The sequence below is a fragment of the Sporosarcina luteola genome (assembly GCF_007991495.1).
GTDB lineage: Bacteria > Bacillota > Bacilli > Bacillales_A > Planococcaceae > Sporosarcina > Sporosarcina luteola.
The window spans coordinates 1-57,671 of sequence record NZ_BJYL01000032.1; the positions used below are offsets into that span (position 1 = coordinate 1).

The 57,671-nt window shown below is 41.9% G+C and carries 62 protein-coding genes, 1 riboswitch and 1 other annotated feature (1 of these 64 running past the window's edge); of the genes, 40 read left to right on the forward strand and 22 right to left on the reverse strand.

The genetic code is table 11. The features are described 5' to 3' along the window. Nucleotides 1-114: 114 nt before the first annotated feature. Nucleotides 115-492 carry a hypothetical protein gene (locus SLU01_RS11750; RefSeq protein ID WP_246110971.1) on the forward strand — a complete coding sequence of 126 codons (378 nt, stop codon included), beginning with the start codon at nt 115-117 and terminating at the stop codon, nt 490-492. A gap of 64 nt (nt 493-556) precedes the next feature. Here the strand turns inward: SLU01_RS11750 and SLU01_RS11755 are convergent, their stop codons facing one another. After that, nucleotides 557-1,225: a YjgB family protein gene (locus tag SLU01_RS11755; protein ID WP_147058538.1), complete on the reverse strand. Its 669-nt coding sequence runs from the start codon at nt 1,223-1,225 to the stop codon at nt 557-559. 187 nt (nt 1,226-1,412) lie between these two features. Between SLU01_RS11755 and SLU01_RS11760 the strand changes: the two genes are divergently transcribed. The 3 genes from SLU01_RS11760 (at nt 1,413) to SLU01_RS11770 (ending at nt 4,279) form a co-directional block, all read left to right on the forward strand. After that, on the forward strand, nt 1,413-1,976 hold the full coding sequence (locus SLU01_RS11760; protein ID WP_147058541.1) for a DUF6434 domain-containing protein: 564 nt from the start codon (nt 1,413-1,415) through the stop codon (nt 1,974-1,976). Between the two features lie 135 nt (nt 1,977-2,111). Continuing rightward, nucleotides 2,112-3,410, forward strand: a complete 1,299-nt coding sequence (locus tag SLU01_RS11765) for a phytoene desaturase family protein (RefSeq protein WP_147058543.1) — start codon at nt 2,112-2,114, stop codon at nt 3,408-3,410. Between the two features lie 5 nt (nt 3,411-3,415). Then, nucleotides 3,416-4,279, forward strand: coding sequence for an RNA polymerase sigma-70 factor (locus tag SLU01_RS11770; protein ID WP_147058545.1), 864 nt, complete (start codon nt 3,416-3,418; stop codon nt 4,277-4,279). A 177-nt stretch (nt 4,280-4,456) separates the two neighbouring features. Here SLU01_RS11770 and SLU01_RS11775 read toward each other — a convergent pair whose 3' ends face one another. Then, complete coding sequence (locus SLU01_RS11775; protein ID WP_147058547.1) at nt 4,457-5,911, reverse strand: alanine/glycine:cation symporter family protein; 1,455 nt, start codon at nt 5,909-5,911, stop codon at nt 4,457-4,459. 130 nt (nt 5,912-6,041) lie between these two features. Between SLU01_RS11775 and SLU01_RS11780 the strand changes: the two genes are divergently transcribed. The 4 genes from SLU01_RS11780 (at nt 6,042) to corA (ending at nt 8,877) form a co-directional block, all read left to right on the forward strand. Beyond that, entirely contained in the window at nt 6,042-6,512 is a 471-nt protein-coding gene (locus tag SLU01_RS11780; RefSeq protein ID WP_147058549.1) for a GNAT family N-acetyltransferase, read from the forward strand. Beyond that, nucleotides 6,503-6,904, forward strand: coding sequence for a hypothetical protein (locus SLU01_RS11785; protein WP_147058551.1), 402 nt, complete (start codon nt 6,503-6,505; stop codon nt 6,902-6,904). The genes SLU01_RS11780 and SLU01_RS11785 overlap by 10 nt, the downstream gene beginning before the upstream one ends. 173 nt (nt 6,905-7,077) lie before the next feature. Beyond that, nucleotides 7,078-7,815: a sulfite exporter TauE/SafE family protein gene (locus SLU01_RS11790; RefSeq protein WP_147058553.1), complete on the forward strand. Its 738-nt coding sequence runs from the start codon at nt 7,078-7,080 to the stop codon at nt 7,813-7,815. Nucleotides 7,816-7,914: 99 nt separating this feature from the next. After that, nucleotides 7,915-8,877 carry a magnesium/cobalt transporter CorA gene (gene corA / locus SLU01_RS11795; RefSeq protein ID WP_147058670.1) on the forward strand — a complete coding sequence of 321 codons (963 nt, stop codon included), beginning with the start codon at nt 7,915-7,917 and terminating at the stop codon, nt 8,875-8,877. A 36-nt stretch (nt 8,878-8,913) separates the two neighbouring features. Here corA and thpR read toward each other — a convergent pair whose 3' ends face one another. Beyond that, on the reverse strand, nt 8,914-9,456 hold the full coding sequence (gene thpR / locus SLU01_RS11800; protein ID WP_147058555.1) for an RNA 2',3'-cyclic phosphodiesterase: 543 nt from the start codon (nt 9,454-9,456) through the stop codon (nt 8,914-8,916). Between the two features lie 171 nt (nt 9,457-9,627). Here thpR and SLU01_RS11805 point away from each other — a divergent pair, with 171 nt between their 5' ends. After that, nucleotides 9,628-10,419 (forward strand): HAD family hydrolase, encoded by a 792-nt coding sequence (locus SLU01_RS11805; RefSeq protein ID WP_147058557.1) that lies wholly within the window; start codon nt 9,628-9,630, stop codon nt 10,417-10,419. Nucleotides 10,420-10,684: 265 nt separating this feature from the next. Here the strand turns inward: SLU01_RS11805 and serA are convergent, their stop codons facing one another. After that, nucleotides 10,685-12,271: a phosphoglycerate dehydrogenase gene (serA, locus tag SLU01_RS11810; RefSeq protein WP_147058559.1), complete on the reverse strand. Its 1,587-nt coding sequence runs from the start codon at nt 12,269-12,271 to the stop codon at nt 10,685-10,687. Beyond that, nucleotides 12,271-13,431, reverse strand: a complete 1,161-nt coding sequence (locus tag SLU01_RS11815) for a pyridoxal-phosphate-dependent aminotransferase family protein (protein WP_147058562.1) — start codon at nt 13,429-13,431, stop codon at nt 12,271-12,273. Before SLU01_RS11815 ends, serA begins: the two co-directional genes overlap by 1 nt. 58 nt (nt 13,432-13,489) lie before the next feature. Next, nucleotides 13,490-13,716 (reverse strand) — a binding site (T-box leader). A 167-nt stretch (nt 13,717-13,883) separates the two neighbouring features. Between SLU01_RS11815 and SLU01_RS11820 the strand changes: the two genes are divergently transcribed. Continuing rightward, a complete protein-coding gene (locus SLU01_RS11820) occupies nt 13,884-14,387 on the forward strand; it encodes a DUF3231 family protein (RefSeq protein ID WP_147058564.1) in 504 nt (167 codons plus the stop codon). A gap of 108 nt (nt 14,388-14,495) precedes the next feature. Beyond that, nucleotides 14,496-16,538, forward strand: coding sequence for a prolyl oligopeptidase family serine peptidase (locus tag SLU01_RS11825; protein ID WP_147058566.1), 2,043 nt, complete (start codon nt 14,496-14,498; stop codon nt 16,536-16,538). 40 nt (nt 16,539-16,578) lie between these two features. On the opposite strand, the gene SLU01_RS11830 is transcribed toward SLU01_RS11825, so the two are convergent. After that, nucleotides 16,579-17,559: a M23 family metallopeptidase gene (locus SLU01_RS11830; protein WP_373866416.1), complete on the reverse strand. Its 981-nt coding sequence runs from the start codon at nt 17,557-17,559 to the stop codon at nt 16,579-16,581. 135 nt (nt 17,560-17,694) lie between these two features. Here SLU01_RS11830 and SLU01_RS11835 point away from each other — a divergent pair, with 135 nt between their 5' ends. Next, nucleotides 17,695-18,012: a thioredoxin family protein gene (locus tag SLU01_RS11835; protein ID WP_147058568.1), complete on the forward strand. Its 318-nt coding sequence runs from the start codon at nt 17,695-17,697 to the stop codon at nt 18,010-18,012. A 539-nt stretch (nt 18,013-18,551) separates the two neighbouring features. On the opposite strand, the gene SLU01_RS18250 is transcribed toward SLU01_RS11835, so the two are convergent. The 5 genes from SLU01_RS18250 to SLU01_RS11860 all read right to left on the reverse strand — a co-directional run bounded on the left by SLU01_RS18250 (nt 18,552) and on the right by SLU01_RS11860 (nt 22,251). Further along, entirely contained in the window at nt 18,552-18,662 is a 111-nt protein-coding gene (locus SLU01_RS18250; protein ID WP_246110972.1) for a putative holin-like toxin, read from the reverse strand. Nucleotides 18,663-19,214: 552 nt separating this feature from the next. Then, nucleotides 19,215-19,691: a GNAT family N-acetyltransferase gene (locus tag SLU01_RS11840; protein WP_147058570.1), complete on the reverse strand. Its 477-nt coding sequence runs from the start codon at nt 19,689-19,691 to the stop codon at nt 19,215-19,217. Between the two features lie 153 nt (nt 19,692-19,844). After that, nucleotides 19,845-20,420, reverse strand: a complete 576-nt coding sequence (locus SLU01_RS11845; RefSeq protein ID WP_246110973.1) for a GNAT family N-acetyltransferase — start codon at nt 20,418-20,420, stop codon at nt 19,845-19,847. A gap of 765 nt (nt 20,421-21,185) precedes the next feature. Next, the gene (locus SLU01_RS11855; protein ID WP_147058572.1) at nt 21,186-21,902 is read right to left on the reverse strand and encodes a glycerophosphodiester phosphodiesterase; all 717 of its coding nucleotides are present in this window, start codon (nt 21,900-21,902) and stop codon (nt 21,186-21,188) included. Nucleotides 21,903-21,972: 70 nt separating this feature from the next. Beyond that, nucleotides 21,973-22,251: an AbrB/MazE/SpoVT family DNA-binding domain-containing protein gene (locus tag SLU01_RS11860; protein WP_147058574.1), complete on the reverse strand. Its 279-nt coding sequence runs from the start codon at nt 22,249-22,251 to the stop codon at nt 21,973-21,975. Nucleotides 22,252-22,446: 195 nt separating this feature from the next. Between SLU01_RS11860 and SLU01_RS11865 the strand changes: the two genes are divergently transcribed. The 6 genes from SLU01_RS11865 (at nt 22,447) to SLU01_RS11890 (ending at nt 26,897) form a co-directional block, all read left to right on the forward strand. Beyond that, nucleotides 22,447-23,304, forward strand: coding sequence for a YitT family protein (locus SLU01_RS11865; protein ID WP_147058576.1), 858 nt, complete (start codon nt 22,447-22,449; stop codon nt 23,302-23,304). Between the two features lie 49 nt (nt 23,305-23,353). Continuing rightward, nucleotides 23,354-23,460, forward strand: a riboswitch (SAM riboswitch). A 76-nt stretch (nt 23,461-23,536) separates the two neighbouring features. Next, nucleotides 23,537-24,445 (forward strand): homoserine O-acetyltransferase MetA, encoded by a 909-nt coding sequence (metA, locus tag SLU01_RS11870; protein ID WP_147058678.1) that lies wholly within the window; start codon nt 23,537-23,539, stop codon nt 24,443-24,445. 116 nt (nt 24,446-24,561) lie between these two features. After that, entirely contained in the window at nt 24,562-25,275 is a 714-nt protein-coding gene (locus tag SLU01_RS11875) for a YetF domain-containing protein (RefSeq protein WP_246110974.1), read from the forward strand. A 297-nt stretch (nt 25,276-25,572) separates the two neighbouring features. Next, on the forward strand, nt 25,573-26,145 hold the full coding sequence (locus tag SLU01_RS11880) for a TetR/AcrR family transcriptional regulator (protein ID WP_147058578.1): 573 nt from the start codon (nt 25,573-25,575) through the stop codon (nt 26,143-26,145). Nucleotides 26,146-26,241: 96 nt separating this feature from the next. After that, entirely contained in the window at nt 26,242-26,583 is a 342-nt protein-coding gene (locus SLU01_RS11885) for a DMT family transporter (protein ID WP_147058580.1), read from the forward strand. Beyond that, nucleotides 26,583-26,897, forward strand: a complete 315-nt coding sequence (locus tag SLU01_RS11890) for a DMT family transporter (RefSeq protein ID WP_147058582.1) — start codon at nt 26,583-26,585, stop codon at nt 26,895-26,897. Before SLU01_RS11885 ends, SLU01_RS11890 begins: the two co-directional genes overlap by 1 nt. Nucleotides 26,898-26,902: 5 nt before the next feature. Here the strand turns inward: SLU01_RS11890 and SLU01_RS11895 are convergent, their stop codons facing one another. Further along, nucleotides 26,903-27,565, reverse strand: coding sequence for an HAD family hydrolase (locus SLU01_RS11895; protein WP_147058584.1), 663 nt, complete (start codon nt 27,563-27,565; stop codon nt 26,903-26,905). Nucleotides 27,566-27,668: 103 nt separating this feature from the next. Between SLU01_RS11895 and SLU01_RS11900 the strand changes: the two genes are divergently transcribed. Continuing rightward, entirely contained in the window at nt 27,669-28,562 is an 894-nt protein-coding gene (locus tag SLU01_RS11900; protein ID WP_246110975.1) for an RluA family pseudouridine synthase, read from the forward strand. A gap of 166 nt (nt 28,563-28,728) precedes the next feature. Here the strand turns inward: SLU01_RS11900 and SLU01_RS11905 are convergent, their stop codons facing one another. Further along, the gene (locus tag SLU01_RS11905; RefSeq protein ID WP_246110976.1) at nt 28,729-29,367 is read right to left on the reverse strand and encodes a spore coat protein; all 639 of its coding nucleotides are present in this window, start codon (nt 29,365-29,367) and stop codon (nt 28,729-28,731) included. A gap of 156 nt (nt 29,368-29,523) precedes the next feature. On the opposite strand from SLU01_RS11905, the gene SLU01_RS11910 reads away from it, so the two are divergent. Continuing rightward, nucleotides 29,524-30,807 carry a glycoside hydrolase family 18 protein gene (locus tag SLU01_RS11910; protein ID WP_147058685.1) on the forward strand — a complete coding sequence of 428 codons (1,284 nt, stop codon included), beginning with the start codon at nt 29,524-29,526 and terminating at the stop codon, nt 30,805-30,807. Nucleotides 30,808-30,872: 65 nt separating this feature from the next. Here SLU01_RS11910 and SLU01_RS18020 read toward each other — a convergent pair whose 3' ends face one another. Further along, the gene (locus tag SLU01_RS18020; protein ID WP_170232689.1) at nt 30,873-31,013 is read right to left on the reverse strand and encodes a hypothetical protein; all 141 of its coding nucleotides are present in this window, start codon (nt 31,011-31,013) and stop codon (nt 30,873-30,875) included. 748 nt (nt 31,014-31,761) lie between these two features. On the opposite strand from SLU01_RS18020, the gene gdhA reads away from it, so the two are divergent. From gdhA to SLU01_RS11940, 6 genes are all read left to right on the forward strand, one after another. Continuing rightward, the gene (gene gdhA, locus SLU01_RS11915) at nt 31,762-33,141 is read left to right on the forward strand and encodes an NADP-specific glutamate dehydrogenase (protein WP_373866417.1); all 1,380 of its coding nucleotides are present in this window, start codon (nt 31,762-31,764) and stop codon (nt 33,139-33,141) included. Nucleotides 33,142-33,295: 154 nt separating this feature from the next. After that, nucleotides 33,296-34,504, forward strand: coding sequence for an argininosuccinate synthase (locus tag SLU01_RS11920; RefSeq protein WP_147058588.1), 1,209 nt, complete (start codon nt 33,296-33,298; stop codon nt 34,502-34,504). Nucleotides 34,505-35,284: 780 nt separating this feature from the next. Beyond that, entirely contained in the window at nt 35,285-36,871 is a 1,587-nt protein-coding gene (locus SLU01_RS11925) for a DUF6583 family protein (RefSeq protein WP_147058590.1), read from the forward strand. A 19-nt stretch (nt 36,872-36,890) separates the two neighbouring features. Beyond that, the gene (locus tag SLU01_RS11930; protein WP_170232690.1) at nt 36,891-38,114 is read left to right on the forward strand and encodes an ABC transporter permease; all 1,224 of its coding nucleotides are present in this window, start codon (nt 36,891-36,893) and stop codon (nt 38,112-38,114) included. After that, nucleotides 38,111-39,241, forward strand: coding sequence for an ABC transporter permease (locus tag SLU01_RS11935; protein ID WP_147058594.1), 1,131 nt, complete (start codon nt 38,111-38,113; stop codon nt 39,239-39,241). Before SLU01_RS11930 ends, SLU01_RS11935 begins: the two co-directional genes overlap by 4 nt. Nucleotide 39,242: 1 nt before the next feature. After that, entirely contained in the window at nt 39,243-39,908 is a 666-nt protein-coding gene (locus SLU01_RS11940) for an ABC transporter ATP-binding protein (RefSeq protein WP_308507729.1), read from the forward strand. A gap of 72 nt (nt 39,909-39,980) precedes the next feature. Here SLU01_RS11940 and SLU01_RS11945 read toward each other — a convergent pair whose 3' ends face one another. Then, on the reverse strand, nt 39,981-40,778 hold the full coding sequence (locus tag SLU01_RS11945) for a histidinol-phosphatase HisJ family protein (RefSeq protein WP_308507728.1): 798 nt from the start codon (nt 40,776-40,778) through the stop codon (nt 39,981-39,983). Nucleotides 40,779-40,878: 100 nt separating this feature from the next. On the opposite strand from SLU01_RS11945, the gene hisZ reads away from it, so the two are divergent. From hisZ to SLU01_RS11995, 10 genes are all read left to right on the forward strand, one after another. Then, nucleotides 40,879-42,078 carry an ATP phosphoribosyltransferase regulatory subunit gene (gene hisZ, locus SLU01_RS11950; RefSeq protein ID WP_147058598.1) on the forward strand — a complete coding sequence of 400 codons (1,200 nt, stop codon included), beginning with the start codon at nt 40,879-40,881 and terminating at the stop codon, nt 42,076-42,078. 15 nt (nt 42,079-42,093) lie between these two features. After that, nucleotides 42,094-42,729: an ATP phosphoribosyltransferase gene (gene hisG, locus SLU01_RS11955; RefSeq protein WP_147058600.1), complete on the forward strand. Its 636-nt coding sequence runs from the start codon at nt 42,094-42,096 to the stop codon at nt 42,727-42,729. 2 nt (nt 42,730-42,731) lie between these two features. Further along, nucleotides 42,732-44,006 carry a histidinol dehydrogenase gene (hisD, locus tag SLU01_RS11960; RefSeq protein ID WP_147058689.1) on the forward strand — a complete coding sequence of 425 codons (1,275 nt, stop codon included), beginning with the start codon at nt 42,732-42,734 and terminating at the stop codon, nt 44,004-44,006. Further along, a complete protein-coding gene (gene hisB / locus SLU01_RS11965; RefSeq protein WP_147058602.1) occupies nt 44,003-44,590 on the forward strand; it encodes an imidazoleglycerol-phosphate dehydratase HisB in 588 nt (195 codons plus the stop codon). The genes hisD and hisB overlap by 4 nt, the downstream gene beginning before the upstream one ends. Before the next feature lie 13 nt (nt 44,591-44,603). Continuing rightward, complete coding sequence (gene hisA / locus SLU01_RS11970) at nt 44,604-45,323, forward strand: 1-(5-phosphoribosyl)-5-[(5-phosphoribosylamino)methylideneamino]imidazole-4-carboxamide isomerase (RefSeq protein WP_147058604.1); 720 nt, start codon at nt 44,604-44,606, stop codon at nt 45,321-45,323. After that, complete coding sequence (hisF, locus tag SLU01_RS11975; RefSeq protein WP_147058606.1) at nt 45,316-46,077, forward strand: imidazole glycerol phosphate synthase subunit HisF; 762 nt, start codon at nt 45,316-45,318, stop codon at nt 46,075-46,077. Before hisA ends, hisF begins: the two co-directional genes overlap by 8 nt. Further along, entirely contained in the window at nt 46,077-46,718 is a 642-nt protein-coding gene (gene hisIE / locus SLU01_RS11980; RefSeq protein WP_170232691.1) for a bifunctional phosphoribosyl-AMP cyclohydrolase/phosphoribosyl-ATP diphosphatase HisIE, read from the forward strand. Before hisF ends, hisIE begins: the two co-directional genes overlap by 1 nt. A gap of 81 nt (nt 46,719-46,799) precedes the next feature. Next, complete coding sequence (locus tag SLU01_RS11985; RefSeq protein ID WP_170232692.1) at nt 46,800-46,982, forward strand: hypothetical protein; 183 nt, start codon at nt 46,800-46,802, stop codon at nt 46,980-46,982. 109 nt (nt 46,983-47,091) lie between these two features. Beyond that, entirely contained in the window at nt 47,092-48,162 is a 1,071-nt protein-coding gene (rlmN, locus tag SLU01_RS11990) for a dual-specificity RNA methyltransferase RlmN (RefSeq protein ID WP_147058611.1), read from the forward strand. 443 nt (nt 48,163-48,605) lie between these two features. Further along, entirely contained in the window at nt 48,606-49,385 is a 780-nt protein-coding gene (locus SLU01_RS11995) for a nuclease-related domain-containing protein (protein WP_170232693.1), read from the forward strand. A gap of 763 nt (nt 49,386-50,148) precedes the next feature. Here SLU01_RS11995 and SLU01_RS12000 read toward each other — a convergent pair. The 7 genes from SLU01_RS12000 to SLU01_RS12030 form a co-directional block, all read right to left on the reverse strand. Beyond that, nucleotides 50,149-51,570: a tyrosine phenol-lyase gene (locus SLU01_RS12000; RefSeq protein WP_174842648.1), complete on the reverse strand. Its 1,422-nt coding sequence runs from the start codon at nt 51,568-51,570 to the stop codon at nt 50,149-50,151. A gap of 129 nt (nt 51,571-51,699) precedes the next feature. Next, nucleotides 51,700-52,074, reverse strand: coding sequence for a hypothetical protein (locus tag SLU01_RS12005; protein ID WP_147058615.1), 375 nt, complete (start codon nt 52,072-52,074; stop codon nt 51,700-51,702). Nucleotides 52,075-52,189: 115 nt separating this feature from the next. Next, a complete protein-coding gene (locus tag SLU01_RS12010; RefSeq protein ID WP_147058617.1) occupies nt 52,190-52,513 on the reverse strand; it encodes a YflT domain-containing protein in 324 nt (107 codons plus the stop codon). A gap of 80 nt (nt 52,514-52,593) precedes the next feature. Beyond that, complete coding sequence (locus SLU01_RS12015) at nt 52,594-52,905, reverse strand: hypothetical protein (protein ID WP_147058619.1); 312 nt, start codon at nt 52,903-52,905, stop codon at nt 52,594-52,596. 74 nt (nt 52,906-52,979) lie between these two features. Next, complete coding sequence (locus tag SLU01_RS12020) at nt 52,980-53,552, reverse strand: SCO family protein (RefSeq protein WP_373866419.1); 573 nt, start codon at nt 53,550-53,552, stop codon at nt 52,980-52,982. Continuing rightward, nucleotides 53,539-54,933: a sensor histidine kinase gene (locus SLU01_RS12025; protein ID WP_246110977.1), complete on the reverse strand. Its 1,395-nt coding sequence runs from the start codon at nt 54,931-54,933 to the stop codon at nt 53,539-53,541. Before SLU01_RS12025 ends, SLU01_RS12020 begins: the two co-directional genes overlap by 14 nt. Nucleotides 54,934-54,947: 14 nt before the next feature. Continuing rightward, nucleotides 54,948-55,622: a response regulator transcription factor gene (locus SLU01_RS12030; protein ID WP_147058623.1), complete on the reverse strand. Its 675-nt coding sequence runs from the start codon at nt 55,620-55,622 to the stop codon at nt 54,948-54,950. A gap of 155 nt (nt 55,623-55,777) precedes the next feature. On the opposite strand from SLU01_RS12030, the gene SLU01_RS12035 reads away from it, so the two are divergent. From SLU01_RS12035 to SLU01_RS12050, 4 genes are all read left to right on the forward strand, one after another. Further along, nucleotides 55,778-56,515: a FixH family protein gene (locus SLU01_RS12035; RefSeq protein WP_147058625.1), complete on the forward strand. Its 738-nt coding sequence runs from the start codon at nt 55,778-55,780 to the stop codon at nt 56,513-56,515. A gap of 124 nt (nt 56,516-56,639) precedes the next feature. Further along, entirely contained in the window at nt 56,640-56,972 is a 333-nt protein-coding gene (locus tag SLU01_RS12040; protein ID WP_147058627.1) for an ASCH domain-containing protein, read from the forward strand. 6 nt (nt 56,973-56,978) lie between these two features. Then, nucleotides 56,979-57,419, forward strand: a complete 441-nt coding sequence (locus SLU01_RS12045) for a hypothetical protein (protein WP_147058629.1) — start codon at nt 56,979-56,981, stop codon at nt 57,417-57,419. Nucleotides 57,420-57,560: 141 nt separating this feature from the next. Beyond that, nucleotides 57,561-57,671, forward strand: partial view of a GNAT family N-acetyltransferase gene (locus SLU01_RS12050; protein ID WP_147058695.1) — the beginning only. Its footprint extends 738 nt past the window's final position; 111 of the gene's 849 nt are visible here — the first part of the coding sequence; its start codon is at nt 57,561-57,563; its stop codon lies beyond the right edge, outside the window.

Consider the following 57,671-nt stretch of genomic DNA (forward strand, 5'->3'; position numbering starts at 1 on the left):
TCACTCCCTCCTACTCGATTTACAAGAACAGGCAGGGATTTCTGTCGGGGTGTGGAATAGATTAGGAAAGCAGGATAAATCATTGTACTAAGAATCTTCGTGGGGGGCGGGATGGTGGAAAGTAATTGGAGATGGAAGAATTGGGTTCTTCCAGTGCTTTTCCTTATAGTGATTGTTGGGGGATTAGGATATTATAAGATATATTTCACACCAAAAAATTCACTTGAACTATATCAAGAGCTGACGTTTGCCGATAGTTTTGAAGATGTCCAGAAGCTGATGTTAAAGGGGTATGAAGGAAATTTTTCAGAAGAAGATTTTGAGGCGATCCAAACAGGCTCAATGTATCAGATCAGCCAATTCACCCTCTTCGAGTACTATGACAAGTCTTATGTCATCTTGACATCGCCGGGAACGGAACGCTTAAAAATTCTTTCCGTCGATGAATTGCCGGAAGAGGTGAGAAAGTTCTTTTCGGAGTTAGGGGAATAGGAGATAACATGCGAAGAATCGCTTATGCAGATTCTTCGCATGCTCCACTGGTAGCGGCGGGCGATCAATTCCATTTCTTCAAGTTCACATGATCCGGCGTGCCGTCTTTGCCGATGATGAACTGTAATTCAAAGTTATTAAAATGATAACGGATATTCTGCTCTCCAGTCGACTCGATTCGGCGACTATCCGCGGGTTTACCGAGCTGCTCGGTCAAATCCTCCTCAGTAATGCCGCCAAGATTCGTCTGGCGTTCCACATTTGTACCGAAGTAGCGGGCTTCCTCCAGTACGCCTTTTCCATCGTATTTGAATGCAACTGACGGATTGCCCATTGAACCGTGATAATGATCATAATCGCCTTTCTTTTCCTCAGGCTCTCCAATTGCGTTGACGATGTCATTACGCGTCGTCTTTCCAATTATAAATCCTTGGTCTGGACGGTAGACTTTCCCATCTTTCGCATCCTTCGCCAAGCCGTTGAGCGTATCAATCGCCATTTGTTTTTGTTCAACCTCCACTGAGCCGGAAGAAGAATTGTTCGTATTTCCTTCAGTAGTTGAAGTGTCGCTATCAGTTGAACCGTTATCCGCAGCTCTCGTGTCGTCCAATTCATCTGTCACTGGTGGATTGTTTTCCACCGCTTCCTTCCCATTCTCATCGTTCGTATTAGTGCATCCAGCGATAAGAAAGGAGCTCGCTGCCACCAGCAGCATCCATTTCATTGATTTCATAAACAATTCCCCTCTACAAAAATGTAATTTCTATTCTTCTATTTTACCCTTAATGTATCAAATGATAACGGAGGACGTAAAATCCGTAGGCAGGAATTTCTGCGGATTTGTAGAATAGAGTAGGAGAATAGATGAAAATATAGAACTGAGGAACGTTGGTAATAAAGGATAGAGGAGTAGGATATAAATGAGACCTTCATTAAACAAAGATTTAAATGTAGAAGTTTTTCGTGATTTTTATTGGTTGAAAGAAGAATTACAAACTTTTTGTAGAGAAAATGGGATAAGTGCTTCTGGCTCTAAATTAGAAATTACTGATAGGATAGCAATATTTCTTGAAACAGGAAAAATACAAAAGCCGATGAGGAGAAGGAGCTCTCCTCCGAAAGAAAATCAGATAGAAGAATTAAGTTTAGATACGGTTATTACTGAAAACCATCGTTGTAGTCAGGTAGTTAGAGCTTTCTTTCAATCGGTAATTCCGAAATTCCACTTCTCTACCTATATTCAAACCTATTTTAAGGAAAGTGTAGGAAAAACATATCGGGATGTTGTCGATGCGTGGTATGAAGAAGAGGAAAGAAAAAAAGATCCATCTTATGAAAAACAAATTGGTGCACAATTTGAATACAATCAATTTACAAGAGATTATTTTGCGGATCCCAAAAATAAAGGTAAGAACAGAGAAGATGCAATTGAAGCTTGGAATGCAATTAAAGTTCTGCCAGGTAGCAATAAATATAAAGGGTGAAATTTGTTTTAAACTTGGTAAGTAGGTTCACGGTTGTACTAGTCTGAAAGAATAATACAAAGTTTTTTCATAGTAGCTGTCACAAAATCCTTTCCTCAATCGTTTTGATTACAGAACAAATTAGGAGGGGTTTTTATGCTGAACTATGATGTTGCAATCATTGGTGGCGGCTTAGCTGGGTTGACAGCAGCTAATTTTTTGACGAGGGAAGGAAAAAAGGTCGTTGTTTTGGAAAAATCGAACCGTCTTGGTGGAAAGGCGATGACGAATGATAAAAATGGGGTTCTTATGAACTTGGGACCGCATGGTTTGTTTATGTCAGGGGATGCGGCAAATGTTTTTACTGAGCTTGGAATTTCTCTTCCAGGTGGGAATGCTACGAAACCTGTTCAGATTCACGGCATGCTAAATCATGCTGTTCATGTCGTTCCAACAGATTTTTCATCGATTATGTCAACGACACTTCTACCGTGGAAAGCTAAATTCATGTTCGGAAAATTAATGTTAAAGCTTATGAAGTTGAACATTTATTCCATTCCGGAAGTTAGCCTGAAGCAGTGGGTAGATTCTGAAATAGGCGATCCGATGGTGAGGCATCTATTTTATGCGATTTGTCGTTTGTCGTCCTATGTGAATGCCCCGGCTTTACAGCTAGCAAAGCCAGTTTTGAAGCAGGTAAAACGTTCATTACAGGCAGGTGTCTTATACATCGATGGAGGCTGGGAAACGATTATTCAAAAACTTAAGGCAAAGGCAGAAGCGCAGGGTGCTGAAATCGTAATGAATAAAAATGTAACAACTATTGAGCATCACGAGCATTATCAAATCATACGATGCTCAGATGGTACGGTCATCCACGTTCCAAATTGTATCATTGCAGCCCCTCCAAAAGAGGCGATTAACATGTTAAATGGTGCAGAACATACTTCTTTACGTTTGTGGGCTGAACAAGCAATTCCTGTAACGGCATGCTGTTTAGATATTGGAATTAAACAGTTGCCTAATCCACAACACCAATTTGCGATAGGACTCGACCAAGCTTTGTTTTTTACGAATCAATCAAGGGCTGCAAAGTTAAGTGAAGACGGAACATTGGTAGTAAGTTTAGCAAAATACCATAATCCCATGGAAGAAATAAATGTAAACGCCGATAAGCAACAATTAGAATCAATAATGGAATTGCTTCATCCAGGATGGAAAAAAGAAGTCGTAGTGCAACAGTTTTTGCCGAAACTAACGGTATCGCATGATTTTCCACATGTGAAGCGAACAGAAAATCCCGGCCCAAGCATACCGGAAATGCAAGGGATATTTATAGCAGGAGATTGGGCAGGACATGAAGAAATATTAGCAGACGCAGCAGTTGCGAGCGGGAAGCGTGCAGCGTTAGAAATTTCACATGTAAACGAAATGGTGTTAGCAAAGGAAGGATAATCGTATTGGAAACTGAACAATTGTATCAGACGTATAAACCTTTGTTGTTTTCAATTGCCTATCGAATGACGGGAAGTGTGGCGGATGCAGAAGATCTTGTACAAGAGGCATTCTTAACGTATAACCGTGTTAGCAGTGAAAAAGTCATTGAAAACGAGAAAGCATATTTATGCAAGATTTTGATGAACAGCTCCATAGACAAATTGCGATTAGCTGCTAATAAGCGTGAGATTTATGTTGGAGAGTGGCTGCCTGAACCATTGGTAGATGAAAGAAATGACCCTGCCCATACTTATTTAATGAAGGAATCTATCTCGACCGCTTATCTTTTGCTGTTACAGCAGCTAACTGAAGACGAACGAGCAACGTACCTTTTACGAGAAGTTTTTCAATATAGCTATGAAGAAATTGCGGGTATTGTTGAAAAGTCTTCTACCAATTGCAGGCAGATTTTTCATAGAGCCAAAAAAAGTATGGATAGCCGACCGAAACCTTCAACACTGGATTTTCAATCAATGAGAAACAGCGTAGAACAATTTACGGTAGCACTTCAAAAAGGGAATATCCCTAAAATGCTAGAATTATTGAAGACAGATTCTGTATTTATTTCTGATGGAGGCGGCAAAGTAAAGGCTGCGCTAAATCCAATCTATACAGCAGAGCGCATTGTTTTATTGTTCACAGGCATTATGAAAAAGCTTCCTGAAAACGCAAGATTAGAATTCGAAGTTGTCAACGGTTATCCAGGAGTTGTCGTATCAATTAATGATTATGTCACTTATGCCGTATCGATGGATTTCCTAGAAGATAAAATTTCGTGTATTTTTATGGTGTCCAACCCGGATAAATTGGAGCACTTGCAGAAATGAAAATAGAAGTGAATATAAAGACGGTTGAAGAATAGCAAAACGCTAATCTTCAACCGTCTTTTATTATTAGTTCTCGTTCTTCCCGGAAGAGTTCTCATTCCAGTGCAAAGAGTTCTCGTTCTTCCCTGAGGAGTTCTCATTCCTGCATAAAAAGTTCTCATTCCCGCCCACTTATATTTATTTCTTCACTTTATCCTCATAAAACACATTGAAATTCGGGTCGATTGTGCCGATATTCAAATGCCTTGCCTTATAATCACGCAGCAATTCGAAGAACTTCTTACTCAAGAACATAATGACAATCAAGTTAATAAACGTGGGAATTGCAGTCGTGATGTCGGCGAAATACCAGACGGCCTTGCCAGGCATATCGTAGGAAACGGCATAGACAACCATGAGTAATCCGGGAACGGGGTAAAGCCATTTATAGAAGGCAATCGTTTTATTCTTCACCTTCACTTTCTTCTCTCCGCCAAATAGATGGCGTAAGATGATTTCGTAATAGGTGTACCAACCGGTCGTCGTCGTCAAGCCGAAGAGGAAGACGGACAGGGCGATGATGTATCTGCCTGTTTGTCCGATGCCGGCTTCAAATGCCGATAAAGTGAGTGCTGCCCCGTCCAAACCAGATGACCAGACACCGGTAATGATAATTGTGAAAGCGGTCATCGAACAGATAATGATCGTATCGATGAAAACCTCGACCGCCCCCCACATACCCTGCTTAATTGGATGATTCGTTTTCGCCGTGGAATGGATCATCGGAGAAGTACCCCAACCGGCTTCGTTACTATAAACCGCACGTGCAACCCCCATCCGAATCACTTGCGCAATGACGGCGCCCGTAAATCCGCCGACAGCGGCCATCCCAGTAAAAGCGCTTTCGAAAATTAGTCCAAAGACAGGGAAAATTTGATCGTAATTCTTGAAGATAATGAAAAGTGCAGCTAAAACATAGAAGATACTCATGAAGGGAATGAGCTTAGATGCAATTTCACCAATCCTTTTAATACCACCATAAATCATGAAGTAAATTAACGTGACGTAAATCAATGAGGAAGGAATCATTCCAATATTGAAGGTTGAGCTGACAGCTTCCGAAACTGTGTAATTTTGCAGAGTAATAAAAAACGTAGTGAAAATACCGAAACCGAAGAGGATAGCTGGGATCTTCCAGTATTTAAACTTCTTTTCCTCACCTAATCCTTTTTCCATATAGTACGTTGGACCGCCATAGGGATTCCCTTTTTCATCAGAGCCGCGATAGTGGACAGCTAACGTAACTTCGACTGTTTTCGTCATCATTCCTAAAAAGGCAGTGATCCACATCCAAAATACCGCCCCAGGTCCACCAACTGCAATGGCGGTCGCAACTCCACCGATATTCCCAACACCGATACTCCCGCCGATTGCAGTACTCACTGCTTGGAAGGGAGTTAAAATTCCTTTGGCATCATCGTCCTTATCTCTCTTCGAAAATAATTTTCCGAATGTAGCCTTGAAAATATGCGGTAAATAACTGAATTGGAAAAGCTTACTTCCAATCGTGAAGTAAAGACCAACGAATAAGACCGTGAAAATGAGCGGCAACCCCCATAACCAACCGACAATCGTCTCTAAAAATTGCTCCATTCTATTGCCTCCTTTTCTCTAGTCAGAATCTTTTGTCTAAACTATGAGAGAAAGAGTTAAATGATACATGAATATAAGAATATGAATAAATTTAAATTATAGTATAATTTGATAAAGAGGGAGGCTAAATATGCCACACGTTCAATATTTTTGGGGATTTCCTGATGAAACAACAATGGATGGGATTTTACAGTTACATAATTCTATTTTTGAAAATGCCGATGAATTATTGGAGAAAGCTTCAAAACGTCCGAAACTCCTTTTTGTAACTGTAATTGAGCAAGACAAAGTAGTCGGATATAAGATCGGCTATGAGCTTTCGGCTGACCGCTATTATAGTTGGTATGGAGGAGTCCGTGAAGAATATAGAGGAAAAGGAATTGCCACCATCCTTATGGAACACCAACACCGTCTCGTTAGGGAAGCGGGCTATGCAACGATTGAAACGAAGACGAGAAATAAGTGGAGGAGTATGTTGATATTGAATTTAAAACACGGATTCGATATAACAGAAACTTTTTATGATGATGATGGCATTCATCGCATTACATTAGTGAAGGGTTTAATAGATAAAAAAGGAAGTGAGATGAGTTGGATTTGAAGAAAGCATTGATTGGCCTGTTTGTTGTACTAGTCATATTGAGTGGCTGTAGCAAAGGATACTGGGTTTGGAATAAGAAGAACATTGATGAAGAGCCAGCAGTTAGGTTTTACGTTAACTACTTGCAAGATGAAAAACCTGATCGAAAAGCATTTAAAGTCATTGATATTGCTGAAGGGAAAAAGATGGTCGTCGTATCAACTGGCACAAAGGACCGCGAATTGGAAGCGGTCAGCGTTAAATACTCAGATGATGAGACGACCGTAACAGTGAGAGAAGTGGAAGCGGATAGTGATGAAATAAACCCATATATCTTAATCGGCCTTGAACATCCAGTGAGCAATTTCAAGGTTGTTAATGAAGATGGGGAAGAGTATGAGATTGGTTTTTAAAAGCTGGATGTAATGGATTAAATTAAATGAGGGACCGACACATGTCGGTCCCTTTAATATTGTCTTACAACTTTCACTATATAAGAAAAACCTATAGATTATTATAATAACAATTGAATTTTCTTATCGATAACTAAGGAGTATACTTAAGTTATCAACAGGGGGTGTTCGTGATGGAATATATATATATCTTTTTTATCGGGGCGATTGCAACAACGATTGGAACATTGGCAGGCGGTGGGGGGTTAATTAGCCTTCCGGCAATGTTGCTCTTTGGGGTACCGATCCATTCAGCTATCGGTGCGAATAAAGTATCTAATACGGTCAGCTCCTTTTCAAGTTTTCTATTTCTCTTAAAGCATAAGCAAATTTCTTTGCGAGAATCGTTTTGGATCATTCCAGTTAGCTTATTTGGAGGAATAAGTGGCGGGTTCATTGCAACGAGACTTTCAGAAGATCATTTATATATTATGGCGATCATTCTTCTCTCATTTGCATTCCTCACTTCATTTATTGGCAAGGGAGATTTTGAAGGACATGAGAAATTAAAGGCAAATAAATGGAGCGTCCCAGGATTATACGGAATCGGTATATACGACGGACTTTTTGGGCCGGGACAAGGGACGTTGATGCTTTATCTATTCGGTCATTTGAAAGTTGCCTATATTAAAGCGGTCGGCTATGTGCGCCTCGCGACATTTTCCAGCTGTTTTGGAGCTGCCATCACCTATATTGCGGCTGGAAAAATTATATGGCCGTTGACAATTATGCTAATGTTGGGGTCCATAACAGGAGCACAGACGGGAGTAAGAATTGCGGAGAAGTTGAAGCCTAAATTCGTGAAACCGTTATTACGGGTTGTTACCGTAGCTTTAATCATCCAAATTGTCATTGAGAATATTGTTGCTTGAAATAACACTTCGGGGGATTAGTTGAATCTCACGAAGTGTTATTTTATGTCTGAAAGGGGATACACTTATCGAAGGATGATTCGAAATGTAGGTGAAAGTATGTTACAGACAATGGGATTGACAACAACGAATGAAATGATATTTGATTTTGGAATAGAGGAAATCAAGGAGCTTTCTTTGCAATGGTATTGGGTCGATTTTGACCGACCATCCGAAGAGGAAAGTGAACTGTTGTTCAGCTTTTTCGACTTCCATCCACTGGCCATCGAGGATTGCTTGGGAAGACTGCAAAGGCCAAAAATGGATTATTATGATGGATATACATTCTTCGTACTGCATTCAATTTGCAGTGAAGACCTTGAGGCCGAAGAGCTGAATATGTTCCTCGGGGAAAATTTCATCGTAACATTCCATTTCGGGAAGCTTCAGGAAATGGACAAGGCACTTGAAATGATTTTAACAACGTCGAAAACATGGGATCAGGGCCATAAATTTGTGGCCTATCAAATCTTCGATAAAGTGGTCGACCAGTATTTTCCGATCCTATATAATATTGAAGATCATTTGGATGAAATCGAAGAGGAGCTTTCACCGAGAACCGTTCATTTATCGATGGATTACGTATTCGAAGTAAGAGGAGATTTACTGCGTTTACGGAGAACGATTTTTCCTATGCGAGAATTACTGTATAGAATGCTTAATTCAGAACGACTTAATTTCACAGGACAGGAACTCGCCTATTTCTCCGATGTTTACGATCATTTGATTCGACTAGGAGAAATGATCGACTCCAATCGCGAATTGACTGCGGATATCCGCGATAGTCAACTGTCCATCAATTCTAATCGGATGAACAGCATCATGACGACGTTAACAATAATTTCATCCATTTTCATCCCCTTGACGTTCATCGCCGGCGTCTACGGCATGAATTTCGATCGCATGCCAGAATTACATTGGCGATATAGCTATTTACTTGTCATCGTTATCATGGCAATCATTGCGCTTTCCATGATCTATTGGTTTAAGCGCAAAGGCTGGATCGGCATCGACAAGACTTAACAAAACCGCACCCGGCAAATAGGGGTGCGGTTATTTTCATTCGAAAGAAAAGTGTTCAATGATTTCGTATTTAGGTGATTTTGAAGGATGGATTGTGAAAAGAGAAAATCCATCAACGTGAAATTCGATAGGTGTGAATGCTTCCTTTTGAATAGGAAAATCCCCCGTAATCTTTCGCTTTTTAGCAATTGTAATATGAGGTGTAAAACGGTTGTCGCTTTCAATGCCCAGGTCTTTCTTTCCAATCGCGGCAATGGATTGTTGCAATGCATGAAGTGAGGTGGATGGCTCCACAGACAAATAGACGACCCGCGGACCTTTGGGGGAACCGAAATAAGAGAGTCCGTCAGTGGCTAATTTGAATTTTTCATGCTCTTGAGCAATAGCTGCAAGGTGCCGTTTTAAAGGAGCAAGCTTGTCCTCAGGAAGCGCACCGATAAACAACAAGGTGATATGTAAATCATCCATATGCGGGATAGCCTTGTAAGCAGTAGCAAGATTGTGTTTCTCCCGATAGTACTGAACCCTTTCTTCGATGGAAGATGGGGTTTTAATTCCAATGAAATAATGGCTATGCATGCGCTCGTCTCCTTTCTTGTCTCTTATTGTAGCCTAACCGTCATTTAAAGAAACATGATTTCCTTACCTGACGCTAAAAGGGGGAGTTCTCATTCACCGCCAAAAAGCGCTACAGAAATCAGCACTGCAAATAATGATTGTGTATAATCGAATGTAAAGGGGTGTTGCCTAATGATCCGAGCAATTATTTTCGATTTGGATGATACGTTATTATGGGATAATAAAAGCATTGCCACTGCATTTGAAAAGACTTGCCATTATGCAAACGAAGTTGCCATGATAGATCCGAAAGGTCTTGAAGCTTCGGTCCGAGAAAAGGCATGTGAACTATATGCCTCCTATGATACATATGAGTTCACTCAAATGATCGGCATTAACCCCTTTGAAGGATTATGGGGAACTTTTGACGATCCAGGAAAATCCTTTCAGCGTATGAAAGAAATTATCCCGGCATATCAACGAGAAGCATGGATAGGAGGACTTGAAAGAATCGGTATTCGAAATCCCGCGCTGGGCGTGGAGTTGGCTTCAAGGTTCATTGAAGAAAGAAAGAAGTCTCCTTTTGTGTATGAGGAAACTTTTAGTGTTCTTGACCAGCTCAAAGGGAACTACAAGCTTGTTATGCTGACGAATGGATCGCCGTCCTTGCAAAATACGAAGCTAGAGATTACTCCAGAACTCTTACCATACTTTGATGAAATCGTCATTTCCGGCGCTTTTGGAAAAGGGAAGCCAGATCCAACCATTTTCGAATATGCGTTACAGAAAATTGGTTGCACTTCGACTGAAGCACTTATGGTTGGCGATAACTTGCTGACAGATATTGTAGGCTCGGCGCGTGTCGGTATACGTTCTGTTTGGATTAATCGTGAGAACAAGCCATCTCATCCTGATATTCTGCCGACATTTGAAATCAAAAGTTTAGAACAACTATTTCCTGTATTGGACACGTTGAATAACTAAGTGGGCACTCGTTAAAAAGTAGCCCACTCGGATGGTGGATTCGAAGTACTCGTTACAAGGGCCCATTCCCGGTCGCCTAAGGACCAATCTTTCAATCAAAGGCCCATTCCCCGTCGTTCAAGGTCCATTCTTTCAATCAAGGGTCCATTCCTTGCTGCTCAAGGTCCATTCTTTCAATCAAGGGTCCATTCCCCGTCGTCCAAGGTCCATTTTTGCAATTAAAGACCCATTCTTCATCGTCCAAGGTCCATTCCCCAACATAACCTCACAAATCTATCGCTTTCACCTCATAAATATCGACCAATTCCGTCAGGCTCGCAAGTTCTGCCTGCTCGACATGATTGTCGACTGTCAGCATCATGATGGCATTTCCTCCGATAGTCGACCTGCCGACTTGCATCGTTGCGATGTTGATGTTTTTTTCTGCGAGTAATGTTCCGACTCGGCCGATGGCGCCCGGCTGGTCTTTATGTTTAATGAACAGAAGATGGCCTTCCGGAATGACATCGACAGCATAATCGTCGACTTTGACAATCCTTGCTCCAAAGCCGTTCAGCAAAGTGCCAGAAACGTGGTGGATGGCGTTTGCGGTAACGATTTCTACGGTGATCAAGTTCAGAAATCCTTTGCCGGTTGTCGTTTTATGCTCGTTCACTTTAATGTCGAATCGTTCGGCTAAAAACTTCGCATTCACATCATTTACATGACTTCCGAGATTTCGTTTCAAGAGCCCTTTCACTGTATTGCGCGTTAAGGCACGGACATCGTAGTTTGCAAGTTCGCCTGTATATTTTATCGTCACTTCTTCAATCACGTCATCTGTCAGACGGGATAGGAACGCGCCCAGTTTCTCGGCGAGTGTGAAGAAAGGGGCGATTTTTGCAAGAACTTCTTTGGACACTGAAGGAAGATTGACAGGATTTCGAACGGCTTCTCCATTGAAGAAGCTGACGACATCCATGCTTACATCGACCGCGACACTTTCCTGGGCTTCCACGGTACTCGCCCCTAAATGGGGAGTTGCGATTACTTGCGGCAATGTGAGTAACGGATGGTCAACGAAAGGTTCGGTTTCAAATACATCAAGTGCGGCACCAGCTACTTTCCCAGACTGAATAGCATCGTATAATGCTTCTTCGTCAATAATTCCTCCACGTGCGCAATTGATGATTTGCACGCCATCCTTCATTTTTGCAAAAGCTTCCTCATTCAATAGATGACGTGTTTCTTTCATTAATGGGGTGTGAACGGTAATGAAGTCCGCAACTTTTAATACATCGTCAACAGTGCCGAAGCCGATCCCCATTTTTTGTGCCTTCTCTTCAGTGAGGAATGGATCATAGGCGATGACGTTCATCCGTTGACCTTTTGCCCTCGCAGCAACTTCTGCTCCGATTCGTCCGAGTCCGATGACGCCTAACGTTTTATTCTTCAATTCGACTCCAATATACGTTTTCCTGTCCCATCTCCCCATCTTCAATGAATTGAACGCTTGGGGGATTTTTCTTGCTAAAGCTGTCAGCATTGCGATTGTATGCTCAGCTGCGGAGTTCGTATTGCCGTCTGGCGCATTAACAACAATAATCCCGTGCTCCGTTGCGGCTTCTACATCAATATTGTCGACACCAACACCCGCTCTTCCGATAATCTTCAAATTGCTTGCAGCTTCAATGACATCCCGTGACACTTGGGTTTGGCTGCGGACGAGCAATGCATCTGCATATTTTACTTCCTGAAGCAATGCCTCTTTCGATAAATCGGTGACAATTGTAATTTCTAGATTCTCTGCTTGCCGCAAAGGTTGAATCCCTTCTTCGCTTAACGGATCGGTAATTAAAACATGAAAAGCCATCAGTTGTCCTCTCCTTTTGCCAAATAGATTTGCTGAGCTGCCGCAATGCCTTTGCCTAATTCGATTTTCTTCCCAATCTTTAACAAGCCGATTTCCATCATGCTGATCGTTTGCAAAACATCTGCTGGGGAACAATAGCCCATATGCCCGACTCTGAAAATCTGCCCCTTCAAATGACCTTGACCACCTGCAACCGATAATCCGAATTCTTGCTTAAGCACTTTCCGTAATAATTCTGCGTCGAAATCTTCCGGCTGAACAGCAGTCACGGTGTCAGAGGCATTTTCTTCATCTGCAAGCAAAGGGATGTCATGTGCCCGAAAAGCTGCACGCGTCATCTCTTTCATTAGTGCATGTCGGGCGTATACTTGCGTAAGCCCTTCAGCTTCCATCAATTTGAGTGCATCTTCCAGTCCGAATAAAAGTGATAGAGCAGGGGTGAATGGCGTCGTATTCTTATCTAGATTCTCTTTATACTTCTTCAAATCCAAATAAAAGCCGCGGTTCGGATTTGAATCAATAACAGCCCATGCTCGGTTGCTTGCTGCAATGAAGGTCAATCCTGCTGGAAGCATGAAAGCCTTTTGAGAGCCAGTCACCATCATGTCGACGTCCCATTCATCCATTTTCGTTTCCACTCCACCGACACACGAAACACCATCAACGATAATGAGTGCGTCGGAAACTTCTTTGATTGTTTTTGCAAGTTGATCGACAGGATTCATGACACCTGTTGATGTTTCGCAATATGTCGCAAAAACGGCTTTGACCATCGGAAAGTATTGAAGAAAGTCCCGAACGTCCTCCGGATCAAAAGCTTTTCCCCATTCGACATCGTACGTATGCACTTTAATTCCGTATGCTTTGCAAATTTTAACGAAACGCTCGCCGAATGCGCCGGATACGATGACGAGCACTTCATCCAAAGGCTTGACCGCATTGACAACTGCCGCCTCCAAACCTGAAGTTCCACTCCCGGCAATAATCAGTACATCCTGTTTCGTTCCGAATACTTTCTTAAGCATCGGTTTTATCGAGAGCAGCAATTCCGAAGTTTCATCGCCCCGGTGTCCGATCATCGGTTGGGCCATCGCTCGTTGCACACTTGGCGGAATTGGAGTTGGTCCAGGGATTCTTAAATAGTGTTGGTCTTGTAACATGTCAATCTCCTCCTATTAAAATGAATAATAAAAAGCCTTTCGTCCCTCGCAAATAAATGCAAGGGGCGAAAAGCTTGAAAGCTCCGCGGTGCCACCCTTTTTCACTATCGAAAAATCGATAGTCTTAAAAACATGTTTAACGCACATGTAACGGATTTGCCTACTAATTCTCGTTCAGCAAATCAATTCAAGAGTGCTGCTATATGTTGGTATCACTGATTTCCACCACCCATCAGCTCTCTAAAGATCACCGGACATATCGCCTGTCTCTATCATTATATTAATCTTAAAATTTGGTTAGACCCAATTGTAGCAAAGTTTTTTGGATTGTCAATTGATATTTGATAATAAGTCCTGCTTGGATGTTTTCAGTATAAAAAGCGGATATATCGACATCCTACAAGTGATTCCATGAGAAAAGTGGAAAAGTTTTAGGAAAGAAGGAGAATAGAATGGGCATATTAAGTGGAAATCCAAAAGAAGAGCCGTTACATTATGGTGAGGTGATTGGTTGTTGGTCTTATGCTGGAGCAAACAAAGGCCTAATTAGCGCTTATGAAGCATTTATCAATCATGCAGGTGATAAAGAGCTGATTGAACTGTTAAGAGAAGCCGTCGATATGATGAAAGATGAAAATAAGCAAGTGGAGAAAGTGTTAAAGGAGAATGGAGTGACACCGCCTCCAACTCTGCCGGAGCGGGCAAATGCGAAAGCTGAAGATATTCCCGCGGGAGCCAGATTCATGGATCCCGAAATCAGTGCAGCTGTTTCGATTAATGTCGGTCAAGGACTTGTTTCATGCAGCCAAGTCATCGGACAATGCATCCGGGAAGACATCGCTACGATGTTCAGTAAATTTCATGCGGCCAGGTTATTATTCGGATTGAAATTGCTGCGACTTAACAAGGATAAAGGTTGGATTATTCCTCCGCCTCTCCAGACAGATACGAAATAAGAAATTGCAGGTAGAGGAAATTAGTTTTTCTTTACCTGCTTTTTTCATACATACTTTTCTGAAGAATATGGTAAAATCATGTTTGAAGACAAAGGGGGATTTATTACGATGAGTATTTTAACAAAACGCAAGGAAGTCATTGAGAATTATCATGGGACGGAGATTAAAGATCCATACAGATGGCTGGAACATCCGGAAGATCCGGAAGTACAGCAATGGGTCGATGAACAAAACAGTCATACGCAAAATTTCATCGCAACTTTTTCTGAACGGGAGCATGTGAAAGCCAAATTGATGGAAACATGGAATTTCCCGAAGTATTCCGTTCCACAGAAAGAGGGGGATTATTTTTATTTCCACAAAAATGATGGTTTACAGAACCAATCGGTTTTTTACCGGACAACAGATTTAAATGCTGACGACCTTGAAGTCATTCTTGATCCGAATACGATGAATGATGAAGGAACTGCAGCGATTACAAATCTAGCATTTACGAAAGATGGCAAACGACTAGCGTACGGGATTTCGCTTAATGGAAGTGATTGGCAGGACATCAAAGTACGTAATTTGGAGACCGGTGAAGATGAAGGGGATCTTATTCAATTTTGCAAGTTTAGTAGCATCGCCTGGAATAAGGAAGGTACAGGTTTTTATTATAATCGTTTCCCGGATCCGTCGACAGTGCCTGCAGATGAGCAAAGTTTTTACAATAAAGTATATTGGCATGAATTAGGCAAGCCTCAAGATGATGATATTCTCATTTATGAGGATCCGGACAATAAGGAGTTCTCTTTCAACCCGATCTTTTCGGATGATTATCGATACTTATTGTTAAATATTTGGAAAGGAACAGAGAACAAGAGCCGGATCTATTATAAAGATCTTGAAGCAGGCGGGGAATTTGTCCATTTGTTTGGAAAAGGTGATGGTGAATATTCATTTATCGGAAATGAAGACCGTACTTTCTACTTTGTAACAAATGTCGATGCGCCGAAGGAGAAAATTATTGCGGTTGATTTGGACAATCCGTCGAAAGAACATTGGGTGGATATCATACCGGAACGAGAAGATGTTCTTTCTTTTGGAAAAATCGTTAACAACCAATTTGTCGTTTCCTATTTGCATAACGCACATGATGAATTGAAAATTTACGATATGAACGGTAAACATGTGACAGATTTACCGTTGCAAGGTTATATTTCCTTAACGGGGTTAACAGGGAAAAAAGAGGATGAAACGATGTTCATCGGATACACTTCGTATCTGGCACCAAATTCAATTGCAAGGTATAGTTTTGAAAAATCAGAGCTTACTGAGGTCTTCCAACAGAACAGTAAATTCGACACGGAGGGATTTGAGACGACTCAAATTTTTTATCCATCGAAGGACGGTACGAAGATCCCGATGTTTTTAACACATAAAAAAGGCTTGGTTCTGAATGGTGAAAATCCGGTTGTCTTGTATGGATATGGCGGTTTCAACGTAAGTCTCACACCATCTTTTTCACCTGCTCTGCGCATGTGGATGGAAGAAGGCGGTGTCTATGCGGTCGCCAATCTAAGAGGCGGCGGTGAATTCGGGGAAGAATGGTATAAGGCGGGAACATTGGAACGAAAACAAAATGTGTTCGACGATTTCATCGCAGCTGCAGAATGGCTTATTGCTAACAACTATACGAACAGCGGGAAGCTGGCCATCATGGGTGGAAGCAATGGAGGATTATTAGTTGCGACTTGCATTACACAGCGTCCAGACTTGTATGGCGCAGCCATTTGTCAGGTGCCCGTCACCGACATGCTTAGATATCATAAGTTTACAGTGGGAAGATATTGGGTGACGGATTATGGCAACGCTGAAGCGAATGCCGAAGACTTTGAGTTTATGATCAAGTATTCACCGTTGCATAATGTCAAGGAGGGTGTTGAATATCCTCCGACGTTGATAACAACTGCTGATACGGATGATCGGGTCGTCCCGGCGCATGCAATGAAATTTGCTGCCACAATGCAGGAAGCCCATAAAGGTGACAATCCAATTTTGCTCCGAGTTGAAAAAAATGCGGGTCATGGCTTAGGGAAACCGACCGTCAAAATCATTGATGAACTAACAGACGTCTATTCATTCCTATTCAAAACATTAGGTCTGAATTAAAAAGAACAGGCTGTCTCATCTCAACAGATGAGGCAGCCTGTCATTTTTGCCGTTCCCAGTTGCGTAAGGCAGGGAATGGATCGAAAGCCCATTCAGTACGACCGTTGTATTTATATACTCCATAATGAAGATGCGGCGGAAATTTACCTGAAGTGCCTTCTTTTCCATAACCCGAGCTCCCGACGTAGCCGAGAAGTGTGCCGGGTTCAACTATATCGCCTTCCTTAATGCCCTTATCGAAATAAGCCAAATGGGCAAAGTAATGGTATGTGTTGTGATTATCTCGAATTCCTACACGCCATCCGCCATATTCATTCCAACCCATCACTTCAATGACACCATATGAAGTGGCCACGACCGGTACGCCGTAACCCGCGAAAATGTCGGTCCCTTCATGGATTCTGCGTCCGCCCCATCCGCGGCTCGAACCCCATGTACCTCGATACGTATAGTGATGACCTTTTGGAATAGGGAATACATGAGCATCCAATTCCACGGTTTCAAAGTGTTTGTATAGTTTAGCAATCGTCATAACCTGATTGACTGTAGCTTCCCGTTTATAGTAATGCCATAACGCAGCTTTAAAGTCATCTTCACGGGGTCCGTAAAAAGACAGATGCGAATACATAGACACAAGTATATCCGCGGGGTCGGTCAAATCGGCTATACCATCTTCATTGCCATCCATGCCATTACCGCCAAATAAGGAGATGGTGTCCGGGGAAGTGTCCGTTGGATCGGGATTCAAAATACCGGTCCAATCGTCAGCTTGGAATTGAATGGAAATGGGTCCTTCTGATTTCTGCAAGTCATTGCGCACTTGTTGAATATTCCGTTCGTATTGATCGATTGCAGCAAGGTAATACCAGGGCACGAGTTCATCGGAGAATCGTAAATATAAATCCATACGTTCCTTAACGATGTCCTCCTCGGATCGGACGTCGGAAGCAGAAGCAAAACCGGATGGCAAAAACGACCAGATCAATATACATAGAGAAGCAATTATAAATTGGATACGCAAGGGGAAACCTCCTTTGTATATATGATAGAATTCCCCGATTGTCTCTTTTCATGAATGAATCATTCGATGGTATATGATGGATTGTTGTGGAGTGCTATACTTGAATGGAGTAAATCATGTAAGGAGCGATGTATGATGGAAAAACTTCAGTCGGTTGAACAATTTGAGGAATTGAAAAATGAGGAGCGGACGATGTTTCTTTTTTCTGCGGATTGGTGCCCGGATTGTCGGGTAATCGAGCCATTTTTACCTGGTCTTGAGGCGGATTATCCTGAATACCAGTTTGTGTATGTCGATCGAGATGAGTTTATCGATGTTTGTCAGCAACAGGATGTTTTTGGGATTCCAAGTTTCATCGCTTTCCATAATGGGGAAGAGGCCGGCCGTTTTGTGAGCAAGGACCGGAAGACGAAGGAAGAGATTGAGGCATTCATTAACGGATTGTCATCTTAATAAAAAAATATTGGTAATATCTCTAAATCACGTTGATTTCCGCTCCAGGCGGACGCTTTCCGGGGGGCGGGCGGTGAGCCAATCGAACAGCGAAGGGTTCGATTTGCCGTATTTCTGCGTTCTCTGCAGAAATTAAGGCATCCCTCACTCTGCTCCCAACGCTTCGCTTTTGGTCGCAAAAGCCGTTCTTCGTTACGGCTTTCACTGTGGGGTCTCACCTGTCCCGCTAATCCCCCAGGAGTCGCCGCCTTCCGCTCCAATCAACTAAGTATCTGTATCTATACGGCAAACGCGCCCTAGATTGTAGTACTGTACTTTTGCATAAATAGTGTTCGTATGCATGAAACATTAATTTATAGCGGGTGAACAGGTGGATTTTCAGCATAATTGTGGTAAAGTAAAGGTATACTAAAAAAGACTAGGTGCGCTAACACCCAGTCAATGCAGCTGACATCCGCATGAAGTGCGGTTGGCCTGTAATACGAGAGTTTTTACAAAAGAGTAACTACCCTGCTTACTGGCAAGTTAGCGTAGGGTGGTTACTTTTTTCTATTGGTGAATAATGCAATCATCGCTACAATAGCTGTTACCATTGCCGCGAAAAGCATTCCAAATTGGAATAGCATGTTCATTGCTTCGTATGTCACCATGTAAACACCCCCTTTCTCAAGGGAGTGCCGACCGCCCATCCGCTTTATGTAGCTGCTTACACTATTCTATCACGTTTATGAATTGATAACAGGGAAATCAAAAAGATAACTGTCATCTTAAAAAGCTAATCCATCATTTACAAACGCGCCCGATTCTTGAACAGTGTCAAACCGTTGATTTCCGTTCCAGACGGACGCGTTCCGGAGGGCGTGCGGTGAACCAACCCGTTCGCTTCGCTTACGTTGGTTGTTTCACCTGTCCCGCTGATCCTCCCGGAGTCGCCGTCCTCCACTCCAATCAACCAAGTATTTGTTTCTATACGGCAAACGCGGCAAATAATGAAATAGTGTACAACCCGTTGATTTCCGTTCCAGGCGGACGCGTTCCGCGGGCACAGCTTCAGCCTCCTCATCACTACGCTCCGCTCCGTTGGGGGGTCATCAGCTCGCGCTGTTCCCGCTGGAGTCGCCGCCTTCCACTCCAATCAACTAGAGTGTGCTATCAAACAATCGCGCCCGATTGATGAATATGTAGGTTAAAGTATTTATAGGTTAAAGTTTTAACACAGTTACTATTTCATTTTCGCATATCTCGCCGTTATCACGGAATCCAAAACTTTCATAGAACCTTTTAGCAACAACATTATCGGCATCATATTCTAACCAACAATATTGGGCATGCCCTACTGGGAATGTGCGTATGAACTCCAATACCTTTTTCATAGCCTCCCTACCATACCCCTGATTTTGGTATCTTTTATCTATCATAAGACGCAATATACAATAATTGTTATTAGCGATTTTCGGAAGCTCGTAACCAGTAATACCATAAACAATCATAACAAATCCCACTATCTGTTCATCAGCATAAATTGCAAAAGGAAGTGGACTACCACCATTGATAGCAAGAACATAGCATGAAGCAACACTTGAAAGATTGGATGCGACAAAACGGCGTTGGTCATCTGCAACTTCTAATTTGAATACCTCTCTTCTATTTTCTAATGTAATTCCTCGAAGTGAAATCATGTAGCTCACTCCTTCCGAAAATTAATTTACTCTTCTTCTATTCTTTAAAAGAGACTTCGTATGAAGTCCTTCTACCATTCAATACTTGAGTATTAAGCATAATGGCCCGTTAGAAGTGCAGCCCTTTTTCGGCAACTGCGCCTGATAATGGAATTAAGTTACTTTAAAGAACTCTTTTTCCAAAATAGAATAAAAGTATTGGTCAGTCCATTTACTATGCCAAAAAAGTTCTTCCTTGAATATAGCTTCTCTTACCATACCAATGTATTCCATTAAAGTTGCGGAGGATTTATTGTTTGAATTACACATTCCAACTACTTTATGTGCGTTTAACTTGTTGAATGCAAATTCCAATAAAAGTTTAGCCGCTTCTCTGTCATAACCTTTTCTCCTATATTCGGGAAGTATTGCAAAACCAATTTCCCAGCTTTTTCTATAATCATTATAGCTCCATATTTGCTCTAAGCCGATCGGTGTTTTTCTTCCGTTCGCTATCAAATTGACTATAAAATCATAATTCCCATTTTGTCTTCTATATATTTTATTAATATATTCCTCCCGTACAACATCTTCATTAGACTGTGCAAATTCCTCATATTTCCATAAACTTTTATCGCATTCGATCCTGCAAATAAAATCCAGATCATTAATTGATAATCTTGATAATATCAATTTATCTCCCACAATCTCCAAATTACTCCCCCCATTAGCCCACATAGTTTTTTCCATATAATGGCCCGTTTGCGATATTGGCGATATTGCTTGTTCAGCATTAGTGCCCGTTTCGGGAATAGTAGATTTAAATTTTACGCTTTAATAAGTTTATTGCATAGTACATGAGTGATATCAAAAATGATAGCAGTATTACGATTATCGTGCCAAATGTATAAATAGCTGTTTCAGCATAATCTCCACCATCAAACAAATTACCAAATACAAAGTATAAAACCACACTAGCAATTAACGTTAAGAAAAAAACACTAATATATTTGGATATATTATCCCTCCTACGAGTCAATACAATAGCCCTGTTTGATGAATATAACTTATGAAATATACGCTCCGTTGCTTGGAGTGCAGGCGCCGACTCCGGGAGGATTAGCGTGAGCCTTGAGACCCCGCAGGGCGCATGCCTTTCGCGACCGAGGAGGCTCAAGTCACGCCCTCCGGAAAGCGTGCGCCGGAACGGAAAGCAACAGTTTATACTCAATATCTTGGCCTCGTTTGCTTAATACTAAATTATTCACCCTTTTATAAATAGCATAATCTATCTTTATTTTGAACAACCATGTCGATTGATTTAATATAGACCGACTATATAAGCAGAGGTATCGGACAGCAATGGAAACAAATCATCAAATCTTTTTTATGAATAATCTAAAAATTCCCTCATTTTTTAAATGTCATTTTCCCGTATGAACAATATCATCTCTTTTTTCAGGATTCTGGATTTTAAAAAAGATATCGGGAAAGAGATAGCCGATATCTTTTTCATTACGAAAACAAAACCGACATTCTTTCTGGGTAATCCGTGAAAATGGATTCTACACCGGAGTGTTTTAACATTTGCGCATAATTTTCGTCATTGACGGTGAATGTTCGGACAGGCACACCTGCCTCGTAAACTTCCCTCAATGATGGACGAACTGCTGTCGGGAAGAAAAGGTGAAGCGCATCCGCAGGCAAGTTTTGTAAGTAATCTAATGGGTTGACAAGAACTTCCATGAATAAAGCACCTGTCTCGATTTGTGGAGCTAGTTGTTTCGCCATTTGAATTGCGCCGTGGTCGAAAGAGGATAGAATGACGCGTGACTCGATTTGACGATCTGAAATAATGGCCAACACTTTTTCAACCATCCCTTCGTAAGGGAAAATATCGGATTTCAATTCGATATTCAGTTTATGTTCAGTCTGAGCGAAGATGTCTAGAACTTCGTCAAGTGTTGGAATCGTTTCTCCTGCAAATTCGGGAGCAAACCAACTGCCATAATCATACAATTTCAATTCATCCAATGTCATATCTTTTACATAACCATGACCATTCGATGTGCGGTCGATCGATTCATCATGGATGACTACGAGTTCACCATCAGCAGTCATATGTACATCGAATTCCACTCCGTAAATCGGTAAACGTGCTGCTTCTCTAAAAGATGATAATGTGTTTTCAGGAAAGTTTCCTGATGCTCCCCGATGGGCGAAAACATTCATTTTGCTCAACCTCCTACAATGATAAAATTCCATTCGAAAAGGGCAACGGAACATCCGTCGCCCTTTGTTGTTATTCCCAGGTCTTATTGCTGTCAATTTCCTTTTTTAGGATTTCGGCACCTTTTGGACTGAGAAACATGCCATTGGCTAGTCGTTTGTTTTGTGGGGTAATTTCTCCGGTAACGATACAAGCTTCGTCCACAACGTATTTTCGCAGGATAATCATATCATCATCCACAAAAATTTCCATTGGAGCTCCTTTGTCGAGCTTCAGCGTATTTCGCAATTCTTTAGGGATTACAATTCGACCAAGATGGTCAACCTTCCTTACAATTCCCAGACTACGCATAATATCCTCCCTAACATCGTGATTTTTATTATACTAGTGCTACTAGTGTACCAGATATATAGAAAAAATACAAAAATATGAATATAACATCTTCTCTTTACCTATTCATTCTATTCCACTAATACAAGCTTTAAAACTATTCTAAACAAGGAATTCTGTTAAAATAGGTAAGGTTTCATTGAGAGGAGAGAAATTATGTCGTTTATTCATAAAAAATCAGTTGTTTTTGATTATGTACAAATCGTAGTCGGCTCAGTTTTTGTCGGTCTTGCATTTAATATATTTTTCTTGCCGGCTCGAATTGCCGCGGGAGGTATTTCGGGTGTCAGTACGATCTTATACGAATTATTCGGATATAATCCTGCGATTGTCCAATGGTTGATTAATATTCCATTGATCGCATTAGGATTGTTGCTGGCAGGGAAGGAATTCAGTGCTAAAACAATTGTAGGGACGTTCAGTGTTCCATTCGTCATTTATTTGACGAGCGGAATCGACTTACCAATCCATAATCCGCTGCTAAGTTCGATTTACGGTGGAATCATGCTCGGCATCGGTCTAGGAATTGTTTATCGGGGGAATGGATCGACAGGCGGAACGGCTTTAATTGCACAATTGCTGAAGAAGTATACCGGCATTTCCAGCGGCTTTTCACAGCTCATTGTTGACGGTGTCGTTGTTGTCACATCAGCATTCGTCTTCAATTTTGAACTGGCTTTATATGCACTTATGTCGATTTATGTGACAAGTAAAGTAATCGATTTTGTTCAATTGCAAACATCACCAACAAAGCTTGTGCTTATCATTACAGAACAAGAAGAGAAGATCCAATCGATCATTAAGAATGAGATTGACCGGGGTTTGACAAAAGTAAAATCAACAGGTGGTTTTTCGAATGATGAGAAGACGATGATTTTATGTGTTGTGGAGCAATCGGAGGCGGTTTATTTGAAAAAGGTGCTACAAGCAGCAGAACCATCCTCTTTCGTCATCTTCCTAAACGCCTCAGAAATACTTGGACTTGGATTTTCAAAAGCAAAAGTCCACCAATAAGGTGTGTACAATTTTTTAAAAAGTGCTATAATAGTTCACAACTGAATATTTCTTATCAAGAGAAGCTGAGGGATTTGGCCCGATGACGCTTCAGCAACCTCTGCAATTGCAGGAAGGTGCTACCTCCAACAAGATTTTAATCTTGAGAGATAAGAACGAAGAAACCGATATTAATCCTCGTTCCTATCTATTTGGAACGGGGTTTTTTATTTTTGAAAAGGGGGAATTATACATGCCGATTAATATACCGGAACAACTACCAGCACGTGAATTGTTGAAAGAGGAAAAGATTTTCGTCATGGATGAAGGGCGGGCAACTGCTCAGGATATCCGGCCTTTAAATATCCTGATCCTGAATTTAATGCCTGAAAAAGAAAGGACGGAGCTTCAATTGCTTCGGCTGCTCGGGAATACGCCATTGCAGGTGAATGTTTCTTTTTTGAACACTGCTACATATGAATCGAAAAATGTGAGTAAAAATCATTTAGATTCATTTTATACGACGTTCGAATTTGTCAAGAATCGCCGGTTTGACGGACTGATTATTACAGGTGCTCCAATTGAGCATCTTGAGTTCGAGGATGTTGCTTATTGGGAAGAATTGCAACAGATCATGGATTGGTCCAAAACGAATGTGACGTCAATATTGCATATTTGTTGGGGAGCACAAGCAGCGCTTTATCATCATTACGGTATTAATAAATTCGAATTGCCTAAAAAGCTCTCCGGAGTATTCTGCCATACATTGACAGATCCAACTGTGAAATTGGCTCGTGGTTTCAACGATCTTTTTGAAGCGCCGCATTCCCGATATACGTCCGTTTCAATTGAGGAGATTGAGAAGAACCCTGAATTACAGTTATTGGCACTTTCTGAAGATGCGGGCGCATTCATTGTCCTATCAAAAGATGGTAAGCATATTATGATTACTGGACATTTGGAGTATGATGCGTGCACGCTTGGGGAGGAATATGAACGCGATTTGAAAAAAGGGGTTGAAATCGATATGCCGGAGAACTATTTCCCGAATAACGATCCGACAAAGCAACCATTCAACACGTGGCGTTCACATACGCATCTTCTTTTCTCGAACTGGCTGAACTATTACGTCTACCAGGAAACGCCGTTCGAATGGGAGTGATCATCTAATGTAAACAAGCAAAGCGGGAATTGCCTGATTCCATGCTTTGCTTTTGTTTGTCTACGTATATTGCAATCGTTCTATCACACACTAGTGTAAGTGGAGGTGTGATAAAAATGATTTCGGATGTAATCTCTAAATTGGACTTTTGGGAAATGATGCTGCGAACGACATTTGCTTTTATCATTTTAATGATTCTCGCCAGATTCATGGGAAAAAAACAGATTTCACAACTAACTTTTTTCCACTATGTGACAGGGATTACGATCGGATCCATTGCGGCTGAGATTGCGGGTCAATCGGAAACCCCATTTTTGAATGGTGCTGTTGCAATGGTTTGGTGGGCAGTTCTAACTGTATTAATGAACTTATTAACAATCAAGTCGAAGAAAGCCCGGGTCTTATTCGATGATCAACCGACCATCATTATACACAGAGGGAAAATAAGTGAACAAGGGATGAAGAAGGCCCGTCTAACTTTAAATGATTTAAACATGATGCTCCGTGAGCAAAGTATTTTCACGGTCACAGACGTGAACTATGCCATTCTTGAGCCGAATGGACAGTTAAGTGTCATGAAAAAAGCGGCTCAAGAAGCTGCGACGCGTAAAGATGTTAAAGCGCCTGCTAATGAGCCGAAGTATATACCGACAGAAATCATTTCGGATGGGAAATTAATAAAAGAAAATTTAACCGAGCTGAAGCTGACGGAAGAATGGGTTTATGAAGAGTTGAGGAAAAAAGGAATCGGCAAAGTGGAGCAAGTGTATTATGCTGAAATTCTTGCAGACGGTAGTTTTCATATCGATCAACGGACGGAAGAGAAATAGGGGGGAGGCATCTGCCCCTTCTTTCGGCTGTGAAAAAATATGATTTGTGAAAGAATGAGAACTTATCTTGGAAGAACGAGAACTCATTGTGCTGGAATGAGAACTTTCTTGGTGAGATGGAGAACTCTTTGCATTGGAATGAGAACTTGCCATGTAAGAACGAGAACACTTTGCCTAAGAATGAGAACTTACCTTAGAAGAACGAGAACATATTACTCCAATACGAGAACTTTATTAGAAGAACAAGAACTTTTGTGTTATAATGAATGACAGTCATTCAGTGGAAGGGGGAGGCAAATGGATAAGAGGGAGAGAATTATAAAAGCGGCGATTGAAGTTTTTCGTAAGCAAGGGATTGAGAAGACGAAGATTTCCGATATTGTGAAAGCGGCAGGGATTGCTCAAGGGACATTTTACTTATACTTCCCGTCAAAGCTATCACTCATGCCTGCGATTGCCGAAGTGATGGTCGCAAAAACATTGGAAATTGTTAAGGACAGAGTATCGGATGATGCACCGTTTCCCTTGCGAATGGAGCAGCTCGTCGACGCGATTTTTGAAGTGAATGAAGAATATCATGAAATTCAAGCGCTCATTTACTCAGGTTTAGCATCAACGGAACACCTGAAAAATTGGGAAACAGTATACGCCCCGTTCTATAAATGGGTGAGTGATGGCCTTCAGCAGGCGATTGATGAAGGAGTCATCCGGAATTCCGTTAATCCTGATCGGACGGCTAGACTTGTTATTGGTCTTGTGGAATCAGCCGCGGAGCAAATTTATCTATATGACACAGATAAAGAGGATGAAGCGGTCATTCAAAAAAATGAAGTGAAGAACTTCTTGAAAAATGCCCTTGCTATCGACTGAATGCGCATAGTTTATATAAACATCAAAAAAATCAACATTGGCAACTCGTCATTTTAAAATGAATGACAGTCAGTCATCGAGTCAGGAGTCAATTTTATGAACAAGTCATGGATTTATGTAGCACTGACAAGTTTTTTCGAATTAGTGTGGATTTTTGGTTTTAATGTCGCCTCTGAATGGTGGCATTGGATTCCAATTGTGTTTTTCATTTTCGTCGATTTTCATTTCTTGGCGAAAGCATGTGAAAACCTTCCAACAGGTACCGTGTATGCAGTCTTTGCTGCGATTGGTACAGTTGGAACTGCTTTGATGGACGTTCTCCTATTTGGAGAGTCTCTTGGAGGAGGAAAAATGTTTTTCATCGCAATTTTACTCGTCGGGGTTATCGGATTGAAAATTGCTGACGACGCGGAAGAAAAGAAAGGAATTGCTAAGTAATGGGATGGTTATTTGTATTTGTGGCGGCAATCAGTGAGTTTGTCGGTGTTGTTGGGTTAAATAAATATAATGAAGAAAAAACAATCCGCCATATGATTCTTTTTGGCGGAGGATTTGGAGCGGCTTTTGTATTTCTTTATATGTCATTCAATTATTTACAAGTGAGCACGGCCTATGCAGTATGGATTGGAATCGGTACCGCAGGAGCCGTACTCATCAATATGATCTTTTTCGGTGAATCGAAAAGCATGGGGAGAATCATTAGTGTTCTCCTAATCGTGATTGGTGTTGTTGGAATCAAAGCATTGTCTTGACCCTATTAAAGAATTGCCCAATTCCGTTCATTAGCGACTTGTTCCAGCCGTTGCTCGGGCTTCACAGCTACAGGTTTTCCGACGAGCTCAAGGACGGGCAGGTCGGAGAAGCTGTCTCCGTAGGCAAAGCTGTTTGCCCAGTCGATCGTATGTGCGGCAAGGGATTGCATGATCTTTTCATTCTTTCGTTTTCCTTGTATATGATAAATCGAAGCAGCACGGTTAAGCGCACCGTCTTCTGTAAATGGGATTTCCGTTCCGATAATTTCATCGAAGCCCAGTTCATCTGTAACTGCATGCAATAAAGAAGTATATGCACCTGAGACGAGCATGACATGTACGCCGTCATGCTTATGTTGGTTCAGACGTTTAATGACATCTTGGTTAAAACCTGCACGCATGCTTTCTTTCATTTCCAAGAAGTAGTCATCGAGTTCTTTTTTTGATAAAGTATGTAAGGCTTCTGCATAGATCTGCATCGAACGTTCCTTCATCGTAGATTCGGGGACGATTTTTATTTTATAACCGATATATAAAGGAAGAATCTTGCGGAAAAATGTTTTGTATTTGGGACTATGTGTTGGATGGTGCTTCAAATGATTCATTAGCAATGTAAATGTTTCTTTTGAATAAAGTGTTCCATCAAAATCGAATATCGCTACGCGCATGTAATCCCCACTTCCAAAGCTTTTATATAAGATGATACAGTGTTTGTATTCGGAGTACAAATTATGGATAATGAAGAAAGAGAGCGAGGAGACAAGAATGCATATGAATCAAAAGAAAAAAAGGGAAGGCTCATACCTTTTTCAAGTGACTGAAGAGGCGGAACTCTTGCCGTTTTTACTCGAAAATATGAAAAAGAATAGCCGTAACTCCATTAAGTCCATGTTGACGAGAGGACAAGTTTCGGTAAATGGTATGTCCATTACGAAACATAATCATAAATTGCTTACCGGACAGACAGTGGAAATACTGCCTAATAAGGCGGCGCTGAACGAAAGTATGCTAACAGGTCTGACGATCCTTTTCGAAGACGAGTCGATCATTGTCATTGACAAAGAAGAGGGACTTTTATCGATGGCTGCGAAAGATAAAAATGAAAAGACGGCATTCAGTGAAGTTTCATCGTATGTGAAAAAACAGGATTCGCGGCAAAGAGTTTTCATTGTCCATCGGTTGGATCGGGATACATCTGGTGTTTTATTGTTCGCGAAAAGTGAAAAAGTGAAGATGCAATTGCAAGATCACTGGGATGAAGTGGTGAAAGAGAGAGTATATACGGCGTTAGTCGAAGGAAATGTGAAGAAGGATAAGGGGACGATCAAGTCTTGGTTAAAGGAGACGAGGACCTATAAGGTCTATTCGAATCCTACGGACAATGGCGGTCAACTTGCGATTACCCATTACCGTAAAATCAGATCAAACCGTCAGTATTCCTTACTCGAGGTCAACTTGGAAACCGGCAGAAAAAACCAAATCCGTGTTCATATGGAAGAGATCGGGCATCCTGTTGTCGGAGACAAAAAATACGGGTCGACCGTTAATCCGATAAAAAGACTGGGTCTCCATGCGAGCGCATTGACAATTGTCCATCCGATAACGAATGAGATCATGAAATTCGAATCGGAAATCCCCGCTTCATTCATTTCTAAATCATTGTAAATTAAACAGGTGAAGGGATTATTTCCCCTCACCTGTTTTCTCGTCCAGCTCCGGGCGCCAGAGACTCGGGGTCATAAGTCAAAGCTGCTTTGTGGCAAAGTTCGCCACGTCGCATCTTCGCCTTATGCCTGTCGTCTCTAAGCAGGCGCCCTGCGCTTTTGTTTTCTTACTGTATCGTATGATTCGGCATGCTTGGCTGACCTTGGAAGGATGCATAGGAGTTAAGAATTTGCTGCATATCCTGTTGAGCAAGTTGTGGGACTTGGTAGTAATGATGCTTATTTTGGTAAATTGAAAGCTCATAAGCCATTTCGATGCAATTCGGTATGGAATCCGCTAATACACGTCTGAGGACGGGGTTGCATGTCTCAAGTGCAGCCGTGGTTTTTGCAGTTGCGCTTGTCTTAGCGGAGCCGAGGAGGAAGCCAGATATCAATTCATCGGTAATTTCATTAGGACTTTGGATTGGTTTCTTAGGCTGTGAAGGCTTCATGCCGTATATGAAATCATTGCCTTCTTTCATTTTATAGCTTCCTGTGGGATGAGAAGGATCCTTGCCGGTTTTAAAGCTCTCGACTGTAATATTGTATTCATCTAAGGCAAACCGATATTGCCGATCCAAAATGTCCAATAACTCCGGATCCTTTACATGCGGTCGTAAAATCATGGCCTTATTCAAAGCAGCAATTGAATTGGAAAGAACTTCATGGACATCAAACAATTCATGTCCGCCGTGGTTCATTTGTGGTGGAACCGTTCCGGTATGCATATTTTGATGCATTTCACCAAATTGATTTTGCGTCACTCAGCATCCTCCTTATAGTTCTAATTTTGAATCGTAAGTAGTATGGCTTCAATCGTTTAGTGTATGCGTGAAAAAAATCAAAATAGGCATAATCGAGGACTTTTGAAAATAGCATGGGGTAAAGGACAATTTGTCAATGAAAGGCAGAGGATGAATTTGCAAATCCATGTTGTGCAACAAGGACAAAGTTTATATGGAATCGGGCAAGCGTACGGCATTCCTTACGAGCAAATCGCACAGGCGAATGAACTGCAAGATCCTTCTCGGATTGTTGTGGGTCAAGCATTAGTAATCCCAATTACGGGAAGCTATCATTGGGTGCAGCCGGGTCAATCGCTTTATGTCATATCCAGGTTGTATGGTACAACGGTTGACGAGCTTGCTCGAATTAATGGAATATCGCCGAATAGCATTTTATACGTAGGACAAAGATTATATATACCGCAACGGACGAAGTCGGTAATTGATGTTTTACTATACGTTGAGCCGCGAGAAGCGACGATGGAAGCAACTGTTGCTGAGGTGAGAAGAAGGGTCGGCGATTTGACGTATTTGGCAATGTTCAGCTATGAGCCGCAAAGGGATGGGACATTGAAGCCGCCGCCGATTGATGATATCCCTGAGATTGCTGCCCAGGCAGGAGTATTGAATGCAATGGTCGTAAGTAATTTGGAAAACTTTGCATTTAGTGCAGACTTGGCGAATGTTTTATTTACAGATAAAACTGCACAAAATCGTTTGTTCGAAAATATTATCCAAACCGCCAGTCGAATCGGGTACAGTGACATTCATTTCGATTTTGAGTTTTTAAGACCGGCAGACAGGGAAATGTATAATGATTTTCTACGAAATGCGCGTGCTCGCTTTCATCCTTCAGGGTTAACCTTATCTGCAGCACTGCCGCCAAAAACAAGCGCAGATGTAACGGGGCTTTATGGAGGGATCGACTATAAAACCGTTGGAGAAATATGCGATTTCGTTACATTGATGACATATGAATGGGGATATTCATTCAGCGAGCCACAGGCGGTCAGCCCTCTCAATCAAGTCCGGCGGGTTGTTGAGTTTGCGGTTAGTCAAATACCAAGGGATAAAATCTTTTTAGGGCAGAATCTGTATGGATATGATTGGACGTATCCATATCCTCCGGAAACAGGAGTCGCAGCGAAGGCATTAAGTCCACAGCAGGCAGTGAATTTGGCAATTAGTCGAAACGCCAATATACAGTTCGATACAACTGCCCAAGCACCATTTTTCTTATACTGGGACGATGAAGGCGTACGACATGACGTTTGGTTCGAAGATGCGCGAAGCATCCAAGCTAAATTCAATTTGATAAAGGAATTTGATTTGCGTGGAATCATGTATTGGAAGTTAGGTTTAGCATTCCCGCAAAATTGGCTTTTACTCCATGACAACTTTACGATTCGTAAACGATGAAAAAATGAACCATATGTGCATACGTGCACATATGGTTCATTTTTTCCAGCTTGCGATCTTCAAAATCAATCTTTCGAAATATAGTTGATTACGTTTTGGAAAATATCTACGTCAGGGTTAATGAGCAGAGCAGGTAGGAATGCGAAGGCCATTAAAATGACGAGATTGGCGCCAATGACCGCACGTAACAATTTGGTAAACTTCATAAGCATCTCCTATTCTCTTTGTAGTAGTTTTCCAAACAAGAAGAATCTAGGCATTTGTCAGGCTTCCTAATAATCTATGTTTAGAAATGAAAAAGTGACTTTATTTAATTTCGATAGCTTTCGACATTTTTACTGAAAACGTCACAATACTGTAAATGAATTTAATGATAAATGAAAAAAACATTGTATATATTCATATTTTCAGTGATAATAAATAAAATCGAATAAATGATTTTGAAATATTAATTTTCAATAATGTTAAAGTGAGCGTTTACGTTTTCTATGTTATTTTTTCAGGCGTGTTGATTAACCAAATAATAGGCTATAACATAGTCCGATGATTTCCGTTCCGGGCGGACGCGTTCCTGGGGGCGTGCGGTGAGCCTCCTCGTCGCAAAAACCGCTCCTGCGGGGTCTCACCTGTCACGCTAATCCCCAAGGAGTCGCCGCCCTGCACTTCAATCATCTAATGCTTCAATAAGAAGTATGGATAATTATCAGCTCTCTTGTAGATGCGAACATTACTCTTGTTCAGCTATCTTCAGTTGACTGAAGTGCAGGCGCCGACTCCTGCGGGAACAGCGCGAGCTGAAGACCCCACAGGAGCGTGTTCTTCGCGACGAGGAGGCTGAAGCCGTGCCCGCGGAAAGCGTGCGCCGGAATGGAAGTCAACGGGTTTAGAGTGGCTTTACTGTATAATAATGGTTAATCAACACACCTGTTATTTTTTAAGAAAGGGATGAGGCGATTGACAAATTTAGAGACTACTCATCATAAAAAAAGTCGTGCGAATGATTATGTACATGAAGTATATGAGCTAGTGAAGAAAAGAAATCCAGATGAGAAGGAATTTTTGCAAGCAACACGAGAAATATTTGACTCGCTTCGCCCGGTCTTTGCCGAGCATCCTGAATATATACGAAATGGAATACTTGAGCGCATCACCGAGCCGGAGAGAATCATCTCCTTCCGTGTCGCCTGGGAGGATGATAAAGGAAAAGTGCACGTCAACCGCGGGTACCGTGTTCAATTCAACAGTGATCTCGGACCATATAAAGGCGGACTCCGATTCCATCCATCCGTAAATAGCAGCATCATGAAATTCCTCGCGTTCGAACAAATTTTCAAAAACGCTTTGACAGGTCAACCGATCGGTGCTGGAAAAGGAGGCTCCGACTTTGATCCGAAAGGGAAGTCAGAGCGGGAAATTATGCGGTTCACACAAAGTTTCATGACGGAGTTAAGTAAATATATCGGTCCGGATATAGATGTACCTGCTGGCGATATCGGAGTGGGAAAACGCGAAATCGGCTACATGTTTGGGCAATATAATCGGTTGAAGAGCGGCTATGAAGCGGGCGTTTTGACAGGGAAGGATCCTAGTCATGGAGGGTCGCTAGGCCGAAAGGAAGCAACAGGGTACGGAACTGTCTACTTCGTCGAGGAGATGCTGAACGAGAACGGGCTTTCATTCAAGGGCAGTACGGTTATCGTTTCAGGATCGGGCAACGTATCGACGTATGCAATCGAAAAAGCTCACCAGCTTGGCGCGAAAGTCATTGCATGCAGTGATTCCGGAGGCTATATCCTTGATAGGAATGGCATTGACCTGGAGACTGTCAAAAGGTTGAAGGAAGTGGAAAACAAGCGGATTTGGGAATATACGAAAGACCATCCCGACGCTGAATATCATGAAGATTGTTCAGAAATCTGGTCAATCCCTTGCGATATTGCTCTCCCTTGTGCGACGCAAAATGAAATCGATGAACTTGCCGCACATATGCTCATCGCAAATGGCGTGAAAGCAATTGGAGAAGGTGCAAATATGCCGTGCAACATTGAAGCGATTAACATATTTCTTGAAAATAACATCTTGTTTGCACCTGCAAAAGCTGCGAATGCAGGAGGGGTCGCCGTATCTGCGATGGAGATGTCTCAAAATAGCATGCGACTCGCCTGGACGGAAGAAGAGGTCGATGAACGCTTGAAAAAAGTGATGGAAAATATTTATGCGAGCTGCAAAAATGCTGCGGAGAGCTTCGGCAAACCAGGCAACTTAGTAATGGGTGCGAATATTGCAGGCTTCCTGAAAGTCGCGAATGCAATGGTCGCCCACGGAATCCGATAACTTAAAAACGATCCTTAACGTATGTTTCATATTGTTAAGGATCGTTTTTTTATTTCTTCTCCTTATCTATTGAAATCTAAAAAATCTATGGTATTATAAAAATACATATAAATGAATAAAGATACATAAAGATGTATAGAGGAGGATGGAATAGATGGCAAATCAAAAAGTTGTATTAGCGTATTCAGGTGGTCTTGACACTTCAGTGGCGGTTCAATGGTTAACGGATAAAGGGTATGACGTCATAGCATGTTGTTTGGATGTAGGAGAAGGGAAAGATTTGAACTTCATTCAACAAAAGGCGTTGCAAGTCGGTGCGGTAAATAGTTATGTAATCGACGCGAAAGAGGAATTTGCTCAGGAGTATGCATTGCTCGCTTTGCAAGCACGCACCTATTATGAAGATAAATATCCGCTTGTTTCAGCTTTATCCCGTCCTCTGATTTCCAAGAAATTGGTCGAGGTTGCACACCAGGAAAATGCAACCGCCGTAGCGCATGGCTGTACGGGGAAAGGGAATGACCAAGTCCGTTTTGAAGTGGCAATCAAAGCACTTGACCCGTCACTTGAAGTCATTGCACCCGTCCGTGAATGGAGCTGGTCGCGTGAAGAGGAAATCGCTTATGCGAAAGAGAAAAACATTCCCATCCCGATCGATTTAGATAGTCCATATTCAATTGACCAAAATCTGTGGGGCCGCAGCAATGAATGCGGAATCCTTGAAGATCCGTGGGCTGCACCTCCTGAGGATGCTTTTGGACTGACGGTGTCAATCGAGAACGCACCAGATCAGCCGGATGTCATCGAAGTCGAATTCGATAAGGGAGTGCCAGTAAAAATTGACGGTAAGCATTACCCATTAAGCGAGCTGATTTTAAAACTGAATGAAGTTGCGGGCAAGCATGGGGTTGGAAGAATCGATCATGTGGAAAACCGACTCGTCGGCATAAAATCACGTGAAGTATATGAATGTCCAGGTGCTATCACTTTATTGAAGGCGCATAAGGAACTGGAGGATATTACACTCGTCAAAGACGTCGCCCACTTTAAACCGCTCGTTTCACAAAAACTGAGTGAATTGATCTATAACGGACTTTGGTTCTCTCCATTACGTAATGCATTGGAGGCGTTCGTTAAGGAAACGCAACAATACGTGAATGGTGTCGTCCGTGTTAAATTGTTCAAAGGGCATGCAATCGTAGAGGGCAGAAAGTCATCCAATTCCCTTTATGATGAAAAACTTGCGACATACACTTCCGACGATCAATTTGACCAATCCGCTGCGATCGGTTTCATCCAACTATGGGGACTGCCGACCGAAGTGCACAGTACGGTGAACAAACAACAAAAAGTGAAAAACTAATACACCAAAGCCTTCCGCCGAAACATGGTGGCCAAGAAAAAGTCCTTTAATGTTAGAAGAACTTTGAAAACTGTTGATTTGCGCTTCAGGCGGACGCTTTCCGGGGGGCGGGCGGTGAGCCTCCTCGTCCGCGAAGCTACGCTTTCGCTACCTGCGGGGTCTCACCTGTCCCGCTAATCCCCCAGGAGTCGCCGCCTTCCGCTTCAATCAACGGAATCTTCTTTAATCATCATCTAAGTTAACAGTGCTAACTGTTTGAAATGAGTCCCCCATCAATGAGATTGATGAGGGACTCATTGGATTTGCAGCATAATAACATATCGTTGTTCCGAAATATAATATACAACGCCATTTTTTCACCTTTATTCTCCTTGGTATGAAATGTGTGATTTCAGCGAAAATCGGGCAAACACTAAGAATGCAATTGGAAAATTCTTCAGGACTATTTGGCGTACATATTTTTATTTATTCGGACGTACTATTGCTTGGAGTGGAGGCGCTCGACTCCTGCGGGAATAGCATGAGCCTTGAGACCCCGCAGGGCGCATGCCTTTCGCGACCGAGGAGGCTCAAGCCATGCCCGTGGAAAGCGAGCGCCGGAACGGAAAGCAACTGTACAAGTTAACTTGGTTTGCATAGTACCTCCTCCCTAAATCCTTTCTTAGCTATAAGTAATCAATTCTAAAAAAAAGGCACATTTATCCTTTTTTTATAGTAGAATTCTATGATGAACAACATTTGTAATCTTTGAAATTAGCAAATTGATAGGGAGGAAATGTAGTGGAGAATGTTCAAAAAGAAACAAGCGGTAGGAAAAAATCACCCGCCATTTTAATCGCGGTGTTGACGGTTGTCCTATTAGCGGCGGTTGGAAGCGTATCTGCTTTCTTTTTACTTAATAAATCGCCAAAAGTCCAATATCTATTGGCAGAAACAAAGACATTAAGTGAAATGAGCGACTTATTTAAGAAAAGATATGAAAATGAGATGAATTGGGTGGATGTTCAAAAGACGAAGCCCGTTGAAACTTCTTATGATCTATCCGCGCAGCTGAATGGTCCGGCGCTCGGTTATGAAATGCAAGAAATGCAAAGTATAGTAAACAATTTAACGATCTCTTACACACAAGTGAAAGACCCTGTCGAGAAAGAATGGGAAATGAATTTAAGCGGAAAGTTCGGAAGTGTTCCGATTGATGTCGGTACGTTCTATTTCACACCTGAGAAGATGATCGCGAAACTGGCATTCACTGACAAACTATTCCTTTTCAAGGATGAGGATTATGGGAAGATGATGAGAGAATCAGACCCTTCCTATGACGGTAATGAAAAATTAGGTCTATCCCATCTGTTTGAAGAAAGATTTATGACAGAAGAGCTCCAAAATTATATTGAAAAAGAGTATATGGAATACCTTTACAATGAACTTCCTGAAGATGCATTTACTAGTGAAAAAGAAGAAATTGAAGTGTTTGATAAAAAGGTAAAGACAGAAAAGGTAGAAATGAAACTGTCAGAACAACAAGTAAAGACGTTTATGAAAAATCTTTTCGAAAAAGCGCGTGATGATGAGAAGTTAAAAGCATTAATAAAAGAGCAGATCGCTTTTTCCACGATGGGCGAAGAGTTCTCCAATGATGATTTAAAATCTATAATCCGTGATTTTGAAGATGAACTGGATACGGCTTTGAAAGAAATAGATGAATTGCTAATCCCGGAAGGAATCACTTCAACGATCTGGCATAAATCTAACAGTATTGTAAAACGTAATTTTGCAATTTCAATTGGTGAGTTTGAAGATGAAATTTCGACTCTGAACATCGAAGGGGTTCAAGTGCTCGATAAAGCATCTCAACAATGGGCGTATACGTTTACCGGATCTGATTCTTATACACAAGAAGACGCAGTCGTCGAATTCAAAGGTGACTTGAAATGGGATGGCAAAAAGGCGGATGACACGATTACCATTTCTGCTGAAGACGTAGTACTTCAATACAAAGGTGAAGAGGAATTGAAAGGGAAAGAACGTACTTTCAAACGTGCTTTTTCTATAGAAGATGATGAATTCAGTCCTGAATTTGTATGGAGCGGAACTGCGACACATGAAAAAGATTCGATGAATGCGAACCATGAATTCACATTTGTTGTCGAAGAAGCAGGAGAAAACGATATTCGAGTACAATTAAAACAACAAGGTAAAATCGTGAAGAAAGTGGATATGCCGGACGAATCTAAAAATGTGGTGGATTTAGGCGCAATGACGGCTGATGAATTGGACTCGTTCTTTACGAAGGAAATTGGAGAAGCCCTAGAGAAATGGGTTACTGATTTAATGGGTGACCTTGAAAGTGAGCTTGGCAATTTATAAATGAATGGTTGTGAGCTGTTTGCATTTCTTTAGAAAAACATTCTTTTTTATGAATGAATACGCAAAACAGTTGAAGAAGAAGTGGGCGACCCTTCTTCTTCTTTTTCTATTTCCGCTTTTATTGATCGGAATGATCGTAGGATTAATTGCTGCATTACTAATCCCCGATGAGAATACACCCATCCAAGTTGCACTTGTGGATGAGGATCTAACGAAGGAGTCAAAGTTAATAAGTACCCTCTTGACCGAAACAGCAAGTGGCCAGCATTATTTGCAAATAGTATCTACATCAAAAAAGCAAGCACAGCAAATGATGGATCGAAATGAGATCAGTACTTATTTTTTATTGCCAAAAGATTTTACGGATGATCTATATGAAGGCGAATCAGTAACAATTCCGATGACTGGAAATCCATTGCGTCCAATCGATAGCTATATTACGAAAGAATTGGTTGATAGCTTTGCTCGTTACATTGCGGCTGCCCAAGCAAATATTTTGGTAATTAATGAATTTGCTAAGGAGACGGCGATGTCAAAAGACGAGCGAATGGAATTCATGTATGGGCAATTCATCGATTTTACGCTTTATACGTTAGGAAAAGACAGGATGTTGGATGAGGAAGTCATAATGAATGCTGCTTCATCCTCACCGAGAAATTATTATTTACTCGCAGGTTGGTTCATTGCTCTGTCGATTTGGTTGCTTTCTTTTTATAGCATACTTGGAAAGGAAGAAACCAAGGCGATGGCAACCCGCATGACATTAAGCGGGGTTACGCTCGGGCAGAGAATTACTGGAAAAGTCATTGTTTCTTTCACATCAGGCTTGATCCTGGCAAGTATCCTTTTTGCACTGATTCGGTACGCTATCCAAATAGAGTTTTTTCTCATTGACTATGTACGTTTCGGTTTGTTTACAGCGCTGTATGCAGCCATTTTGCTAATTGGTATAGCGTTAATTGATATATGGGTGTCTGCGAAGAAGACGGCATTATTTCTGGGGTGTATATTTGTTTTCATTAGTTTATTGCTAAGTGGGGCGCTAATCCCGACACTTTACTTTCCACAATCGATCCAAACGGTTTTTCCTTATTTCTTTTCTTCCATTAGCTTGAATTGGATGATGGATCTTGTTCTCGAAGAGCGGAATTATGCGAACTTCACTTCACTGACAGTATACTTTTGTTTCTTTTTCCTATTGTTATTGTTTTCTTTTAGTTGGAAAGAGAGGTGGAGACAATGACGGGGATGCCTGCACAATTGATACGGATGAGAAAAGAATGGAAAAGCTTGGTTTGCTGGCTTATCCTTCCGATTTTACTAACAGTGGCCGTGTCGAAAGTTTTTGGTGTCTGGCAGGAGGAAACGAAGGTGCCGATTGCGGTCATCGTTGAGGATGATTCACAGATGGCCCGCCAGCTTGCAAATGAAATTGCCGCCATCGATCTGTTGGAAGTTCGGTATATCGGATTGGACGAAGCGCTTCATAAATTGCAACAACATGAACTGGACAGTGTTTTCCTTTTACGTGATGGCTACGAAACGGCAGTTTTGTCGAATGATCGCAATTGGCTCATCAGAGGATATTCTTCCAATCGGTCGTTCGCTTATCAGGCGGTAGCAGAAACGGTTATGTCCATTGCGCAGCAAGACATGTCCCGATCCAAAGCAGCCTCAGTTATTCAACAATTGTATAAGGAATATGGAATGGAAGATGTATGGAATTATGATGCAATCATACAAAGGAGCATGGAACGTCAAGAGAATGAAAGCCTCCTTCAAACGCATTTTACATACGGAAGACAATCTTCTACTTCAGAGGAAACACCAATGCGATTATTGAATAATCGAGGCGTTTGGGCCTTCTTTACAATTATATCGGCATTTTTCCTTTTTGATTGGATGATTAAGGAAAGTCGTCCGGCTATGCAAATACGGTGGCTTTATACTTCAATTTCCTTTAAACGCCATGCGCTTAGGATGTTCGTTTTTTATACTGCGTTAACAATACTATCAGATGTCCTATCGATATTCGTATTCACTTTCTTTTTGAGTGAACCGGTAACAAGCTCACTACTGCTTCCATTACTGACATTCAGAACGACGCTTAATCTGTTAGCTTTTCTGCTCGCCATCGTGTTTCGGCAAGTTCTGCCATATACGATGACAGGCATCGCTATCGCACTGTTCTTGACTGTGACGGGAGGAGCGGTTATCCCGCTGGATGGGTTAACGAGGAAATGGGAATGGGTGGAGGCAATCAGTCCCGTGCAATCATTATTGTCGATGACCGTCCCTGTTGTATGGATGATCGGATTAATCGCCACTTTGGCCGTTTGGTTTTATGGAAGGGGGAGGCGTGTTGCTTGAAGTGAATGGCGTACAAAAACGATATAAACGAAAAAATGTCTTGCAAGATGTTTCATTCCAACTGAAGAGTGGAGAAATCGCTGGCTTAGTTGGAGAGAATGGAGCAGGAAAATCGACCTTGCTGCAAATAGTGGCAACCGTGATGCAGCCTTCCGCTGGGGAGTTGCTATTAGACGGCGATCAGTACAAGGACTCTTACAAACAACTCCGACGAAAAATCGGGTATGTCCCACAAGAGATTGCGGTATGGGAAGAGTATACAGTCGAAGAGAATATGCTGTTCTTCGAGAAATTATCGTGGGAACGAAAGTCAGCGGAAGAGTGCAGGCAACTTTGCTTGGATATGCAACTGACCCATTGGAAGGAAAAAGTCCATTCGTTATCAGGCGGCATGAAGCGAAAGCTGAACTTGGCGATCAGTCTATTGAACGATCCTGTCCTGTTGCTCCTCGATGAACCGACTGTTGGAATCGATTTGAAGTCAAAGATGGAAATCAGTGCCTATTTGCGTAAATTGGCAAAGATGGCGGGGAAAACGATTTTGTATACTTCGCATGATATGGATGAAATCACGAACTTATGTGACCGTGTCTATTCAATCGGCGAAGACCCTTTTTATCCGGATTTGTTAGAGGGACGCGGTGTTGAAGTCGTAAAATTATCGTGATCATAAAAGATGTTAGGAAAGCCAAAAAAGCTGTATCCTCCCATGAATGAACGGGCGGGATACAGCTTTTATTTAGAACTGGTCAATTGAATGGAAAACAGGTTTTTGTTCGTCGAATGTTGTAATATATGTAAACCCAATCGACTTTAACAGCTGCAATGATTCTTCGAATTGAAAAGCGATATCTTCAGGCTTATGTGCATCCGAACCCAATGTGATAATTTCACCGCCGCATTGCCGATATAGTTTCAAAACATCATCACTCGGTAAACCATTTGGAAGCCCATAACGAACCCCTGACGTATTCAATTCGATTCCTTTGCCAGCAGGGATGATCACTTTGAAGATTTCACGTAAAACATCATGGAAGTCATTGTCAAGCACTTCCGGCGCATAGCGTTTAATCAAATCAATATGACCTAAAATCGAATAATTATCGAAATTCTTCACGCATTGCAATAGCTCATTGTAGTACGTAAAAGATGCTTCCTCTACAGTTTTACCTACAAATATATCGCCATAATGCAAACCTTTTCGTTCAACCGTATGCATGGAGCAGATGATGAAATCGAATGCCTCTTCTCTCAGCATGTCATCATATCGTTCCAATAAATGCGGTTGCACGCCAATCTCCACACCCCTTTTTATTCGAACTTGTCCATAATATTTCTCTCGCAAAGCTTCAATCCGTTCCCGATATTTCCGCTTGTCAAAATCAAATACAATCGAATCATCGGGATAATCATAATCGATATGTTCAGTAAAGCTTATTTCTGTCAGTCCTTTCTGAATCGCCCCTTTCACCATTTCTTCCATCTCTACATTACAATCTTTAGAAAACGAACTATGCATATGGTAATCAAACATCATAAAAAAGCCTCCTATCAGTTGACAAACAATTAAAATAGATTTATAGTACGTTATAACTTTAACGTAGTAAAGCGATGAAGTATCGGAAGGTGGTATTTGAATGTTCCTTGATCTGAACGAAGATGAAAGATTTGAGCAAATCACCAACAAATTAAGTAGACGGTTTTCTACATACGGATTTAACCGGATCAAAACGTCTCCATTTGAGAGCTACGATCTTTATTCAAAAGTAGCAGCTTCTGTCAACCGTCAAGAAATGATCAAGGTTATCAATTCTAGCGGAAAGGTCCTCGTTCTCAGACCTGACGTAACAATCCCGATCACACAGAAATTGTCTCATGAAGAAAGTGAACTGGCAAATGAACACCGCTTCTATTATATACAGGAAGTGTTTCGACAGTCAGTAGAAACAACCGAGAAACTAGAACGGACGCAAGCCGGGGTCGAGTATTTTTCTGAAAGCTCTCCTGAGGCAGATGCTGAAATGATTGCTTTGGCACTTCATACGATGAAGGATTTAGGATTTAAGGAAATCAAAATTGAAATTGGTCATACGGCCTTTTTCAAGGAAATGATCCATGAATTGCCATTGCATGACAACCAAATCGATACGTTGCAGACACTGATTCAGGCGAAAAACATTGTGGAGATTTCCCGGTTCTTAACATCTGTGAAAGTGAACGAAGCTATTAAAAAGTCGATCGAAGAAATTCCGTTCCTTTATGGAAAACCGGATGACATATTAAAACGGGCTAAAGCAATTTCAACGACATCAGTTATGCAGGATTCCATCCGTAACATTGAAGAAATTTGGAAACTATTAAAGCTATATGAATTGGAAGATCATATTGTTATTGATTTCGGTTTGATTAACCGCATGACCTATTATTCAGGAATCATTTTTCAAGGGTTTGTCGAACAATTTGGTAAACCGGTGTTGATGGGAGGAAGATATGATCGGCTAGGCCATGAATTTGGAGCAAATCTTCCGGCAATCGGATTTGCATGTGAAGTCGAGTCGCTTGTGGAAGCATCCGCTAACAAGGAATTCGAAGATCCGAAATTGATCGACGTGAAAATCATTTATGAAAACAGTGAATTGGAACGGTCGGTCACAATGGCCGAGGCCTTGCGGAAACGAAATTTTAAAGTGCTTTCATTGCCAAAGCGAAAAGAGCATCTGAATAAAGACCGTTGCACTTATTTAATCGAATTGACAAAAGGAGAAAATACATTCAAACACATGGATACTGAACGCCCATTTGCAAAGCTTGTAGAAGTAGAAACGTTCATGGTGTAGTAGGGGGGAGATTCATTGGAACGAATAACAATCGCTATGGCGAAAGGAAGAACTGCTAATGATGCAATTACCTTGTTGGAGAATGCAGATATCCTTTTTTCCGATTTTAATGAAAAAGGCAGAAAATTGATCTTCGTAGATGATGAAAGGCAAGTCAATTTGATTTTTGTAAAGGCCGTGGATGTTCCGACGTATGTGGAAAATGGGGCCGCAGATATCGGTGTAGTCGGCAAGGACGTTATGTTGGAATCTCCAAAAGATGTATATGAACTGGTGGATCTCGGCATAGGGAAATGTAAAATGTCCGTGGCAGGCTTCTCTGGTACTGAAATAAGCAGATTACCCCAATTGACTGTCGCGTCAAAATACCCGAATGTGACCCAATCATTTTTTGATGAAAAAGGCATTCGGACAAAAATCATCAAACTGAACGGTTCAATTGAATTGGCCCCGCTGATCGGCATGGCGGATGTCATCGTCGATATTGTGGAAACCGGTACGACGTTGAAGGAGAATGGATTAGTAATATTGGAAGACATCACGGATATTAGTGCAAGACTCATTGTGAATAAAGCCAGTTACGCCATAAAGACTGAACGGATTCAGCAATTTGTAGAAAATGTCAAAAGAGGATTGGGGGTCTGTACGTGAAAATGATATCCGCAATTGAATTTAGGAATGAAAAAGAAAGTCGAAAGAGCCAAACGAATGATCTTGAGTTTGATAAAATCGTTCTCTCCATAATCGAAGAGGTCCGTTCGAAAGGGGATAACGCGTTGCGTGCGTATACGGAACAATTTGACGGAGTTCTCCTGGACGACATCATTGTTTCGGATGAAGAAATTGACGAGGCGTATTCGCTTGTTTCTACTGCCTTCCTTGCGTCACTTAAAAAAGCGGAACAAAGAATCACTGTCTATCACGAAGAACAAAAGGAACGTTCCTGGTTCGTTCAACAGGAGAAGGGAATTTTGTTAGGGCAGCAAGTGACCCCGATTGAACGTGTCGGTATTTATGTACCTGGGGGGAAGGCGTCTTATCCGTCGACAGTCTTGATGAATGCGATTCCTGCCAAAATTGCGGGGGTCTCTCATCTCGCCATGACAACACCGCCACAGTCGGACGGTAAAGTGAATCCGCATGTTTTAGTCGCCGCACGCGAGACGGGTGTTGACGCTGTCTACAAAGTGGGCGGAGCACAGGCGATTGCGGCACTTGCCTATGGGACGGAGAGCGTTCGGAAAGTGATGAAAATAACAGGCCCAGGTAACGCTTTCGTTGCGCGTGCAAAGAAATGGGTGTTCGGTGAAGTGGCGATCGATATGATAGCAGGACCAAGCGAGGTTTGCGTGTTGGCGGATGATAAAGCGGACGCTCGCTTCGTAGCGGCCGATCTGTTGGCGCAGGCAGAGCATGATGAGCGAGCAGCTGCACTTTGTGTGACGACAAGCGAATCATTTGCAGAAAAACTGGCTGCAGAAGTGATGAGACAGTTAGATGAATTGGACCGAGTGGAAATCGCAAGTCGCTCCATCGAGGATTTTGGCAGGGTCATCGTTGCTGAATCGAAAGCTGAGGCGCTTGAGATTGTGAATAAAATTGCCCCTGAGCATTTGCAAATAATGGTGGAAAACCCGATGGAGCTATTGCCGTTCATCCGGAACGCAGGAGCGATTTTTCTTGGTGAGTATTCACCGGAAGCATTGGGCGATTATATGGCGGGACCGAATCATACGCTGCCGACGAGTGGAACAGCTGCTTTTTCATCCCCACTAGGCGTGTATGATTTCATGAAAAGATCAAGCATCATCCATTATTCGGAACAGGCATTTCGGGAAGTGGCGGATGACATCGTCTTGTTGGCCGAGGCCGAAAGACTGACAGGGCATGCCAATTCAATACGGATTCGGAAAGGGGTTTTCGAATGAGACGTCAAAAGATTGTTCGCAGTACAGCCGAAACATCTATAGAAATGGATTTTGCAATCGATGGAAAAGGAGAAACAGGTATACGGACGGGCGTCGGTTTTCTAGATCATATGCTTGTGTTGTTTGCCAGCCACGGCAGATTTGATTTGTCTGTAGCATGCGACGGTGATCTTCATGTCGATCAGCATCATACGGCCGAGGATGTCGGAATCGTGCTCGGCCAAGCTTTCAGTGCAAGTATTGGGATGAAAAAAGGAATAGAACGGTATGCAACGGTGTCAACGCCGATGGACGAAGCGTTGTCGACAGTATCTTTAGATATTAGCGGGCGTCCTTTCCTAGTTTACAATGTCGATGGCTTGAAAGAGAAAGTCGGCGATTTTGATACGGAGCTTGTCGAGGAATTTTTCATCGCGTTTACAAGACATGCGGGGGTGACACTGCATATCAATTTACATTATGGAAAGAACAGCCACCATATAATCGAATCGATCTTTAAAAGCTTCGGAAGGGCACTTCGTATTGCAAGTACAATCAATCCTGTGCTTGAAGGGCTCGTTCCTTCAACGAAAGGAATTTTATAAGGGGGAATTATGGATGATTTTATTTCCGGCAATCGATATTCGTGGCGGCAAATGCGTCCGCCTTATCCAAGGGGATTATGACCAAGAAATCATTTACAACGACTCACCGGTCGCGATGGCGAAGGAATGGGAAAGGCAAGGGGCCGAGTACATACATGTTGTCGATCTGGACGGCGCAAAAACTGGGGATTCATTGAATAAAACCGCGATTGAACAAATGGCAAAGTCCGTCCGTGTTCCAATCCAAGTTGGCGGTGGCATACGGACAATGGATGCAATCGATTCACATATCGCAAATGGAGTAAGCAGAGTCATTATCGGAACGGCGGCAATCGAGGATCCACAATTCGTTGGCGACGCGGTAGCCAAATATGACCGGAAAATTGCTGTGTCGATCGATGCGCGTAACGGATTTGTGGCGACAAATGGTTGGACCGAAACGAGTGATGTCAAAGCGATCGATTTGCTCCTGCGCCTAGCGGATATTGGAGTCAAAACTGTTGTCTATACGGACATTTTGAAAGACGGTATGTTGCTAGGACCAAACTTCATTGAGCTGCAAATGATGAATGAAGCATCGGGCATCGATATTATCGCATCCGGCGGAGTTTCGACTGAACGGGATATCGCAAAGTTAAGAGAAATGAACTTGTACGGCGCCATTATAGGAAAGGCATTGTACGAAGGGAATTTATCCTTGGAAACAGTGATGGGGGCTTACGCTAATGAATAAACGAATTATACCATGCATGGATATCGATAATCGGAAAGTCGTAAAAGGAAAAAAATTCCTGGACGTACAAGAAGTCGCAGATCCTCTGACGCTTGCAAAAAAATATGTAGCTGACGGGGCGGATGAGCTTGTCTTCTATGATATTTCGGCTTCTCTAACGAATCGGGAAATGTTCTTGGATTTGATTGAAGAAATCGCTGAAGAAGTGCCGATTCCATTTATCGTCGGCGGAGGCATTCGTACGATTGAAGACATAGAGAAGGTCATTCGCAGTGGAGCGGATAAAGTGTCTATCAATAGCGCCGCCTTGGCGAATCCAGATTTCATAAAAGAAGCGGCGGATCTTGTCGGACGCGAAAAAGTTATTCTCTCGATGGATGTGAAGCAAACTGATCCCGGAAAGTGGTCCGTATTCGCGAAAGGCGGTATGGAAGACACAGGAATCGACGCAATCGAATGGGCGAAAAAAGGCGAGGAACTCGGAGCCGGCGAACTTGTCGTCAATAGCATCGATGAAGATGGCATGAAAGATGGCTATAACATCGAGTTAAATAAAGCGATGGCAGAGGCAGTCAATATTCCGATAATCGCGAGCGGAGGAGCAGGTGGACCGGAGCATTTCGCGGATGTATTGACGAAAGGGAAAGCGGATGCTGCTCTGGCCGCCTCCGTATTCCACTTTGGCGACATCAATATCGTTGAATTGAAAGGTTATTTGGCCTCGCAAAATATAGCTGTAAGGAATGATTTATGATGACCTTTGATATTGATTCGATTGTATACGATCAAAACGGGTTAATGCCGGCAATTGTACAAGACGAGCGAACAGGTGATGTACTCATGCTTGCTTATATGAACAAGGAGGCTTTGCAAAAGACGGTCGAAACAAAAGAAGCATGGTTTTACAGCCGTAAAAGGCAGGAATTGTGGAATAAAGGTGCGACGTCGGGCAACAGGCAAATTGTTAAGCGTCTCTCGCTGGATTGCGACCAAGATACGATTCTTCTTCAAGTGGACCCATTAGGGCCGGCATGCCATACTGGTAAAATCACTTGTTTTAACGAAATTGTCTATGAAGAAACTGAATCGGCGCGGGGAGTTGTGCATGAAGTAGCGGATGAAATTAAGGGGCGACGCTTGAATCCGGTCGAAGGCTCTTATACATCTTATCTATTTCAAGAAGGCGTGGATAAAGTGCTGAAAAAAATTGGAGAAGAGAGTACAGAAGTCGTTATAGGGGCAAAGAACTGCGACAAAGTTGAATTGCTGAATGAGTTGGCAGATTTAACTTATCATGCACTCGTTCTCATGGAACTAATGGATATATCAGTCGAGGACGTGAAAGGGATCTTAAGGGGAAGAAGATCAAAGAATGTAGCGGTACGTCCTTTATAAAAGAAGAATGGCAATGAATGGGCGGATACTGTTATACTTATGTCAAATGGAAGCTATGGCTTAAGGAAGGATTGCATACATTTGACGACACCGAAATTTATCGATATCGCATTAATCATCTTCTTAGGGTATTTTGCAATTGACCGTTTTACAAAAGGGCAGACGGGCATTGCAATCATGTTTACCGTTCTCGCGCTGCTGAATGGATTTGTTTTATTCATGAAAATCAAACAGGATAAAAAAGAAGCGAACGAACCAAAATAAGTGTACATCTAGGCTGCATATCTAAAACTGCAGCTTTTTTTCTTCTGTTTTAGTCTTTTTTGTGCTATAGTGATGGAATGCAAAAGTTAGAAATGAGGAAGGAATTGACATGAAAAAATCAATTTACGGATTGACATTGGAACAGCTGACTGCTTGGCTTGTGGAAAATGGACAAAAGAAATTCCGTGCCGCTCAAGTGTGGGATTGGCTCTATAAGAAACGTGTCGCCCACTTCGCGGACATGACAAATATAAATAAAGAATGTCTTCAATTATTAGATGAGCATTTTGAAATACAAACGCTTGAACAAACGGTGAAACAAGTATCTGATGACGGGACGATTAAGTTCTTATTCAAAATGCAAGATGGGAACTTGATTGAGACGGTATTGATGAAGTTTCCATACGGACAATCTGTATGTGTGACGACTCAAGTCGGCTGCAACATCGGCTGCAGTTTCTGCGCAAGCGGTTTATTGCGAAAAAATCGTGATTTGGACGCCGGAGAAATCGTCGGTCAAATCATGAAAGTTCAAGAGCATCTTGATGAATTAGGCGGCGGAGAACGCGTTAGCCATATCGTCGTCATGGGAATCGGAGAGCCGTTCGACAACTACACCAACTTGATGAACTTCCTGCGGGTCGTCAACGATCAACAAGGATTGTCGATTGGAGCGCGTCATATTACCGTTTCGACAAGTGGGTTAACACCAAAAATCCGTGAATTTGCGGAAGAGAATATCCAAATCAATTTGGCCGTATCGTTACACGCGCCGAATAACGAGCTGCGTACTTCAATTATGAAAATCAACAAAGCGTATCCAATCGAAAAATTGATGGATGCCATCGATTATTATTTGGAAGAGAAGAACCGACGCATCACATTCGAATATATATTGTTGGACGATGTGAACGATCATGTAGTAGAGGCTGAACAGTTGGCCAAATTGCTTCAGAACAAGCGCCATTTGTCGTATGTGAACTTGATTCCGTATAATCCCGTCGACGAACACGGACAATACCAACGAAGCAAGCCGGAAGCGATTAAGGCGTTTTACGAAACACTGAAAAAACGCGGCATTAATTGTGGTGTCCGCCTAGAACATGGGACTGATATCGACGCGGCCTGTGGTCAATTGCGCAGTAAGCAAATTAAAAAAGAAAAAGCGACAGCAAAATAAACATCAAAACACGCATGCCTTCTTGACGGCATGCGTGTTTTTTAGATCCATCGCGCAACGGCTCGTTTATTTCGAGAACGGCTCATTCTTTTGCGCAACGGCTCGTTTATTCCGAGAACGGCTCATTCTTTTGCGCCACGGCTCGTTAATTCCGAGAACGGCTCATTCTTTTGCGCCACGGCTCGTTTATCCCGAGAACGGCTCATTTATTTGCGCAACGATTAAGACCCCGTTATAAAGATGATTTAGATTGTCAAAGGTACTTGGCGCGATAGTTTGTTCCATTCGAAACAGAAATATTGCTCGCGGGACTTTGAATTATATAAACACTGATTCTATTTTGCTGTTTGGACTATGAATTAGGAAACATTCATTTCCGGCAAAATCAGACAGAGTATTCCAAAATTCGACAAGAAAGGCTACAATGGAGGTGAGGTGATGATGTGTTAGTGAAAAAAAGAAAAAGCACAATGGAGATTGACGGGTTAATCGCTTTACAAAAACGGTTAGGAAAGGAGGATGAGAATAGATTGCGACTAGATGAACGGCTTTACAATCTTCAGGCGGGGTTTGCTGGAGAAACGCAATATGATAAGTATTTAACAGAATTCAAACCAGCTTTCCCTCATGCTATTTTGCATGATGTTACACTTTGTGAGAATGAAGTTTATTTCCAAATGGATAGTGTTTTGATTACCCCTGCATTTATCGTGATTTCTGAAGTGAAAAATATTGCAGAAAAAATAATTGTTAAATCAAAGCCTTTACAGTTTATAAAGGAATATGCCAATGGGAAGAGAGTGCCTTTAAAAAATCCGATAGCAGAACTAGAACGTAAAATATTTCATCTGGAAAATTGGTTGAAAAGGCAAAGGATAGACATTCCGATAAAGGGATTAGTTGCGTTCGCCTATAATAATGAATTAATCATCGAGGAACCCCCGAGTATTGACATCATGTTTACCTACGAAGTCGCCGCACATCTTAGAAAATTACCGGTTACACAAGAGATCCTCAAAAAGCCGGAAATCCACTCGTTAGCAAAAAAAATTATAAACAATCATAAAGAGTTTATTCCTTTCCCTATGATTAAAAGATATAATATTCCTCCAAGGAACATAAAAACAGGGATATTTTGCCCTGTCTGCAGTAATTTGCATATGAGATGGGAACAGAAAGTGGAATTGCCTACATTGTGGTTATACGGGAAGAAACGAGCATGAAGCTGCATTGAAAGATTGGTCAATGTTAATAAAGAGTAATATTACTAACCGGGAATTCTGCTATTTCACCCGATTGGAAAGTCGTCATATCGCTAAAAAGATATTAGCCAGATCACCAATTGAGCTTAAAGGAACCGGACGAGGTTCTATTTATGAAATTATCTTGGATCCTACTGACGGACGGAAATAAAGACAGAGCAATGAGTCCTAATTTGTCAAAGGCATTTGGCGCGAGATGTTAAAAACTGCGAGATTATTAATTGCCGCGATCCACTGCATTATGAGTTTAGTTATTTAATTCAACATGCTCGCGCCAATGGCCAATTAGCGTGCTCGAACTCATACTAATTTTGAAATTTACTCATTCATCTTCTTACCGGCTCAATCTTTTGTACAATGGCTCGTTTTCCTGAGAACGGCTCGTTCTTTTGTACAACGGCTCGTTTATCCCGAGAATGGCTCATTCTTTCGCACAACGGCTCGTTTATCCCGAGAACGGCTCATTCTTTCGCACAACTGCTCGTTTATTTCGAGAACGGCTCATTCTTTCGCGCCACGGCTCGTTTATTTCGAGAACGGCTCATTCTTTTGTACAACGGCTCATTTATTCCGAGAACGGCTCATTCTTTCGCGCACCGGCTCGTTTATTCTGAGAACGGCTCATTCTTTCGCGCAACAGCTCGTTTATTCTGGAAAGGCTCATTAAAAACCCGCCACCCCGGGATATTGCATCCACGCTGTAACAGGTCTATGTCATTTATTTTTATGCGTTGACCTTCTTATTCTCCTCGCTTATGAGTTCTCCACTATCCGAAAGTGGGGCGAATCTTGCGTTGAAGAAGCGGAGTGTTGGCGGTTCGTAGGCCATTGTCAATCCGCAGATGGTGTCCCGTTTTTCGTATAATGCCAAAATCGAATCGACGACCACATCCATATGGTTGTTCGTATAAACGCGACGCGGAATTGTGAGGCGCACTAATTCCAAGTTTGGCCTATTATGCTCGCCGGTTTTGATATCCCGTCCGGCTGAAACAATTCCACGCTCCATGCTTCGGACGCCTGAATCCAAGTAAAGGGCTGCAGCGAGTGCTTGTGCCGGGAATTCTTCCTGCTTTAAATGCGGCAAGAATGCTTTGGCGTCTAAAAATACTGCATGGCCACCAATTGGCTGGACAATCGGAATGCCGGCATCCAATAGTTGTTGACCCAAATATCTCACTTGCCCGATCCGGTGCTCAATATAATGGTCATCCACAGCTTCACGGATTCCGATCGCCATAGCTTCCATGTCGCGACCCGCCATTCCACCGTACGAAGGCATCCCTTCATAGACGACGACAAGTTCACGTGAACGTATATAGAGGTCTTCGTCATTCATCGCCAAGAATCCGCCGATATTGACGAGGCAATCCTTTTTACCGCTCATCGTACAGCCATCGGAATAGGACATCATTTCCTTCAAAATGTCTGCCACGGAACGATCCGAATAGCCATTTTCGCGTTCTTTAATAAAGTAAGCGTTTTCAACACAGCGCGTCGCATCGAACATTACGTCGATATGATGGGATTTGCAAAGTTCATATACTTCTTTCATATTCTGCATGCTGACTGGCTGTCCGCCAGCAAGATTGACAGTTACCGCAAGACATACATAAGGAATCTTTTCAGCCCCGACTTCATCAATCAAAGCTCGTAGTTTATCCAAATCGACATTCCCTTTAAATGGCAGGTCGATGGAAGGGTCATGTGCTTCGTCTATAATAATATCGACAAATGTAGCGCCATTCATCTCCTGATGTGCGCGGGTTGTCGTGAAATACATATTGCCTGGTACGTAGTCGCCTTCTTTGATTTTCAGTTGTGATAAAATATTTTCTGCGCCGCGTCCTTGATGTGTCGGCAACACATATTTATACCCATACACTTCCCGTACAGCATGCTCCAAGCGCTTCCAGCTCTTACTTCCGGCATAGGCTTCGTCACCAGTCATGAGCGCTCCCCATTGCGCATCACTCATCGCCGTCGTTCCGCTGTCCGTCAACAGGTCGATATAGACATCCTCTGAATTTATGAGAAATGTGTTATAACCTGCCCGCTCAAGAGATTCTTTGCGTTCTTCAAAAGATAACATGGATAGCGTTTCCACGCTTTTAATCTTGTAAGGCTCCGCGGTTCTTCGTTTCAATAAAAACATCCCCTTTTCCAAAAAATTCTCTCCCCACACATACTATAGCTCTTGGAAATATAATATTCAATTAATTTAACAAAAAAAAGTAGAGATGGAATTTGGAACTTCCAATCTCTACTTTTAACACTATTTGTTTTTCGCCTTTCGGATACCGATTACAATGAATTGGACAATCATTGAAAGTCCGAATCCGAATGTCGTAATAATGAATAATGATAAAATGCCAAGTAAATCGCCATTTCCGCTCGTATCCATCAGGAAACTTCTGAAGAACTCGGCAAACCCTAAAATCAGTGCGGCCATGAAAATCCTGAAGGCGATTTTCAAGTTGTAAAACAGTATTGAAGAAGCGAGAATTCCTACGGTTAAGCTGAATACACCAAATGCGAAATAGTTTTTAATGACCAAGTCTTGTCCTAAAACAGTTCGAATCCCTAAAATAAGAAGTACGAAGGAAGTCAAACCGGTAAAGAATCCTATTTTCCATAACTTTTTATCCAATGTCCTGCACCCGCTTTCCGTACATATCATAACGGAAAAAACGTTAAAAGTGTAGGAAAATGAAAAAACCGTTCCACCGGAAGAAATTCCGGTGGAACAGCTTTATTCAAATTACTTATTGTTTTTTGGCGATGAGGACAAGTTTGCCGTGATCAAGTTCGCGTTCAGCATCTGCAGCGTCTTCAGCAGTTAGCCCTGCGGCTTCCATTTTATTGCGAAGCTCGTCTCCGCGCGAAGTGAACATGTTTTTCATGCTGTCAAGGAAGCCTTGTTCCTGTAGGCCAACCGACTCTGTATCAAGAGCGTCGGTAATATTATCGGCCCTTTTTTTATCGTGTGCAAAAATATAAATGTCATCATGTGTATATCCTTGTTTTGTCAGATCCTCGATTTCATTTTTTGCTTGCACCGCATTTTCAACAACTTTTTTCATAACCATATATGATTACCTCCCAAACGTATTTGTATTATATATACCTCTAAAAAGGTATTTTAAACAAAAGGAGGCGTTTGCTAGATTCAAAAAGCGAATGGATCACCTTTGATCTGCTTGTAACATTTGATAAATTCATCAGGAGGAGTTTCCACCTCAAAAGTGAAAACACCCCTGTTTGTATGAAGGTAAAACAGACCGGTACCATTTGAAAAGGGGCGATAAGAAACATCATGCACATGGTCAATTAAAAATAGGTGATCTTTTGAAGTGATGGAATCCTCATATAAGTACAATGTACGTGCGGTTTGCTTTTGCTTTTGCTGGAACCACTCGATGGATCGTTCGGTTGTAAAATACGTTATTGATGAAATGGATTCGTTTATATGCTCGGTCAACGAAAGTTCCCCCTGAAATACTCGTGTTGAACTTATGCTAACAGTTTTTCACTCCCGTGCCAATTATTCAACTGTCATTTCAGAAGATATTTCGCTTCATTCATAAGCTGTTCTGTGAACGTTTCATCTACATAATTGTATTCATTCACAATCCGACCTTTTTGATCAATCAAATAGAAGTTCGTCCCATGGATGACCTGACTTGAATTTTTCGGCATTTGAACGATCGTCTGGAATTGTTCCAATGCCAGTTTCTCAATTGCTTCTTGCGAATATCCCGTTACTAAATGCCAGTTCGATTCATCATCCGTAAATTGTTGAACATACTCCTTCAACACTTCCGGCGAATCGGAATCCGGGTCGACAGTGAATGTGACGAATTCAACATCCAAGTTTTCCTCTTTGAATGTAGTTTGCAATTTGCTCATTTCAACGGACATCGGCTGGCAAACCGTTTTACACTGGGTGAAGACAAAATCAGCAATCCAAACTTTTCCGCTTAACTGATCCGTTCCGAATGGATTTCCGTTTTGATCGATAAATGAAAAGGAAGCGACTTGCCTGCCCGAGGGCTGCGGTGTTGCAGCACACGCGGCGAATAGAAAAGCACTTATGAAAATGACAACAAGTAATCTAATTGATTTCATCATGCATCCCAGCTTTCAAGCAGATTGTCACCGTCGTTCCTGAAACTTGGTCGCTTTGAATGGAGAATGTACCTCCATGAAGCCGTACAATTTCCTTTACGATTGAAAGACCAAGACCAGTCCCGCCTGTCGTCCGATTTCTCGCCTTGTCGGTCCGAAAAAAACGTTCACCGATACGGCTAATATCCTCTTTCTGTATATGAATGCCCCTGTTAACGACTTGTAACTCGATTTCTTTACTTTGCTGTTTCAGCGTAATTTTTATGATTCCATTATCCGTCGAGTATTTGATGGCATTATCGATCACATTGTAGAACACTTGCTGAATCCTTTGTGGATCTCCTAGCATAATAATCTCTTCGTCGATATCAATTTGAAGTTTTAGCTTTTTCTCCTCAAATCGAATCATGAACAAATCGACTGTATCGAAGATGATTTGAGCAATGACAATCGGTTCCTCGTCAAGGATATACAAATCCTCCTGTAAATGATTCAATTCAACTAGATCATTAATTAGTTTATTCAAACGGGTTGTCTCTTTTTCAATGGTCGTCAAATAGCCTTCCGCTTCTTCGGGGGAGGAATAGATCTTTTCCTTTAAGGCATGTGTGTATCCACCAATATAGGTGAGCGGTGTTCGAAGCTCATGAACGATATTAGAGGTAAATTCCTTTTTTCTTTTTTCCTGCTCCTCAAGCGACAGGCTCATCGCATTAAAGGCATCCGCCAACTGACCAATTTCATCGGTTCTCCCCGTTACAATTCGATTGCTGAAGTTGCCCTTTGAGACTTCAGAAGAGAGTTTTTGCAGTTGCCGCATTGGATCGAATAACGAATTCCAGGTCCGATTGATTACAAGGAAGAGGATGAAAAAGAAAATCGTTCCGACTACGATTAATAGCGGGATGCTTTCCCTGAAGACATCTTGTATAGCGGCTAAGGGGACATAAATATAAATGAATCCTATCAAGCCCGTTTCCCCTTTGATCGGGAAAATCGCCCCTAGAATTTCTCGATTCAACTCTTCGACATATCCTTCTTTTAAAACATGCGCACCTTTTTCCAACTTTTTCTGATCGGTATCATCAATAAGATTTTCGTAATTAATTTTATAAGGAAAATATGAAGACAAGTCATCCAAATGGTCGACGACAATGATCTCATACTCGGAGACAATGTTATACCATTGAATCTTTTCGATGATCTCATCACTGAGTTCCCCATAATGATAATGAGCTGCTGTACGTTTGCCTTGATAGATGATGGACTCTTCTATACTTGAAATGTAGAGCTTGGAATAAAGAAAGTGAATGAAGAAAAATGAAAAGAGAATTGTAAATGCGACGCTTGAAAGAAGAACGATGAGGATCTTTTTGCTCAACGTAAGCCTTTTCATCATTTCACCACAAACTTATAGCCGAGTCCCCAAACTGTTTCGATCATAAGTCCGGCTTCACCGAGTTTTAGCCGCAATGTTTTAATATGTGTATCGATCGTCCGGTCCGTGCTTTGATGACGGTCTCCCCAGACGATACTCAAAAGCTGATCTCTTGAATAGACACGTCCTTCGTTTCTCGCCAATGTTTCAAGTAAGCCAAACTCTTTCACTGTTAAGGAAATAGGCGAGCCGTCCAATGTTACTGTATGTGCAAGATGATCGATGGCAAAAGGGCCAACTGTGAATACACGTGACATATTGTTTTGATAAGATCTTCTCAAAACAGATTCGACCCTCGCTAGAAGCTCGCCGGGCATGAAAGGCTTCACGATATAATCATCGCCACCTAGTTTCAATCCCTCAATCTTATCCCACTCTTCTCCCTTTGCGGATAGAAAAATGAGGGGAATGTTCGTTGTGCGTTTCAACTCCCTGGCGAATGAAAAACCATCCATATAAGGCATCATGACATCAACAATGCATAAATGTGGTTGAAGTTTATATACCTTGGATAGTGCGTCCATTCCGTCCGTAGCCTCTTCAATAGAATATCCGTCGTTTTGAAGGAATTTGCGTATTAGTTTTCTCATTTGCGGTTCATCATCTATAATTAAAATCGTATACGGTTTCATCATGCGACCTCGTTTCATAGAATTGTCCAATTATAGAATAGAGCATAATTGTGAATTACTTATGAAGCATTTGACTTCATAAATACTTCTTAATTCCTTGATAGTATCATACTGAACACGGTTTGATTTGTAAAAAAAAAGCGGAGGTAGACAATATGAAAAAGAGAGTTGGACTCCTGAGCCTCGTCATTGGTTTAGCAATATTGGGGGCTTGTGGAAAGTCTGGAGATACTGAAACAGTAAAAGAAGTATTGCCTTTGAATGTTGAATTGACCGTAGCAGAACAGGCAGAAGTAGGAGAAACGGTTAAAATGGAAGCTCTTGTCACGTATGGAGATGAAAATGTGGAAGATGCCGACAAAGTCGTTTATGAAGTATGGGAGGAAGGCAAAAAAGACGATTCAGTTATGATCGATTCCGTCAATGAAAAGAATGGCCTTTATACGGCTGAGACTTCTTTCGATCACGACGGGCTTTTTCATATCCAAGTTCACGTAGATGCCAGACAGTTGCACACGATGCCGGTTAAAGAAGTGACAATTGGTGAAGGGGCAGAACATCATGATGACCATGCAGAGCATGAACATGGACGTACTGAAGGTTTCTCCCTTCATTTCATGAAGCCTGAGAATGCTGTTATAGAAGAAGAGACGGAATTAGTCTCACATGTACAAATTGATGGTCAACCACTTGAAAACGCGAATGTGCGCTATGAAGTATGGAGTGATGTTACAGGAGAAAAGCATATTTGGATCGACACCGAGGAAACTGTAGCAGGAGAATATGCAGCAGCGTATACATTCAGTGAGATCGGAACATATTCAGTGAAAATCCACGTGAAAAATGATGATGGATTACACGAGCATGAGGAATTGACTTTCGAAGTGAAGTAAACGGAAATGTTGTGACAGGGCAGTGAAATGTCCCGATAACAAGCCACTATTTTACATTGTTAATTGGAATAAATATGTTGGAAAAGGTATGATAGAAGTAGATTTAGTAGAGGAGCGATGCAGTATGAATGAATTACCGGAAAAGTCTTGTTCAATCGAACGTCTTGTGACGATACCTGAAGATGTTGAGAAGGTATTACAAGGAAAGAAAACAGCTACAAGACGGAATGGTGTTTACGCCTATCCAGACGAGATCATGGTATTGGATGGAAAAGAATTCAAAATTGATAAGCTCTACAAACAAACACTCGGCGAAATGACGGATGAACATGCACAGCAGGAAGGGTTTGCGAATATGGAGGACTATAAACAATCCATACTTGCCTTACACCCCAAAATGCCTTGGGTTCCTAAGATGAGCGTGTGGGTTCACGAATTCAGCCCCGTTACACAGTAAGATGTTATGAATTACATGTATGGGACAATCGTATTTGTCCACGTCGTTTCTGCAGTCCTCTCCATCGGGCCATTATTCCTTTTGATGCCGACGATTAAAAGGCTGCGGAATGTCGACGTTTCAACCGAAAGTGCATATTTATCGGTCATCCATGTTATTATTAGAATCGTTATGCATTCTGGTCATATGTTAGTTATTTCTGGTGTGCTGCTAATATTGACCGGTCCATGGCCTTGGTATGCTTCATGGGTGATTGCAACACTAGCCGTCTTGCTATTGTCAGGTGTTTTTCTTTCTACCGGCTTTACGAAAGTGCTGAGAAAATACCATCTTCCGGAAAGTAATAAAGGAGATCTCCTAACGATTTTGAATCGGACATCTTGGATCTATATCGGATTGATGCTCATCATGCTATGGCTGATGGTTCAAAAACCGATGCTTTGGTGAATTAAATTATGAATTACATAGGAAAGGGACGTGCGGGAAGTAGATGCATGTCCTTTTTTGTTTGTGCGTTCAATTTCAAATTTGGATGACAATTCCATTAATCAGCTGTATAATGCTGAGAAAAGAAATGGGGTTTGGGGAATGGAATTTAATCAGTATGAGGATGCTAAGGAATTTGCGGAAATTGCAGAACCGATCGTGGAAAAGCAGGAAGATGTCTTCAGTCTATTTTATGGCGTCTTACAAGCGATA

Coding starts and splice junctions, on each gene's coding strand:
- SLU01_RS11865 (WP_147058576.1), top strand. CDS start 22,447: ATGTCGTTTATTCATAAAAAATCAGTTGTTTTTGATTATGTACAAATC.
- SLU01_RS11890 (WP_147058582.1), top strand. CDS start 26,583: ATGGGATGGTTATTTGTATTTGTGGCGGCAATCAGTGAGTTTGTCGGT.
- SLU01_RS11755 (WP_147058538.1), bottom strand. CDS start 1,225: ATGAAATCAATGAAATGGATGCTGCTGGTGGCAGCGAGCTCCTTTCTT.
- SLU01_RS11765 (WP_147058543.1), top strand. CDS start 2,112: ATGCTGAACTATGATGTTGCAATCATTGGTGGCGGCTTAGCTGGGTTG.
- serA (WP_147058559.1), bottom strand. CDS start 12,271: ATGGCTTTTCATGTTTTAATTACCGATCCGTTAAGCGAAGAAGGGATT.
- SLU01_RS12020 (WP_373866419.1), bottom strand. CDS start 53,552: ATGAAATCAATTAGATTACTTGTTGTCATTTTCATAAGTGCTTTTCTA.
- SLU01_RS11815 (WP_147058562.1), bottom strand. CDS start 13,431: ATGTTACAAGACCAACACTATTTAAGAATCCCTGGACCAACTCCAATT.
- SLU01_RS11885 (WP_147058580.1), top strand. CDS start 26,242: ATGAACAAGTCATGGATTTATGTAGCACTGACAAGTTTTTTCGAATTA.
- SLU01_RS11805 (WP_147058557.1), top strand. CDS start 9,628: ATGATCCGAGCAATTATTTTCGATTTGGATGATACGTTATTATGGGAT.
- SLU01_RS12035 (WP_147058625.1), top strand. CDS start 55,778: ATGAAAAAGAGAGTTGGACTCCTGAGCCTCGTCATTGGTTTAGCAATA.
- SLU01_RS11825 (WP_147058566.1), top strand. CDS start 14,496: ATGAGTATTTTAACAAAACGCAAGGAAGTCATTGAGAATTATCATGGG.
- SLU01_RS12045 (WP_147058629.1), top strand. CDS start 56,979: ATGAATTACATGTATGGGACAATCGTATTTGTCCACGTCGTTTCTGCA.
- hisZ (WP_147058598.1), top strand. CDS start 40,879: ATGTTCCTTGATCTGAACGAAGATGAAAGATTTGAGCAAATCACCAAC.
- SLU01_RS12030 (WP_147058623.1), bottom strand. CDS start 55,622: ATGAAACCGTATACGATTTTAATTATAGATGATGAACCGCAAATGAGA.
- SLU01_RS11855 (WP_147058572.1), bottom strand. CDS start 21,902: ATGAATGTTTTCGCCCATCGGGGAGCATCAGGAAACTTTCCTGAAAAC.
- hisIE (WP_170232691.1), top strand. CDS start 46,077: ATGACCTTTGATATTGATTCGATTGTATACGATCAAAACGGGTTAATG.
- SLU01_RS12010 (WP_147058617.1), bottom strand. CDS start 52,513: ATGGTTATGAAAAAAGTTGTTGAAAATGCGGTGCAAGCAAAAAATGAA.
- SLU01_RS11935 (WP_147058594.1), top strand. CDS start 38,111: ATGACGGGGATGCCTGCACAATTGATACGGATGAGAAAAGAATGGAAA.
- SLU01_RS11820 (WP_147058564.1), top strand. CDS start 13,884: ATGGGCATATTAAGTGGAAATCCAAAAGAAGAGCCGTTACATTATGGT.
- rlmN (WP_147058611.1), top strand. CDS start 47,092: ATGAAAAAATCAATTTACGGATTGACATTGGAACAGCTGACTGCTTGG.
- SLU01_RS11835 (WP_147058568.1), top strand. CDS start 17,695: ATGGAAAAACTTCAGTCGGTTGAACAATTTGAGGAATTGAAAAATGAG.
- SLU01_RS11840 (WP_147058570.1), bottom strand. CDS start 19,691: ATGATTTCACTTCGAGGAATTACATTAGAAAATAGAAGAGAGGTATTC.
- corA (WP_147058670.1), top strand. CDS start 7,915: ATGTTACAGACAATGGGATTGACAACAACGAATGAAATGATATTTGAT.
- SLU01_RS18020 (WP_170232689.1), bottom strand. CDS start 31,013: ATGAAGTTTACCAAATTGTTACGTGCGGTCATTGGCGCCAATCTCGTC.
- thpR (WP_147058555.1), bottom strand. CDS start 9,456: ATGCATAGCCATTATTTCATTGGAATTAAAACCCCATCTTCCATCGAA.
- SLU01_RS11920 (WP_147058588.1), top strand. CDS start 33,296: ATGGCAAATCAAAAAGTTGTATTAGCGTATTCAGGTGGTCTTGACACT.
- SLU01_RS11775 (WP_147058547.1), bottom strand. CDS start 5,911: ATGGAGCAATTTTTAGAGACGATTGTCGGTTGGTTATGGGGGTTGCCG.
- SLU01_RS11860 (WP_147058574.1), bottom strand. CDS start 22,251: ATGCGTAGTCTGGGAATTGTAAGGAAGGTTGACCATCTTGGTCGAATT.
- SLU01_RS11845 (WP_246110973.1), bottom strand. CDS start 20,420: ATGGAAAAAACTATGTGGGCTAATGGGGGGAGTAATTTGGAGATTGTG.
- SLU01_RS11895 (WP_147058584.1), bottom strand. CDS start 27,565: ATGCGCGTAGCGATATTCGATTTTGATGGAACACTTTATTCAAAAGAA.
- SLU01_RS11760 (WP_147058541.1), top strand. CDS start 1,413: ATGAGACCTTCATTAAACAAAGATTTAAATGTAGAAGTTTTTCGTGAT.
- SLU01_RS11900 (WP_246110975.1), top strand. CDS start 27,669: ATGAATCAAAAGAAAAAAAGGGAAGGCTCATACCTTTTTCAAGTGACT.
- SLU01_RS11880 (WP_147058578.1), top strand. CDS start 25,573: ATGGATAAGAGGGAGAGAATTATAAAAGCGGCGATTGAAGTTTTTCGT.
- SLU01_RS11790 (WP_147058553.1), top strand. CDS start 7,078: ATGGAATATATATATATCTTTTTTATCGGGGCGATTGCAACAACGATT.
- metA (WP_147058678.1), top strand. CDS start 23,537: ATGCCGATTAATATACCGGAACAACTACCAGCACGTGAATTGTTGAAA.
- SLU01_RS18250 (WP_246110972.1), bottom strand. CDS start 18,662: ATGGTGACATACGAAGCAATGAACATGCTATTCCAATTTGGAATGCTT.
- hisD (WP_147058689.1), top strand. CDS start 42,732: ATGATATCCGCAATTGAATTTAGGAATGAAAAAGAAAGTCGAAAGAGC.
- hisF (WP_147058606.1), top strand. CDS start 45,316: ATGAATAAACGAATTATACCATGCATGGATATCGATAATCGGAAAGTC.
- SLU01_RS11780 (WP_147058549.1), top strand. CDS start 6,042: ATGCCACACGTTCAATATTTTTGGGGATTTCCTGATGAAACAACAATG.
- SLU01_RS11945 (WP_308507728.1), bottom strand. CDS start 40,778: ATGATGTTTGATTACCATATGCATAGTTCGTTTTCTAAAGATTGTAAT.
- hisB (WP_147058602.1), top strand. CDS start 44,003: ATGAGACGTCAAAAGATTGTTCGCAGTACAGCCGAAACATCTATAGAA.
- hisA (WP_147058604.1), top strand. CDS start 44,604: ATGATTTTATTTCCGGCAATCGATATTCGTGGCGGCAAATGCGTCCGC.
- SLU01_RS11875 (WP_246110974.1), top strand. CDS start 24,562: ATGATTTCGGATGTAATCTCTAAATTGGACTTTTGGGAAATGATGCTG.
- SLU01_RS12040 (WP_147058627.1), top strand. CDS start 56,640: ATGAATGAATTACCGGAAAAGTCTTGTTCAATCGAACGTCTTGTGACG.